Below are 57,671 nucleotides of genomic sequence, written 5' to 3'. Positions count from 1 at the left end.
TCTCGCGATGGACCGAGGCGCAGCCGTTGCCGCCGGAACCCGCCCGCGCGTGGATGACGACGCGATCGACAAACCGAGGCATCGGGGGTCCTCTCACCCGCCAAGCGTGCGCTACTGGCAGTTAGATCTTCGCGGCTAGCGCACGCTTGCGACGCTCAGTCGGTGGTTTGACCGGCCGCGACGATGTTGACGGTCTTGCGGCCGCGCTTGAGGCCGAACTCGACGGCTCCGGTTTCCTTGGCGAACAGCGTGTCATCGCCGCCGCGCCCGACGTTGACGCCGGGGTGGAACTTGGTGCCGCGCTGGCGAACGATGATCTCGCCGGCCTTGACGACCTGGCCGCCGAATCGCTTGACTCCCAGCCGCTGAGCTGCCGAATCGCGCCCGTTACGCGAGCTGGAAGCGCCCTTCTTGTGTGCCATTGTGTCGCCTCCGCTACTTGATTCCGGTGACCTTCAGGACCGTCAGCCGCTGACGGTGTCCCTGACGCTTGTGGTAGCCGGTCTTGTTCTTGAACTTGTGGATACGGATCTTGGGTCCCTTGGTGTGCTCGAGGACCTCGCCGGTCACGGCCACCTTGGCCAGGGCGCTGGCATCGCTGGTCACCGTGGCGCCATCGACAACCAGCGCGACCGGCAGCGACACCTTGGCGCCCGGTTCCGAGTCGAGCTTCTCGACCTTGACCACGTCCCCGACGGCGACCTTGTACTGCTTGCCGCCCGTCTTGACGATTGCGTAGGTCGCCATCGTTGCTCCTGCTCTTTCTCACGTGTTCCGCGCGCGTGCTAGCTGCGGTGCGCGTGGTGGGTCTTGGGTGCGGGGTGATCCTCCCGCCTGTCGCCAGAAGCCTCGGCCTGACGACAACCGTCTAAGGGTACGTGACCAGCGGCTACAGGGTCAAACTGACACCCCGACCACGAACCGCAGATCAGTCCGCGCTGATCGGCGGCCCTGCCGGCCGGCCCGCCGCGCGTCGCCGGCGATGCCGCCCTAGCCCGCCGTTGCCGTTGTCCGAGGTCTCGTCGTCGTCGGCGTCCGAATCCTCGTCGTCCTCGTCGTCGTCGAGATCCTCGTCCTCGAGGTCGAGGTCCTCGTCGTCCTCGTCGAGGTCCTCATCGTCGAGGTCCTCGTCGTCCTCGTCGTCGTCGTCCTCGTCGTCGTCGTCCTCGTCGTCGTCGAGTTCGTCCACGTCCTCGGAGTCGTCATCCGAGTCTTCGGCGTCGTCCTCGTCGACGTCGTCGGTGTCCTCCAACTCGGCGGCACCCTGAGCGATGATCTGCTCGTCGTCGGTGTCCACGTCGGATTCGTCGGATTCGTCATCGGCGGACTCAGCCACAGTGGTCGAGCCGGCCGCCATCGCCTTGAACATCGGGTGTTCGCCCGGAGCGTGCGTGGGCACCTTGGCCACCGCCGGCTCCTCGGATCGGCTCTTCTTGGATCGCTTGCTGCGCCGACCGCCGGATTCCGACTTGCCGCGCGCGGCGGCCGGGGCGGATTCGACGGGGTCGGCGTGCAGCAGAATCCCGCGCCCGCCGCAGTGGCTACACGACGTCGAGAACGCCTCGATCAGCCCGGTGCCCAGCCGCTTGCGGGTCAGCTGCACCAGGCCCAGCGATGTCACTTCGGACACCTGATGGCGGGTGCGGTCGCGGGCCAGCGCCTCGGTTAGCCGGCGCAGCACCAGATCGCGGTTGGATTCGAGCACCATGTCGATGAAGTCGATGACGATGATGCCGCCGATGTCGCGCAGCCGCATCTGCCGGACGATCTCCTCGGCCGCCTCCAGGTTGTTCTTGGTGACCGTCTGCTCGAGGTTGCCGCCTGACCCGGTGAACTTGCCGGTGTTGACATCGACGACGGTCATCGCCTCGGTCCGGTCGATCACCAGCGTGCCTCCCGATGGCAGCCACACCTTGCGCTCCATCGCCTTGGCCAGTTGCTCGTCGATGCGATGCACCGCAAACACGTCCGGTCCGGGCTGATCGTCCGGCCCGTTCGGGGGCTCGTATTTGGTCAGCTTCGAAACCAGTTCGGGTGCAACGGAATTCACGTAGTCGTTGATGGTGTTCCAGGCTTCGTCACCCGAGACGATGAGCCCGGCGAAGTCCTCGTTGAACAGGTCGCGGATGACCTTGACCAGCACGTCGGGCTCTTCGTACAGCGCGACCGCGGCGCCGGCGGCCTTCTTCTTGGTCTCGGCGGCCTTGGCGTCGATCTGTTCCCAGCGCTCCTGCAAGCGGGTGACGTCGCCGCGAATGTCGTCTTCCTTGACGCCTTCCGATGCGGTGCGAATGATCACCCCGGCGTTCGACGGCACCACGTCGCGCAGGATCTCCTTGAGTCGCTGACGCTCGGTGTCGGGCAGCTTTCGGCTGATGCCCGTCGACGAGGCGCCCGGCACATAGACCAGGTAGCGGCCGGCCAGCGACACCTGCGTGGTCAGCCGCGCTCCCTTGTGACCAACGGGGTCCTTGCTGACCTGGACCACGACGTAATCGCCTGGCTTGAGCGCCTTTTCGATCTTGCGTTCCGACCCACCCAGTCCGGCGGCGTCCCAGTTGACCTCGCCGGCGTAGAGCACGCCGTTGCGGCCGCGCCCGATGTCGACGAAGGCGGCCTCCATCGAGGGCAGCACGTTCTGCACGATGCCGAGGTAGATGTTGCCCACCAGGGACGCCGAGCCGGCCGACGTGACGAAGTGTTCGACGACGATGCCGTCCTCGAGGACCGCGATCTGGGTGTAGCGCGCGCCGGGGTGCGGCGGTTCGGTGCGGACGCGGTCGCGGACGACCATCATCCGGTCGACGGCCTCGCGGCGGGCCAGGAATTCGGCCTCGGTCAGCACGGGCGGGCGGCGCCGTCCGGCGTCGCGGCCGTCGCGGCGCCGCTGCCGCTTGGCCTCTAGCCGCGTCGAGCCGTCGATGCCCTTGATCTCGGAGTTGCTCGAGCCCTTGTCATTCGACCCGGACTTACCGCGCGGCGCCCGCTCGTGCACGACCGTGTTCGGCGGGTCGTCGGGCGACGCGCTCTCGTCGCCGTCATCACCCGATCCCGACTTGCGGCGCCGACGCCGGCGCCGGCGGCGGTTTCCGCCGTCCGACGAACCGTCGTCGCCGTCGTCGGAGTCGTCCGAGTCGTCGTCATCGGAGTCATCGGCATCCGACGTGCCGCGACGGTCCGAGTCGTCGTCGTCACCCTGGCCGTCGGATCCGCCCTGTTCACCCCGGCCCCGGCCACGACCCCGCCTGCCGCGGCGCCGGCGCCGGTTGGCCGGTCGATCGGCCTGCTGGTCCTCGTCCTCGTCGTCCTCGTCGTCATCGTCGTCATCGTCGGAGTCATCGGACTCCGTAGCCGAGGCGTCGACGTCGGCACCGCTCTCCGCGGCCGCCGCCACCGGCTGTGGCGCGACGAACAGCGGCATGTAGTGCGGCCGCTCGTCCGACGTCCCGCCGGCATCGTCGCTGACACCCGCGGCGGCGTTCGCGGCGTTCACCAGGTCTTCGGGCGGCCGGGCCGAGAGCAGGTCGCGCACCCGGATGGCTTCCTCGGGATCCACGCCGGATTGGGCGCTGCGGACCCGTCCATCGAGCGCGGCCAGCGCGTCCACCACGCGCTTGCTGGTGGTTCCCAGCGCCCGCGCCAGCGAGTGGACTCTCAGCCGATCCGGCAGGTCATCCTGCTGGGCAGGTTCTTGCGATGATTCTGAAGTTGGGCCACCGTCTGTCACGTATTCTCCTTGAGCCCCCGGGCGCGTCCTTATCGACGCGGCCACGCGAGGGCTTCGCTATGTGCCCGGGTGCTTCTCCCGGGCTTGTGATGGTCTCGCCCCGAGCGGCTCGTTTCGAACCCACCCGGCGCCTGTCTGAATGTCGGCCTGACATGCCGCGCAACATCGCGAGCTGGCGATGGTCGCGCTTGTCTAAGTCTTCATTCGGGTGTCTGAAGCCGGTCCGGCGACGTTCACCCGCAGTCAGTATCCCACATCACTCTGCCTGTCCACGCGACCCTGAGTGAGAACCCGGGATCGGGGTAGCCGCAGGGGCTTACGCGCCGGGGAACCAGAGCGCGATTTCGCGCTTGGCGGAGTCGGTCGAGTCCGACCCGTGGACCAGGTTGAGCTGGGTTTCCAGCCCGAAATCGCCGCGAATGGTGCCGGGTGTGGCCTTGTCGACCGGGTCGGTGCCGCCGGCGAGCTGCCGGAACGCGGCGATGGCCCGTGGCCCCTCCACGATTGCTGCGACCACCGGCCCGCTGGTGATGAAGTCAAGCAACGGCTCGAAGAACGGTTTGCCGTCGTGCTCAGCGTAGTGCTGGGCGGCCAGGTCCCGGCTGACGCCACGGAGCTCGAGTGCCGTAATGGTGAGGCCCTTTTGCTCGATGCGGCTGATGATCTCGCCCACCAGGCGGCGCGCCACACCGTCGGGCTTGATCAGTACCAGGGTCCGTTCCGTCACGGCGCACAGCGTACAGAATCGCGGGCAGTTCAGCCCTGCGGTGACTGCCCGTCACCCTCGCGGCGCCGGACCTCGGCCCGGAAATAGGCGATCAGGGCCCATAAACCGGTGAACAGCACACCGATGAAGCCCACCCCCGGATAGAGGGCAAAACCGGCCAGCAGGATCACCTGGACGCCCAGGTTGACCCAGATCGCCCAGGGCCGGCCCTGCAGCCCGGCCAGCAAAACCAGCAGCACCGCCAGCCCGATCAGGTAGCCCAGCGACACCGGATTCAGGCCGCCGCCGACGGCGCCCACGACCGGGATGGCCAGCAGCACCACGATCGCCTCCAGGAGCAGCGTCGCGGCCATCACGCCACGAAAGCTCCGCCAGGGATCGGGGCCCGGGGCGTTGTTCGGGGTGTCGGGTGGTTCGGTCATTGCGGATCACGACCGAACAACGTGCGCGCCGCGCCGGCGGTGACGACCGAGCCGGTGATCACGATCCCGGTGCCGGAGAACGACTCGGCCTCACCCTCGACGGTCTCCTCGTCCACCAGCGCGGTCGCGACCTCGATGGCGTCGCGCAGATTCTCGGCCGTCACCACGCGCTCGGGCCCGAAGCGCTGCTGCGCGGCCAGCGACAGCGACTCGACGTCGAGCGCCCGCGGCGAGCCGTTGTGTGTGACCACGACCGAACTGAACACCGGCTCCAGCGCGGCGAGAATGCCGTCCACGTCCTTGTCCGCTAGCACGCTGATCACGCCGACCAGGAATCGGAAATCGAATTCACCGGCCAGCGTCTCGGCCAGGGCGGCCGCACCCGCTGGATTGTGGGCGGCATCGATGAAAACCGTTGGCGCACTGCGCATCCTTTCCAGCCGACCGGGGCTGGTGACGTCGGCGAAACCGGCCCGGACGGCATCGACGTCGAGCTGACGCTGCGGGCCGGCGCCGAAAAACGCCTCCACCGCCGCCAGCGCCACCACCGCGTTGTGCGCCTGATGTTCGCCGTGCAGCGGCAAGAAGATGTCGGAGTACACGCCGCCGAGGCCTTGCAACTGCAGCACCTGCCCGCCGACGGCGACCTGCCGGCCGAGCACCGCGAACTCGGAATCCTCGCGGGCGACCGCGGCGTCGGCCCGAACCGATTGGGCCAGCACCACTTCCATGGCCTCGGGTACCTGCTTGGCGATGACGGCGACCGTATCGGGTGCTCCCTCGGCGGCCTTGGTGATGATGCCCGCCTTCTCGCCGGCAATGGCGGCGACGTCGTCGCCGAGGTATTCGACGTGATCGATGCCGATCGGGGTGATGACCGCGACCGGCGCGTTGATGACGTTGGTGGCATCCCAGCGCCCGCCCATGCCGACTTCCACCACCGCGACTTCGACGGGCGCATCGGCGAACGCCGCGAAGGCCATGGCGGTGAGCACCTCGAACTTGCTCATCGCCGGGCCGCCGGCGGCCTGCGATTGCGCGTCGATCATCTGCACAAAGGGCTCGATCTCGCGGTAGGTCGCGACGTATTGCCCTGGGCTGATCGGCTTTCCGTCAATCGCGATGCGTTCGGTGGCCGACTGCAGGTGCGGGCTGGTGGTTCGGCCGGTGCGCCGCTGCAACGCGGTCAGCAGCGCGTCGATCATCCGCACCACCGAGGTCTTGCCGTTGGTCCCCGCGACGTGGATCGACGGGTAGCCGAGCTGCGGCGAACCCAGCAGGTCCATCAACGCGCTGATGCGCGTCAGACTCGGCTCGATCTTGGTTTCCGGCCAGCGCTGGTCGAGCAGGTGCTCGACTTGCCACAGGGACGCGATCTCGTCCGGTGTGGGAACCGTGCTGGTATCCGTCTCCCACTCGGGCGGCTCGAAAGTCATTGCAGCCCAGCCAGCCTGGCGGTGATCCGGTCGCTCTCCTCCTGGGCGACCCGCTGCCGGTCCCGGATCTTGGCGACGACGGGTTCGGGCGCCTTGCCTAGGAAGTCGGCGTTGGACAGCTTGGCGGCGGTGGAGGCCAGCTCCTTTTGCGCTGCAGCCAAGTCCTTTTCGAGCCGGCGGCGCTCGGCGGCGACGTCGATGGTGCTCGAGGTGTCCAGTTCGACGACGACGGTGCGGTCCATATTCGCACCCAGCCGAACTTCGACCGACGCCGACGCGCGGAAGTCCGGGCCCGGCTCGGTGAGCCACGCCAGCGACGTCACCGCGGCCACCTGGGTGGTCAGATCGGAGTCTTCGACGCCGGCCAACCGGGCCGGCACCTTCTGCCGATCTGCCAGGCCCTGATCGCTACGGAACCTGCGCACCTCGGTCACGAGCCGTTGCATATCGGTAATGCGTTGCGTGGCAACCTGATCGAGAACCATGCCGGACGGCTTCGGCCATTCGGCGATCACCAGCGATTCTTCGTCTGTCAACGCCTGCCACAACGCCTCGGTGATGAAGGGAATCACCGGGTGCAGCAGCCGAAGCAGTGTGTCCAGCGCGGCGGCCAGCACGGCCGTGGTGTGCGTCAGCCCGTCGGCCAGCTGCGTCTTGGCCAGCTCGACGTACCAGTCGCAGAATTCGTCCCAGGCGAAGTGGTAGAGCGACTCGCACGCCCTGCTGAACTCGTAGCCGTCAAACGCCGAATCCACCTCGGCGCGAACCTGTTCCAGCCGTCCCAGGATCCACCTGTCGGCGTCGGTCAGCTCGGCCTCCGGCGGTAGCGGCGCCAGCCGCGCGCCGTTGATCAACGCGAACCGGGTCGCGTTGAACAGCTTGGTGCCGAAGTTGCGCGACGCCCGGACGTGGTCCTCGCCGACTGCCAGGTCGCCGCCGGGGCTGGCGCCGCGGGCCAGGGTGAACCGCAGCGCATCGGCCCCGAACGTCTCCACCCAGTCCAGCGGGTCGATGACGTTGCCCTTGGACTTGCTCATCTTGCGGCCGGATTCGTCACGGATCAGCCCGTGCAGGAAGACATCGGTGAATGGCACCTGCGGTCCGCGGCGCCCGTCGAGCGTGATGGTGTCATCGCCGCCGACGAAGGTGCCGAACATCATCATCCGGGCGACCCAGAAGAACAAGATGTCGTATCCGGTCACCAAAACGCTTATCGGATAGAACTTTTCCAGCTCCAGCGTCTGCGACGGCCAGCCCAACGTGGAGAACGGCCACAGCCCGGACGAAAACCAGGTGTCCAGGACGTCGGTGTCCTGCTCCCAGCCATCCGGCGGCGTCTCGTCGGGGCCGACACAGACCTGTTCACCGTTGGGCCCGTACCAGATCGGGATCCGGTGGCCCCACCACAGCTGGCGCGAGATGCACCAGTCGTGCATGTCGTCCACCCAGGCGAACCACCTGGGCTCCAGGCTGGCGGGGTGAATCACGGTGTCGCCGTTGCGCACCGCGTCGCCCGCGGCCTTTGCCAGCGACTCCACCCTCACCCACCACTGCAGCGACAGCCTGGGTTCAATCGGCTCGCCACTGCGCTCCGAATGCCCGACGCTGTGCAAGTACGGACGCTTCTCCGCGACGACCCGGCCCTCGGCGGCCAGCGCTTCGCGCACGGCGATCCGTGCCTCGAATCGGTCCATGCCGTCGAATTGTGTTCCGGTGTCAACGATCCGGGCCCGGGTGTCCATGATCGAGATCATCGGCAGGTTGTGGCGCAGCCCGATCTCGAAGTCGTTCGGGTCATGCGCGGGAGTGACTTTGACGGCACCGGTGCCGAATTCGGGGTCCACATGTTCGTCGGCGACGACGATGAGCTGCCGGTCCACAAACGGGTGCGGCAGGGTGGTGCCGACCAGCTGACGGTAGCGCTCGTCGTCGGGGTGCACGGCGATGGCGGTATCGCCCAGCATCGTCTCGACCCGGGTGGTGGCGACCACGATGTGGGGCTGCGAGTCGTCCATGGAGCCATAGCGGAACGAGACCAGCTCGCCCTCGACCTCGTCGTGGATCACCTCGATGTCGGAGAGCGCCGTCTGAAGCTCCGGCGACCAGTTGACGAGCCGCTCGGCCTGATAGATCAGTCCGGCGTCGTAGAGCCGTTTGAACATGGTCCGCACGGCGCGGGACAGACCCTCGTCCATGGTGAACCGGTCGCGGCTCCAGTCGACGCCGTCCCCGAGCCGTCGCATCTGCCCACCGATGGCGCCGCCGGACTCACGCTTCCAATCCCAGATCTTGTCGATGAACAGGTCCCGGCCGAAGTCCTCTTTGGTCTTGCCGTCGACCGCGAGCTGCTTTTCCACCACGCTCTGGGTCGCGATACCCGCATGGTCGGTACCCGGCTGCCACAGCACCTCATAACCCTGCATGCGCTTGCGGCGGGTCAGGGCGTCCATCATGGTGTGCTCGAGGGCGTGACCCATGTGCAGGCTGCCGGTGACGTTCGGTGGCGGCAGCACGATCGAGTACCCGGGTTTGGCGCTGGTTGGGTCCGCGGTGAAGTACCCGGCATCCACCCATTTCTGGTAGATGGCGCTCTCCGCCGCGGCCGGATCCCACGACTTGGGCAGGTCGGAGGCAGGGCTGCGGCTGGCGGTCACCGGTCAATTCTAGGGAGCGCAATTTACTCGCGTGTAAGCGCCCAAACCCGCAGGTGAAGCCCTACCCGGGGAGTCGCTCGGTCCGCAACGACACCCCGGCGCCGCCGAATCGGGCCAGCAGGGCCTCGCCCATCGCGGACGCGGGGGTGAGCACGCCGCGCAGTTCGGAAAGCTTGTCGCGGTCCAGTGCGAGGGCGAGGCCGCACTCCCCCAACAGCACCGATGTCGCCTTGTAGCCGGGGTCCCCCTGCTGTTCCATCCGGGCGACGTAACGCGCGCCGCTGGTCGTGGTGGTGTAGGTCTCGATGCGGTAGTAGCCGCGTTCGCGCGCGGCCGGGCTGGGACCCGAGCCGGGCTTGGGGACAACCCGGTCCACCAGGCGGCGCGGCAGCTTCCGGAAGTACCGGCTGCCCAGGGCGGTTGTCGCGGTGCTCACCCCGGCCATTACGGCCGATGCCACCGGCGCGGCCGGCGACGACCCCAGGCTCATGTATTCGCTGTAGCGAAATTGCCGGCCGTAGGCCCAGTCCTGTAATGCGTTGCTGCGCCGCACTATTCGGGTATCGATCGATCCCATGAGGTATCCGGCGGTCCACAGCCCGGCCAGCTCCGGCGCGATCTGGCTGCCACGCCCCCACGGCTGATCCGTCTGGCGGCCCAGTTCGGGCTCGGCGCCACGGTCGGTGCTCAGCGTGTAGGGGTCGGCGAGCTGACGACGTATTTCGGCGTCGCCGGAGGAGGCGTCCAGCACATCGAGCACCGAGGCAATGGTGCCGCCGGATAGCCCGCCGGACATCGAGCGCAGCACGAAGTCGGTGTCGGTCAGCTCGCCGGTGCCGTCGGCTTGCGCCGCGCGGTAGAGCGCGTACACCGTCATGTCGGACGGCACGGAATCGAACCCGCAGCAGTGCACGATCCGCGCGCCGGTGTCGGCGGCCTGCTTGTGATAGAGGTCGATGGCCTCGCGGATGAACATCGCCTCGCCAGTGAGGTCCGCGTAATCGGTGCCCGCGGCCGCGCAGGCGGCCACCAGCGGCAGCCCGTAGCGGTTGTAAGGCCCGACCGTCGTCACGACGACCTGGGTGCGGGCGGCCATCTCGTCGAGGGTCGACGGCTGCGCCGCATCGGCGGCGATCACCGGCCAGGACTGTGCGCTCTCACCGAGGGTCTTGCGAACGGCGAGCAGGCGGTCGGTCGACCGGCCGGCCAGTGCGACGCGCGCATACCCGCCGGCGCGGGCCAAATATTCGGCGGTCAGCTTGCCTACGAAGCCGGTGGCCCCGTACAGCACGATGTCGAATTCACGCGGCGATGGGCTCACGGCCCCGACGCTACCCGCGTCCGTGGGGCGGACCGAGATACGGGAACTCCGACAGGGTGTCGGTATGCGGCGAGAGGCCCGACGGCGGGCACTCGCCCTTGGTGAGGAACGCCAGCCGGTAGTCGATGACATCGTCGGTGAACACCCGGCCGTTCGGATATGCGGCCGGCTTGGCGGGGTCGAAGGTCAGCATGTCCGGCAACAGGCCCTCCTTCTCGATCGCGGCGACGGCCTCTTCCCGGTTGTAGTCGCCGGTGTGACCCATGAGGTGGACGAACTGGTCGAGCCATCGCTCCCAGTCGTTCGGGGGCTCGCTCGCGTTGTACTCCAGTTTGGTGTCGTCGGTGTTGAAAAAACTGCCCACCGATGGGTGCCCGGCGCGATCCACATGATTCAGTGAACCGCTTTCCCGCAGGCTGCACCGTCCCCAGATACGGATCTGACCCGTCGTGCTCAGCACGTTGGTCGGCAGCTCGATCGCCATCGAGCAGACATTGGCCTCGGTATTGGAGTCCTGACCGGTCCACGGAGATTTGCCGCCGAGTTCAGCGAGATGGGGGGCGGTGAAGTTCCGCTTGCCGGTGATGTCGAACAGGTTCTTGATGCCGTCGTAGTCGAAGAAGAAGGCATCGCTGCGGGCGCCGGCGGCGAACGTGATGTCGCCCGCGGTGACGATGTTCGGTTGCGCTCCGAACGCCACCGGTACGTCGGTGAAGATCTGCTCGCCCACCGGCTCGGGTGAACGGGACTGTTCACCGCGGGCCAGGAACACGTTGACCGTTTGCTTTCCCTCCACCGGCACCGAGAACACGAAGCTGAATGCGATGTCGTTGATCAGGTCGCCATCGGTGTCGATTGCCAGTCGGTAGATGGCATCAGGATGCAGCGCGTCGGCAGCCACATTGGCGTTGAGGATCAGGACGGTGCGTGAGCCGTCGGTCGGCGATTGGAACGCGTACAGGTCGCACAGGTCGAGGCGCTGATCGCCCAGCGGTGGTCCCAGACTCAGGCCGGTGAAGTGGTTCGACATGTAAGGCACCTTGCCAGCCTTGTGCCGTCCGTCTTGTCCTATTCGTCAACCCGACCGGTCGTCACAGACGAAGAATGCCGGGCCCGAAGGCCCGGCATTCCCGGTAGAGCGTGACGGCGAGGCCGCCGGTAGGTGGCTAGCCGCGACGGCCGCACACCGGCCAGGCACCGATGCCCTGGGAGTGCAGCACGTTCTCGGCCACGCGGATCTGCTCCTCGCGGCTGGCGCCGTTCGGCGAGCCCGATCCGCCATTGGAGCGCCAGGTGCTCGGGGTGAACTGCAGACCGCCGGAGAAGCCGTTACCGGTGCTGATCCCCCAGTTACCGCCCGACTCGCACTGCGCGATGGCGTCCCAGTTCACGCTGTACGCCCTGATCGGCGGCGGAGCGTCCGGGGCCGGCGGCGGAGGCGGCGGCGGAAGGTTCGGGTCGAAACCGGCCGGCGCCACGTTGAGGGCCGGCGGAGCCGCGTCCGGCGCAGGCGCAGCGGGAGCAACGTTCGGATCAATGCCCATCGGGTCCGCGCTAGCGGTTGCGGACGGCACGCTCAGGAGCGTGCCGGTGATCGCGGTCAGGACGAGCGTCTTGCGGACGTTATTCAAAGCGTTCCTTTCGCATTCGCGCGCGCCAAAGACAACCCACCGGGGGTGTGGGTTGAGAGTTGTGGTGATCTGGAAAGTGCTTGGACCGTGCCGTCTCGTTCGGGCACGACAGCGGTGGGCACGATCTGCCCAGGCGGCCAACAGCCGCTGGCCGCTCGCGGCCATCGCCGCCCGCAGCCCCGCTCACACGCGGATTCGTGGATTAAATTTTTATAAGCCTTTCGGGCTAAAAGGCACCGTACGAGAACCGATTGCGTTCGTCATATCCGACACGCCGATATCTCGGTTCTATAACAAGCCGATCACAACGCAAACGTCAATTTATTCTTGCAGGTCAGCTGAGCAATTTTTGCGCCTGACCAGCCGTTACCTGATCTACCATTTTGTGATCCAAATCACAGGCTATTTGTGAGCTCAGCCACGCATTTGCCGCGCGATGGAACGGTTATTCGGCGAGCGTGTGGCCGACCCGCGGGGGCCGCAAATAGCGCGTTTTCGTGAGCTGGCACACAATGCGGCGATTAATGTGGCGCCGGCCATCCCGACGTGGATCGTCGCAGTTCAAACCCCATTTCCGGCAACACCTTTCGCGGCGGCGGCGGATCGTCGGCGCGCTAAGTCGGTCGAAAAAACCGTGTTAGCATTGGGACAGTTGGGGCTAACCCGCCTCGCCGAGTTACGCGTTGCCGCAAAAACTTTGGCGCTAGCGTTCGCTCGAACGCCGCCCCGGCGCCCTTGCCGGGGTTGCGGCGCCGCGCTCGTCGCACCCAACGCGTCGGCCCGGTCGAATTTAAGCAAAGCAATTTGCTGAAAGCAGTTTTGCCGCCCACTCGGGGCGAGATCGGCGGCTTGTCACCGCCCCCTCGGCCGACGTGAGCGGCCCCCATCGCGAAATCCCTTCTCCCCCAACGTCGTACATGCCTGGATCGCGGCGGAATGCCGGAAATTCTCGTCGAGCGGCTCGCAAGCCTTTCATAGACACGGCTCAACAAATAACGGGACGAATGAATGACCAGTTAACCGCGCGCGGATTAAGGCACGAATTTACTGCAGTAAAATTGCCGATGGAAATAATTCAAAGCCCGAGAAAAGCGCGAAGTGTGGTTCAGGCTCCCGGGTGCACAAGCGCGCGGAAGTCCGCGTCCGTGTTCACGTTGGTCACCGGCCGGGAATCCGGCAGCACAATCTGCTGAGCGTCGGAGGCATCGATCAGGGCGCTCATCTTGCGCTCGCCCGCCGCGACCAGCGCATCGATCCGGTCGGCCAGATCGGTGCGGTACAACGACGCCAGGTAGTGGCTGCGCCCGTCCCACGGCATCACCACTTCGGCATCGGTCTCGGTGGCGAGGTGCACGAGGTCGTCGATCAAATCGGCTGTCAGCAGCGGCATGTCGACGGCGCACACGAAGGCATACCGGGCGCCGGCTTCTGCGGCGGCGCGCAGCCCCCGTCCGGTGGCCGGCAGCGGGCCCATGCCCTGGATCTCGTCGCGCAGCACGCGCGCCTGCACGGGAGGCACCGGTTGTCCCGTGGCGGCGACGACGAAAACCGGCTCGCAGCGCTGGGCGACGACGCCGACGACATACTCGGCCAGCGTGCCAACTCCCCCGGGGCCGGGCAGGGTGGCCTTGTCGCGACCCATGCGCCGCGACTCACCCCCGACTAGTACGACTCCGGCCAGTGACAGTGTGTCGGGCACTCGGGCAGCTCCTAGTCGACGGTCCAGGTGTCGCGGCCGCGCAGCAGCGTCTGCAGCGCGGCGGCGTCGAACGGTGTTGACTTCCGGGCGGCCTCGACCTGAGAGCGCGCGGCGTCGTCGTAGGTCGGTCGGCTGACGTTCCGGAAGATACCCAGGACCGTGTGGTCCAGGTTCTGATCGGACAACCGCGACAGCGCGAAGGCGTAGGCCGAGTTGTCGGCGTGGGCGTCGTGGACGACGATCTCTTCGACCGCCACGTCGGCGGCCTTGGCCACCTCCAGGCCGAAGCCGGACTTCACGACGCAGTATTCGCCGTTGGCGCCGAACACAATTGGTTCGCCGTGGCGGATGTTGATCACCCGGTCCTCGGCGCCCTCCTTGCGCAGCGCGTCGAAGGAACCGTCGTTGAAGATCGGGCAGTCCTGCATGATCTCGACCACCGCGGCGCCACGATGCTGGGCGGCGCCCTGCAACACCTCGGTCAGCCCGGCGCGGTCGGAGTCCAGCGCGCGGCCGACGAAGGTCGCCTCGGCGCCCAGCGCCAGCGAGGTCGGGTTGAACGGGTAGTCCAGCGAACCCATCGGCGTCGACTTGGTGACCTTGCCGACCTCGGACGTCGGCGAGTACTGGCCCTTGGTCAGCCCGTAGATCCGGTTGTTGAACAGCAGGATCGTGATGTTGACGTTGCGGCGCAGCGCGTGGATCAGATGGTTACCACCGATCGACAGGGCGTCGCCGTCACCGGTCACCACCCACACCGACAGGTCCTCGCGGGACAGCGCCAGGCCCGTCGCGATCGCCGGCGCGCGACCGTGGATCGAGTGGAAACCGTAGGTCTCCAGGTAGTACGGGAACCGACTCGAGCAGCCGATGCCGCTGATGAAGACGATGTTCTCGCGGCGCAGCCCCAGGTCGGGCAGGAAGTTGCGGATGGTGTTGAGGATGACGTAGTCACCGCAGCCCGGGCACCAGCGGACCTCTTGGTCACTGGTGAAGTCTTTGCCCTTTTGCGGCTGATCCGTGGTCGGGACTCCGAAGTTCTTCGTCAATTTCGGAGTCAAGCCGAGGTCAGTCCCCGCCAGATCGCTGCCGATCACCCCAGTCATGCGCTAGCTCCCGCTCCAACTGTCGCTGCCGCCATTCTGGCGACCATCGCCTTGTCTTGTTCGATTTCCGCCAAAGTCCCGGCCAGTGCGGCACGGATGACCCGGCCCACCTCGTCGGCCAGGAAGGCCAGGCCCTGAACCTTGGTCACCGACTGCACGTCCACCAGGTACTTGCCCCGCAGCAGCAGCGCCAGCTGGCCCAGGTTCATCTCCGGGCACACCACCTTCGGGTAGCGGCGCAGCACGTCGCCCAGGTTGGCGGGGAATGGGCTCAGGTGACGCAGGTGAGCGTGGGCCACCTTGATGTCCTTGCGACGCGCGCGCCGGCAGGCTTCACCGATCGGGCCATACGAGCTGCCCCACCCGATCAGCAGCAACTCGGCGTCGCCGGTCGGGTCGTCGACCTCCAGGTCGGGAACCGTGATGCCGTCGATCTTGGCCTGCCGCAACCGGACCATCAGGTCGTGGTTGACCGGCTCGTAGGAGATGGCGCCCGAGCCGTTCGCGGCCTCCAGCCCGCCGATGCGGTGTTCCAGGCCGGGCGTACCCGGGATGGCGAACTGGCGAGCCAGCGTCTCCGGGTCGCGAGCGTACGGCTGGAACGGCTCGTCGGCCTTGGCGAATGTGTGCTTGATCGGCTGCAGCGAGCTGACGTCCGGAATGCGCCATGGCTCAGAGCCATTCGCGATCGCGCCGTCGGACAACAGGATCACCGGCGTGTGGTAGGACACCGCGATGCGGACCGCCTCCAGGGCGGTCTCGAAGCAGTCGGACGGCGACCGCGGCGCCAGCACCGCCACCGGCGATTCGCCGTTGCGGCCGAACAGCGCCTGCAGCAGGTCGGCCTGCTCGGTCTTGGTGGGCAGACCGGTCGAGGGCCCGCCACGCTGCACGTCGACGATCAGCAGCGGCAGCTCGGTCATCACGCCGAGCCCGATCGCCTCGGACTTCAGCGAGATGCCCGGCCCCGAGGTGGTGGTGACGCCCAGCGCACCACCGTAGGAGGCACCCAGCGCGGCGCAGATGCCGCCGATCTCGTCCTCCGCTTGGAAGGTGATGACGTTGAAGTTCTTGTGCTTGGACAGCTCGTGCAAGATGTCCGACGCCGGCGTGATCGGGTAGCTGCCGAGCATGACCTGAAGGTCGGCAAGCTGCCCGGCCGCGACGATGCCGTAGGCCAGGGCGGTGTTGCCAGAGATCTGACGGTATTCGCCCACCGGCAGGGTCGCCCGGGAGACCTCGTAGGTGGTGCCGAACGCTTCGGTCGTTTCGCCGTAGTTCCAGCCCGCCTTGAGTGCGAGGACGTTGGCCTCGGCGATATCGGGCTTGCGGGCGAACTTCTCCCGGATGAACTTCTCGCTGGCTTCGATCGGGCGCCCGTACATCCAGGACAACAGGCCCAACGCGAACATGTTCTTGGCGCGCTGACCGTCTTTCTTGGACGCACCGATTGTTTCGACGGCACCGAGCGTCAGCGTGGTCATGGCGACCGAATGCACGACGTAGTCGGCCAGCTCGTCGGTCTCGAGGGGGTTCGTTACGTAACCGACCTTCGTCAGGTTGCGCTTGGTGAATTCGTCGGAATTCGCGATCACCATTCCACCGCGGGGCAAGTCGCCGATGTTCGCCTTCAGCGCGGCGGGGTTCATGGCGACCAGAACGTCGGGGCGATCACCCGCGGTCAGGATGTCGTAATCGGCGATCTGAATCTGGAAGGACGAGACGCCGGGCAGGGTGCCTGCTGGCGCCCGGATCTCGGCGGGGTAGTTCGGCTGGGTCGCGAGGTCGTTGCCGAAAAGCGCTGCCTCCGAAGTGAACCGGTCACCGGTGAGCTGCATACCGTCGCCGGAGTCTCCGGCGAATCGGATGACGACTTGTTCCAGGCGCTGACGATCCGACGACGACCCGTTGCTAGGAGAATCTGACCCGGCTCCGCTGCCGTTCGGATCCACGTCTTCGCCTCCATTTGTTAACCGGGCAGGCACTCCGCCAAAGGTTCAGGTTACGCGCCACCAAAGGGATTCCAGCGCACATACGAGTGTATGAGACTGGTAGTACCAATTATGGCACTGGTTTGCTTGCCTAACGGACGCTTTCGGCGGCCCGCACTTACCAATATCTTAGACAAAATGCGTAGTCAGCGCCGTGCTACTGACGAGTAGCTGACAAAACTGTGGTTTTGATCACGTGACCGCTGGTCGCATCCGTGACGCCTAAATCCGCTAGCGTCCGATGCCCCGTTTTTCGGGCGCGGTTTCGGGCATCGCGAGCAAATACAGCATGAAGCCCGCACCGGCCAGCCCGCCGAGCGCGAGGAACGCCGTGTCGTAGCCCGCTGCGACCACGATCGCGCCCGCGACGTAGTTCGACACGGCGGCCCCGACACCCGTCGCAGCAGTGATCGCACCCAGGCTGACGTTGAATCGGCCGGTCCCGTGCGTCACGTCCTGCACGACGAGCGGGAACAGCGCCCCGAAGATGCCCGCCCCCACCCCGTCGAGGAACTGCACGCCGACGAGCCAGTAGGAATTGCCGGACAGCGTGTAGAGGAAGCCGCGGGCGGCCAGGACCGCGAACCCGAACAAGAAGAGGGGTTTTCGTCCCCACGAATCGGCCTTTGCCCCGGCGAGGTAGGCCACCGGCACCATCACCACCTGGGCGGCGACGATGCAGACGGCCATCAGCGCTGTCCCGACGTCCTTGTTGTGCATCGCCAGCAGCTGGCCGACCAGCGGCAGCATCGCGGCGTTGGCGAAGTGAAACGCGACGACGGCGGCCGCAAAGATCATCAGCCTGCGGTTGTGCCACAGCACGCTGAGCCGCGACGGCCGGCCGTGCGCCTCACCCGGCGCGTGGTCCATCCCCCGCGCCACGTCGTGGTCGATCGCGTCGCCCGGGATGCGCAGCGTCGCCGCCACGCTGGCCGCCGCCATGAGGGCCAGCACCCAGAACACCACCACCGGGCCGAAGAAATAGGCCAGGCCGCCGGTGATCGCTGCCGCCGAAGCGTTTCCGGCGTGGTTGAACGATTCGTTGCGACCGATCCGGCGCGCGAAGCGGCGTGGTCCGACCACGCCCAGGGTGATCGCGGCCAGTGCCGGCGCGAAGACCGAGCCCGCGATTCCGGTCAGGGCCTGCAGCGCCGAGATGGAGGTGAAACCGGGGAACATCGGCATCGCCAGCGACCCGGCGGTGATGGTCAACGCGCCCGCGATGATCAGCGCTCGTTTGGCCGTCGTTCGGTCCACCAGCGCGCCCACCGGTGCCTGGGCGACGATTCCGCCGATACCGCCGACGGCCATCACGAACCCGATCGACCGTTGGTCCCAGTGGTGCGTCAGCAGCAGGTAGATCGAGAGGTACGGGCCGAGCCCGTCGCGGACATCGGCGAGCAGAAAGTTCAGTAGATCCAGGCCGCGCGCCAGACGCGCGGGAACGGCGCCTGTGCTTTCAGGTTGCGTGTTCGACCGCCCGGGCCGCTAGGGCTAGGCGCTCTTGTCGCGGCGCTCGGACCGCGACGGCTTGCGCGGCACGATCGTCGGCAACACGTTGTCCTGCACGGTCTCCTTGGTCACGACCACCTTGGCAACGTCGTCGCGGCTCGGGATGTCGTACATCACCGGCAGCAGGACCTCTTCCATGATGGCGCGCAGACCGCGGGCGCCGGTGCCCCGGTGGATCGCCTGATCGGCGATCGCTTCCAGGGCGTCGTCGCTGAACTCCAACTCCACGCCATCCATTTCGAACAGCCGCGTGTACTGCTTCACCAGAGCGTTCTTCGGCTCGGACAAAATCTTGACCAACGACTCCATGTCGAGGTTGGTGACCGAGGCGACCACCGGAAGACGGCCGATGAACTCGGGGATCAGGCCGAACTTGATCAGGTCCTCGGGCATCACGTCGGCGAAGTGGTCGGTGGTGTCGATCTCGGCCTTGGAACGGACCTCCGCGCCGAAGCCCAGGCCGCGCTTGCCGACGCGCTCGTAGATGATCTTCTCCAAACCGGCGAACGCACCCGCGACGATGAACAGCACGTTGGTGGTGTCGATCTGGATGAATTCCTGGTGCGGGTGCTTGCGGCCGCCCTGCGGAGGAACCGAGGCCTGGGTGCCCTCGAGGATCTTCAGCAGCGCCTGCTGCACGCCCTCACCGGAGACGTCGCGGGTGATCGACGGGTTCTCGCTCTTGCGGGCGATCTTGTCGACCTCGTCGATGTAGATGATGCCGGTCTCGGCGCGCTTGACGTCGTAGTCGGCGGCCTGGATCAGCTTGAGCAAGATGTTCTCGACGTCCTCACCGACGTAACCGGCCTCGGTCAGTGCGGTGGCGTCGGCGATGGCGAACGGCACGTTGAGCATCTTGGCCAGCGTCTGGGCCAGGTAGGTCTTGCCGCAGCCGGTGGGGCCGAGCATCAGGATGTTGGACTTGGTCAACTCAACCGGCTCGTACCGGGAGTCGCGGCCCTTTTCGCCGGCCTGAATTCGCTTGTAGTGGTTGTAGACAGCCACGGCCAACGTCCGCTTCGCGACGTCCTGCCCGATCACATATCCCTCGAGGAACTCCCGGATCTCAGCGGGCTTGGGCAGTTCGTCGAGCTTTACGTCGTCGGCGTCGGCGAGCTCCTCTTCGATGATCTCGTTGCAGAGGTCGATGCACTCATCGCAGATGTACACGCCGGGGCCAGCAATGAGCTTCTTGACCTGCTTCTGGCTCTTCCCGCAGAACGAGCACTTCAGCAGGTCCCCGCCGTCTCCGATGCGTGCCATGGTGCTTCAGCGCCTACTTCCCTGTTCGCCGTTGGTCTTGCTGTCCCCGCATGTATGCCCCGACGCTACCCGCTTGCTCGGGCCCGACGCGACCGTTAGAGGCGAATCGCGTCAGTGGTATTCATGCCATCCGTGTGAAAGAAAGATATAGCTCTGGGGGGCGCTTCTCTTGCCGAGACGCGCTTTACGTGTCTTTGGCGTGTCGCGGTTGTGACCGCACCGAGGCTGAGATGGGCGGACCGCTTAACCGACCACCCTACAACGGCCTGCGCGGGGTTGCCTGCGCCAATTTCCCGGTCGGCGCAGCTACCCGCGCCGAACGTGCATCCAGCGAGAAAAATGGAGTGAAAACTCGCGCTGAGTGCACGCTCGCCGCGGGAGGCGCCCCAACTCGGCGAAAGCCGCTAGGCGGTCTGCGCGGAGAGCTTCCGGTATTCGAGGACGGTGTCGATGATCCCGTAGTTCTTGGCATCTTCGGCGGTCAGGATCTTGTCCCGGTCGGTGTCCTTGCGGACCGTCGCGGCGTCCTTGCCGGTGTGGCGGGCCAGCGTGGTCTCCATCAGCGTGCGCATCCGCTCGATCTCGGCGGCCTGGATTTCCAGATCGGAGAACTGGCCCTGGATCACGCCGGACAGCGACGGCTGGTGGATCAGCACCCGAGCGTTGGGCAGCGCCATCCGCTTACCCGGCGTGCCGGCGGCCAGCAGCACCGCCGCGGCCGAGGCGGCCTGTCCCAGGCACACCGTCTGGATGTCGGCACGTACGTACTGCATGGTGTCGTAAATGGCCATCAGCGAGGTGAATCCGCCGCCGGGCGAGTTGATGTACATGGTGATGTCGCGGTCCGGGTCCAGCGACTCGAGCACCAGGAGCTGGGCCATGATGTCGTTCGCGGACGCGTCATCGACCTGGACGCCGAGGAAGATGATGCGTTCCTCGAACAGCTTGTTGTAGGGGTTGGACTCCTTGACGCCGAAGCTCGAGTGTTCGATGAACGACGGCAGGATGTAGCGCGCCTGAGGCTGGGTCTCGGGGTGCTGGGGACTCATCGGGCTTCTCCATTGGTGATGTGGGCCGCGCGGGTGATGATGTGGTCGACGAAGCCGTATTCCAGCGCTTCCGGGGCGGTGAACCAGCGGTCGCGGTCCGAATCGGCCTCGATGCGTTCGATCGGCTGGCCGGTGAACTCGGCGTTGAGCCGGAACATTTCCTTCTTGATGACGGCGAATTGCTCGGCCTGGATGGCGATGTCGGCCGCGCTGCCCGTCACCCCGCCCAACGGCTGGTGCATCAGGATGCGGGCGTGCGGCAGCGCGTAGCGCTTGCCCTTGGTCCCCGCCGCCAACAGGAACTCGCCCATCGAGGCGGCCATGCCCATCGCGTAGGTGGCGATGTCGCACGGTGCCAGCACCATGGTGTCGTAGATCGCCATCCCGGCGCTGATCGATCCGCCCGGGGAGTTGATGTAGAGGTTGATGTCCTTGTCGCTGTCCTCGGCGGCGAGCAGCAGAATCTGCGCACACAACCGGTTGGCGACCTCGTCATTCACCTCCGAACCCAGGAAGATGATGCGCTCGGAGAGCAAGCGCTCATAGACCGAGTCCGTGAGGTTCAGACCCACCGAGTTCGAACGCATGTCAGTCACGACTGGGTTACCTGCTTTCTCAAATCTGTTTCAACCGACACTAACCAACCGAGCCCGACGTTTCGCGTCCACGCACCGCCGAAACGGGCACGTTCGCTCACAGCGTCACGATCCACGTCACTTCTCGGCGTCGGCCTCGTCGGATTCGCCGTCCGGCGCGGAGCCTTCGTCGGCCGCGTCCGCCTCGTCGGCCTTGCCCCGCGGCGGGAAGAATTCGGTGGTGTCGACGGTGTTGCCGTCCGTGTCCTTGACGGTCGCCTCGGCGACCACCGCGCCGATGGCCAGCCCGCGCCGCACGTCGGCGAACATGGCCGGCAGCTGGTTGTTCTCCTGCAGGTAGCCGAACAGCTGCTGCGGTTCGATGCCGTACTGCTGCGAGGTCGCGACCAGCCGTTCGGTCAGGTCGTCCTGGCCGACCTGGACATCGAGGTCGTCGGCCAGCGTGTCCAGCAGCAGTTGGCGGCGGATGTCGCTTTCCGCGGCGCTTCGGGTCTCGGTCTGGAACTCCTCGCGCGTCTTGCCCTGCCCGGCGAGCAGCTCGTCGAGCTTGGCATCGTCGTGGTCGAGGCCGTGCAGCGCGTTGTGCATGGCGCTGTCGAACTGAGCCTGGACGACCGCCTCGGGGATCGGCACCTCGACCTTTTCCAGCAACGCTTCCAGCGTGGCTTCGCGAATCTGCTCGGCCTGCTGGGCCCGCTTGAACTGGCCCACCCGCTCGCGAAGGTTGCTCCGCAATTCGTCGATGGTGTCGAATTCGCTTGCCAGCTGAGCGAACTCATCGTCGGGCTCGGGAAGCTCGCGGTGTTTGATCGACCGGACGGTGACGGTGGCCTGCGCGTCGTTGCCCGCGTGTTCGCCGGCCGCCATCTTCGCGGTGAACTCCTTGGACTCGTCCACGGACAGGCCGATGAGCGCGTCGTCCAGGCCATCGATCAGCCGGCCCGAGCCCACCTCGTGCGACAGCCCCTCGGCCGAGGCGTTGGGCAGCGGCTCGCCGTCGACGGCGGCCGACAGGTCGATCGAGACGAAGTCGCCGTCGGCGACCGGGCGGTCGACGTCGGTCAGGCTGCCGAACCGCGAGCGCAGCGCCTGCAGCTCGGACTCGACGTCGTCGTCGCTGACCTCAACCGGCTCGACGGAGACCTGCAGCGTGCTCAGGTCTGGCAGCTCGATCTTGGGACGGACGTCGACCTCGGCGGTGAACGCCAATTCCTCGCCGTACTCCTTCTTGGTCACCTCGATCTCCGGGCGGCCGATCGGCTGTACCTCGGACTCGGCGACGGCCTGCCCGTAGCGGGTCGGCAGCGCCTCGTTGACGACCTGGTCGAGCAGCGCCTCGCGGCCGAAGCGGGCCTCCAGCAACTTCACCGGAGCCTTGCCGGGCCGGAAGCCGGGCAGCCGGACCTGCCGGGCCAGCTCCTTGTAAGCGCGCTGGAAGTCGGGCTCCAGTTCGGTGAACGGCACCTCCACGTTGATGCGCACCCGGGTGGGGCTCAGCTGCTCGACGCTGCTCTTCACGGTCGTACTCCTTGGTGGTCGTTCTTTACGATCTGTGGCCTCGGTGCCGGCCGGGTTGCGGCGCTGGTCGGGGTGACAGGATTTGAACCTGCGGCCTTCCGCTCCCAAAGCGGATGCGCTACCAAGCTGCGCTACACCCCGCACTGACCTCGCGATCCTACGGCTCGACAGCACCGGCTAAACAACGACCTCACAGACCTCACGAAGCGGCAACAGTTCCGCTTCGATTAGATTTGATCTTCGTCGCCAGATAAAGTCTCGCTCGACTAATACATGCGGGCGTAGCTCAATGGTAGAGCCCTAGTCTTCCAAACTAGCTACGCGGGTTCGATTCCCGTCGCCCGCTCGGGCTCGGTAGCGCTCGACCCAGAGAGGCGACATGGGGGGAATCGACAGTCGCGGTACCTGCAGGTCTGACTTCATCGGCGTGCGCGAAGCATTCGAGCGCAATTTCACGCAGCAACTGGAGTGCGGCGCGGCGGTCGCCGTGTGGGTCGACGGCGACCTCGTCGTCAACTTGTGGGGCGGCTGGGCTGACGCGGCTCACAAGCGGCCCTGGCGGGAAAACACCCTCACCACGGTGCTGTCCGGCTCCAAGGGCTTGACGTCCACCTGCGTTCATCAACTGGCCGACCGCGGCGAGGTGGACCTACAGGCGCCGGTGGCCCGTTACTGGCCCGAGTTCGGACAGGCCGGCAAGCAAGACATCACGCTGGCGATGGTGCTGAGCCACCGGTCCGGTGTCATCGGGCCACGGGAGCCGATGAGCTGGCAGCAGGTCACCGACTGGGACTTCGCCTGCGAGAAGATCGCGGCGGCCGAACCCTGGTGGGAGCCGGGCACGGCGCAGGGCTACCACATGACCACCTACGGCTTCATCCTCGGCGAGGTGTTCCGCCGGGTCACGGGTCGCTCTCTCGGGCACTACCTGCGGACCGAGATCGCCGAGCCGTTGGGCGCCGACATCCACGTCGGCCTGTCCCCCGCCGATCAGCGCCGCTGCGCCGAACGGGTGAACAAGCCGCACATGCGGGACCTGCTGACCGACTTGAACGCGCCCACTCAGCCCACCTCGCTGGCCGACCACCCCAAGGCCGGCATGGCGGTCGCGATGGGGTTCCTGCCCGACGACGAGATCAGCTCCTACGACCTGAACCTGTGGCGCCAGCTCGAGTACCCCGGCACCAATGCGCAGGTGTCCGCGCTGGGGCTGGCCACCTTCTACAACGCGCTGGCGCAGGAGAAGCTGCTCAGCCGCGGCCACATGGACCTGGTGCGGGAGTGCCAGGGCGGGACGGAAACCGATCTGGTGCTCGGGCCGCGGGTTGCCGACCACGGCTGGGGCCTGGGCTACATGCTCAACCAGCGGTGCATGAACGGACCCAACCCGCGGATCTTCGGTCACGGCGGGCTGGGCGGGTCGTTCGGCTTCGTCGACCTCGAGCACGGGATCGGTTATGCCTACGTGGCCAACCGCTTCGATGCCACCAAGTCCAACGCCGACCCCCGCAGCCTCGCGCTCAGCAACGAGGTGTACTCCGCGTTGGGTGTCCCCGTCGGCTGACGTCGTCCTGCCGGCGAGGCCGCTTCCCCAGCCGCATAATTGATCAGTGCGCCGGCACCACGATGGGTGGCGGCGGTGGCGGCTGCTCCCAGGGTCGCGGCCCCTCCGGGTCGCCCATCCGCAGGTCGTGGCAGCTGGCCCAGTCCCAGTTGTTGCCCCAGGCGGGATCCCAATAGTCGCCCGGGCACCACTGCGGGAAGGGTCCGGGTTGTGCGTGGGCGTCGGAGGCGACACCCACACCGGCCAGACCCAAGAATGCGGCTGCGGCGAAAAACGTTGCAGCAACGCCAGGAATCGTCTTCACAGGCCACTTCCTAAACCGTCCGATCCCGAAACTATAAGCGCGCCGAGTGTCGAAACGCGCCCCGCTTTCGCGAAGCGCGTTTCGATCGGTCGGCTTATCGGATCAGGGGTGCCAGCCGGGAGGCGGCGGCGGTCCACCAGGTCCCCAGCCGGGAGGCGGCGGTCCGCCGGGTCCCCAGCCGGGACCGCCGGCCGGCCCGGGCGGATTCCAGCCGGGTCCACGGTCCCAGCCCCCGGGCGGTCCGCCACGCCAGTCGTGGCAGCCGTTCCAGTCCCAGTTGTTACCCCAGCCCGGATCCCAGTACTCCCCCGGGCACCACTGCGGGAAGGGTCCCGGCTGCGCCTGGACGTCCGACGCGACGCCCACACCCGCCAGGCCCAGCAACGAGGCCCCGGCGAAAATCGTTGCAGCAAAACGCGGAATAGTTTTCACGAGGCCTGATTTACCCTTGGTGAAAACTTCCCAAACTGTAGACGCCAGCGTTTCTTCCTGTCAGTTTCCTGTTAATTCGCGCGGCCCGTTCAGCTCTGGCAGGTCGGGCACCAGAACACATTTCGACCCTCCAGCACCGCCGTGCTGATCGGTCCGCCCTTCACCCGGCACGGCTCGCCGGCGCGGCGATACACGTAAGTACGAGGCCGCTCGGGCGCGTATGACGGCGCGCCGTGGTCGTGTTCGGGCCGGACCACGAAGATCTTGCCGCGGCGCAACCCGACCTTCATCAGCGCCACCAGGTCGGTCCACGCCTCGTCGAACTCCGACTCACTGACGTCTCGCCCGGGCCGGAACGGGTCGATGCCGTGGCGGAACAGCAACTCGCTGCGGTAGACGTTGCCCACGCCGGCGATGACGGTCTGGTCCATCAGCAGCGCACCAATCGGCCTGCGGGACTTGCTGATTCGCGCCCATGCCCACGACGGGTCGGCGTCGCTGCGCAACGGGTCGGGACCCAGCTTGGCCACGACGTCGCTCACCCGGGCCTCGTCGATCACCTCACACACCGTCGGGCCGCGCAGGTCGGTCCCGTAGTCGGCGCCGACCATCCGCATGCGGACCTGCCCGACGGCCTCGGGCAGCACCACCGCACCTGCCCCGGAGGGGACCTGCCATTCGGTGAAGGTGCCGTAGAGGCCGAGGTGCACGTGCACGATCGAACCGCCGGCGTAGTGGTGGAACAGGTGCTTGCCCCAGACGCTGGTGCGCTTCATGACCTGGCCGTCCACCGCGGCCGCCTCGCTCGCGAACCGGCCCTGCGGGCTGGACACCGCCACCGGGGCACCGACGAATCGGCGTTGATGCAGCCGGGCCAGCCGGTGCAGCGTATGGCCTTCGGGCAACGGAGTCCTAGGCCTGCGCGCCGGGCACCGGCGGCGCCTGGTGGGTGCGCTCGTACTCGTCGAGAATGTCGATACGCCGTTGGTGGCGTTCGGCTTTCGACCACGGCGTGCTCAGGAACGCATCCACGAACGACAGCGCGTCGGCAACGGTGTGCATGCGGCCGCCGATGCCGATCAGCTGTGCGTTGTTGTGTTCGCGGGCCAGCGACGCGGTCTCGACGCTCCAGGCCAGCGCGCAGCGAGCGCCGGGGACCTTGTTCGCGGCGATCTGCTCGCCATTGCCCGATCCGCCGATCACGATGCCCAGGCTCTCGGAGTCGGCCACGGTGCGCGTTGCGGCGTCGATGCAGAACGCCGGGTAGTCGTCCTCCGCGTCATAGGTGAAGGCGCCGCAATCGATCGGTTCGTGCCCGGTCTTCTTGAGGTGCTCGATGATCGCTTGTTTGAGCTCGAATCCAGCGTGGTCAGAACCGAGGTAGACGCGCATGCCCGACATACTTCCCTGCCCGATCCGCCGCGCGCAACGCGGGACTATCTAGTCGAATTCGGGCTTCTCGTGGCGCGACCGCTTGAGCTCGAAGAAGTGCGGATAGGCGGCGAAGGTCACCGAGGCGTCCCACAGCTTGCCGGCCTCCTCGCCGCGCGGGATACGCGACAGCACCGGCCCGAAGAACGCCACACCGTTGACGTGGATGGTCGGCGTGCCGACGTCGTCGCCGACCGCGTCCATGCCGGCATGGTGGCTCTTGCGCAGCGCCTCGTCGTAGGCGTCGCTATCGGCGGCAGCGGCCAGCTCGGCCGGCAGGCCGGCTTCGTCCAGCGCCAGCTTGATGACGTCTTTGAGCTCCTTGTTGCCCTTGTTGTGAATCTGCGTACCCATCGCGGTGTACAGCGGAGCCAGCACCTCGGAGCCGTGAGCCTGCTCGGCGGCGATCGCCACCCGCACCGGGCCGAAGGCCGACTTCATCTTCTCGCGATACTCGGCCGGTAGACCCTCACGGTTCTCGTTGAGCACCGCCAGGCTCATGACGTGGAAGTTCACGTCGATGTCGCGAACCTTTTCGACTTCGAGGATCCAGCGCGACGTGATCCATGCCCAGGGGCACAGCGGGTCGAACCAGAAATCGGCTTGGTCTTTCGCGGACATTGCGGGGTCCTCTCCTGGGCGGTCAACGGCACCGTCAAGCACAACCGTAATCACCGGCGGGCTGTTCCCGTTCTGCAGGCCCAGCCGGCAACGCTTTAAGTTGGACGCGTGGCCCTTCCTAACCTCACCCGAGACCAGGCCGTCGAACGCGCTGCCCTGATCACCGTCGACAGCTACCAGATCAGCCTCGACCTCACCGACGGCGCTTCTGGCGAACCCGGCGAACGAACCTTCCGCTCCACCACCACCGTGGTGTTCGACGCGCTCGCCGGCGCCGAGACGGCCATCGACCTCGCCGCCGAAACCGTGCACAGCGCCACGCTCAACGGCCGCGACCTCGACGTCTCCGGGTACGACGAATCGATCGGCATCGCGCTGCCCGGACTGGCCGACCGCAACGTGCTGGTCGTCGACGCCGAGTGCAGCTACTCCAACACCGGCGAGGGGCTGCACCGCTTCGTCGACCCAGTGGACAACGAGGTCTACCTGTACTCGCAATTCGAAACCGCCGACGCCAAGCGCATGTTCGCCTGCTTCGACCAGCCGGACCTGAAGGCCACCTTCGACGTGCGGGTGACCGCGCCTGCGCACTGGAAGGTGATCTCCAACGGCGCGACGGTGGCCGTCGAGAACGGGGTGCACACCTTCGCCATCACCCCGCGGATGAGCACCTACCTGGTCGCCCTGATCGCCGGCCCGTATGCCCACTGGAACGACAGCTACAGCGACGAGCACGGCGAGATTCCGCTGGGCATCTACTGCCGGGCCTCGCTGGGCCAGCACATGGACGCCGAGCGGTTGTTCACCCAGACCAAGCAGGGCTTCGGCTTCTACCACCGCAACTTTGGCCTGCCCTATGCCTTCGGCAAGTACGACCAGCTGTTCGTCCCCGAATTCAACGCCGGCGCAATGGAAAACGCGGGGGCGGTGACGTTCCTCGAGGACTACGTGTTCCGCAGCAAGGTCACCCGGGCGTCCTACGAGCGGCGCGCCGAGACGGTGCTGCACGAGATGGCGCACATGTGGTTCGGCGACCTGGTCACCATGACGTGGTGGGACGATCTGTGGCTCAACGAATCGTTCGCGACCTTCGCCTCGGTGTTATGTCAAAGCGAGGCAACCGAATTCACCGAGGCGTGGACGACGTTCGCCACGGTGGAGAAGTCGTGGGCCTACCGGCAGGACCAGTTGCCGTCGACGCATCCCATCGCCGCCGACATTCCCGACCTGGCGGCGGTCGAGGTGAACTTCGACGGCATCACCTACGCCAAGGGCGCCTCGGTGCTCAAGCAGTTGGTGGCCTACGTCGGGCTCGAGCAGTTCCTGGCCGGGCTGCGCGACTATTTCCGCACGCACGCCTACGCCAACGCCACCTTCGACGATCTGCTGGCCGCGCTGGAGACCGCGTCCGGGCGCGACCTGTCGAACTGGGGGCAGCAGTGGCTGAAGACCACCGGGCTCAACACGCTGCGGCCGGATTTCGACGTTGACGCCGACGGCAAGTTCACCCGCTTCGTCGTGCAACAGAGCGGCGCCGAGCCCGGCGCGGGTGAGACGCGGGTGCATCGCCTGGCGATCGGCATCTACGACGACGATCCGTCCGCCAGCGGCAAGCTGGTGCGGGTGCACCGCACCGAACTCGACGTCGAGGGTCCGGCCACCGAAGTCCCTGCGCTGGTTGGTGTTTCGCGCGGCAAGCTGATCCTGGTCAACGACGACGACCTCACCTACTGCTCGCTGCGGCTGGACGAGCAGTCGCTGCAGACCGCACTGACCCGCATCGCCGACATCACCGAGCCGCTGCCCCGGACGCTGGTGTGGTCGGCGGCGTGGGAGATGACCCGCGAGGCCGAACTGCGGGCGCGCGACTTCGTGACACTGGTCGCGGGCGGCGTGCACGCCGAGACCGAGGTCGCGGTGCTGCAGCGGCTGCTGCTGCAGGCCCAGACGGCGGTGGGGTCCTACGCCGAGCCGGCCTGGGCCCGCGAACACGGCTGGCCCCAATTCGCCGACCGGATGCTGGAATTGGCGCGCGACGCGCAGCCCGGATCCGATCACCAGCTGGCCTTCGTCAACGCGCTGTGCTCGTCGGTGCTCTCAACCCGCCACGTCGCGACGCTGGCCGACCTGCTCGACCGCGATCCCGCCGACGTGGGTCTGGCGGGCCTGGACGTCGACACCGATCTGCGCTGGCGCATCGTGACCGCACTGGCGACCGCGGGCGCCATCGACGGCGATGGGCCCGCGACACCGTTCATCGACGCCGAGGTGCAGCGTGACCCCACGTCGGCCGGCAAGCGCCACGGCGCGCAGGCCGCCGCCGCCCGGCCGCAGCTTGAGGTCAAAATCCAGGCGTGGACCACGGTGGTCGAGGATGACACGCTGCCCAACATCGTCGGGCGCTCGCTTATCGCGGGCATCGCCGCGCCCGGGCAGGGCGAGCTGCTGAAGCCGTTGGCGGAGCGCTATTTCGAGGCCATTGCCGGCGTATGGGAGCGGCGCTCCAGCGAGGTCGCCCAGACGGTGGTGGTCGGCCTCTACCCGTATTGGGACATCAGCGACGAGGGGGTGGACGCCGCCGACCGGTTCCTGGCCGGCTCCGACCTGCCGCCGGCGCTGCGACGGCTGGTGCTGGAAGGCCAAGCGGGCGTGAAGCGTTCATTGCGGGCGCGCCGGTTCGACGCGGGATCGCAGTAGCCGCTCGTTACTCGACGGCTACTGGACCGTCTCTGAGGTCACCGTCATCTCGAATTCGTCGGCGCTCCAGGCCGACATGAATTGCGGGATGGGCACCTGCAAGTCGCGGCCGTTTTCGGCGCCGCTGTCGTTGAGATGCGCGAGGCCGTTGGTGGCGTCTATTCCGGTCACCACGAGCTCGTGGTCGTCGGGCCCCGGCGGCGCGTTGTCCCAAATTGTTTTGCCGTGGACGCCGACCATCACGGCATGCCCCGAGCCCAGCACGCCCTCCAACTTGGTGAGCGCGGCGTCGTGTTGGGCGTCGTTGGAGATGTTGGAGTGGACCCCGTAGTGCAGCAGTAGCGGCGGCAGGTCCTGGGTGACGACGCCACCGCCACTTTCGTCTTCGTAGACGGTCCGTCCGTCACCCTTGACGCTGGGCGTGCTCTTGGCGAGGTCGATCACCTCTTGCTCGCTCGGCATGTGGCCGGTGATCTGGCCGACCACCCCGGCCACCGACACGAGCGCGCAGTTGTTGTTGTAGGACTGGTACTCCCAGTACTGAGCGGCCTTGCCCGGGTCGCCGTACATCCCCGCGTCGGCGATGGCGGGTGCCACCAACGCCGGAGCCGCGCCGATCAGCGCGACCAGGAGCGTGAAGCTCAGGACGACAATGGCACGGGCCGCAGCGGCGGCCCGCGATAGCTGCCCGTTCATCTAGGCGGGCGAGATGCCGTCGCTGAGGACGTTGATCGCCTTGACGAGACCCTCGACCAGCTGCCCCTGCTCGAAGGCTGCCGATGCGGCGGCAACCCCTTGCGGTGCGGCCACCTCGGCGCCACGGCCGCGCACCTGCGCGCCGTAGACCACCTCGATGACGCTCTGGTCAAGCGAAACGGCAAGCAGCACAGCATTATTCGGCGTGGGCACCTTGGCCAGGATCTCGCGCGCCCGGGCTGCGGTGTCGCTACCCAGGTCGCCGAGGTAGACGGCGAACCGGGTCATGGACTTGCGCGAGCCGTACTTCAGGGCGTCGTCGATCGCGACGAGATCGTTGTTGGAGAACGGGTAGTGCACCGAGATTTCACCGGGTTCGGTGACGCCGGACACCCGTCCGCTCGTCGTGATCACCGATCCCCGGGACAGGCCCGCGGGGTCGATCGTCGCTACCTCACCATGTGCCACTGGCGCCACCTCCGACTGAGAACTCCGAATTGCCATGTCCGTGCCCATGTCCCCCGCCGACGGCCTCGTCCGTGGCGGCCCACAGGATCGGTGCGTGGGTCCACGGCTCGGACATCTTGTAGCTCGCCGGGTGCGGCCCCTTGCGCGCGTAGATCATCGCCGCCAGCACGATGACCAGCAGCGCCGGGATGCCGACCGTCAACAGGTGAATCTGCATGTCGTTCACGAGGCAAACCGTATCCCACCGGCCCGGCCAGTTGCGCGTCCGGACACGAGATTGTCGTCAGGCCGCGCCTTCACCGAGGTACCGCGCCCAGACCGGATCCATCTCCTTGACGGTGGACAGCAGCCGCCAGTGCTGTCCGGTCGGCGGGACGGGGGCGCGGCGCAGCGCCCAACCGAGTTCGCTGAGCAGTTTGTCGCCTTTGCGGTGGTTGCACGTCGAACAGCACGCCACGCAGTTTTCCCAGGAGTGCTCTCCCCCGCGGCTGCGCGGCACGACGTGGTCGACGGTGTCGGCCTTGGCCCCGCAGTAGGCGCAGGAGAACCGGTCGCGGTGCATCAGGGCGGCGCGGGTCATCGGCACCCGGGCGCGGTACGGAACCCGGACGTAGGTCCGCAGCTGGATGACCGACGGCACGGCGATCGATGTCGTCGCCGAGTGGATGATCGGGCCGCCCGGATCGGCGTGCACCACGTCGGCCTTACCGCAGATCACCATCACGATCGCTCGCCGCATCGGCAGCGCGGTCAGCGGCTCGTAGGTGGAGTTCAGCAGCAGCACCCGGCGGCGGCTCCAGATCGAGGCGCTCTCGTGGCGGGTGGGTGGATGGGTCTCGGCGCCCGCGGTGGGGCGGTGGGAAACGCTATGGAGGGACGACACGGTTGGGGGCCCGGTTAACCCTGCCGCGGCCACGGAACTGCGGTGGCTGCGGCGTCTCTTGCCCTGCGCCATAGATCCTCCGCGGATAGTCCACCAGATTTCGCCGCTCAGCGCACCCCTATGGCAGGTGCGCGCCGTGTCCGGGGGGTGAACAGCAGGCGGAGTCGGGGCCTGGTGGGCGTTGCTGGGCGGCGGATGCACCACAATGGACAGCGATGGATTCCGAGCAACAATCGTTTTACGACGCTGTCGGCGGTGCCGAAACTTTCCACGCGATCGTGTCCCGGTTTTATGCGCAAGTCCCCGAGGACGAGATCCTGCGTGAGCTGTATCCCCTCGACGACCTTCCGGGCGCCGAGGAGCGGCTGCGGATGTTCCTCGAGCAGTACTGGGGCGGCCCGAGAACCTACTCTGACCAGCGCGGGCACCCCCGCCTGCGGATGCGCCACGTGCCGTTCCGGATCACCCCGATCGAGCGCGACGCCTGGCTGCGGTGCATGCATACCGCCGTCGCGTCCATCGACTCGCAGACGCTCGACGACGAGCACCGCCGCGAGCTGCTCAGCTACCTGGAAATGGCCGCACACTCGCTCGTCAATTCGCCCTTCTGATCTCCCAGCAAACTGAACGGAGCAGTATGAGCCCCGCAGCGTGGTGGTCGAACGCAGTTTTTTATCAGGTGTATCCACGGTCGTTCGCCGACAGCAACGGCGACGGGGTCGGGGACATCGACGGGATCGTTGCCCACCTGGACCATCTGGTGCGGCTGGGAATCGATGCGATTTGGCTCAGCCCGGTCACCGTGTCGCCGATGGCCGACCACGGCTACGACGTCGCCGACCCCCGCGACATCGACCCGCTGTTCGGTGGGATGCCGGCCATCGAGCGGCTGATCGCGGCGGCCCACGAACGCAACATCAGGATCACCATGGACGTGGTGCCCAACCACACCAGCTCCCAGCACCCGTGGTTCCAGGCCGCGCTGGCCGCCGGCCCGGGCACCGAGGCGCGGGAGCGCTACTGGTTTCGCGACGGCAAGGGCGCAGGAGGGGAGCTGCCGCCGAACAACTGGACATCGGTGTTCGGTGGGTCGGCCTGGGAGCGGGTGGTCGAGCCCGACGGCAACCCCGGCCAGTACTACCTGCACCTCTTCGACACCCATCAGCCGGATCTGAATTGGGACAATCCCGAGGTCTTCGAGGACTTCGCGACATCGCTGCGGTTCTGGCTGGACCGCGGGGTGGACGGGTTCCGCATCGACGTGGCGCACGGGATGGCCAAGCCGGCCGACCTGCCCGATGCGAAGGAAGGCGTCAAGGTGTTGTCGCACAGCGACGACGACCCGCGCTTCAACAACCCGGCCGTGCACGACATCCACCGCGGGATCCGCAAGGTCGTCGACGAGTACCCGGACGCGGTGACCATCGGTGAGGTGTGGGTGCTGGACAACCTGCTGTGGGCCGAGTACCTGCGGCCCGACGAGCTGCATCTCGGCTTCAATTTCCGGCTGACCAAGGTCGGCTTCGACGCGGTCGAACTTCACGACGCGATCGAGAATTCGCTGGCGGCCACCGCGATCTATGACGCCGTCCCGACCTGGACGCTGTCCAACCACGACATCGACCGTGAGGTCACCCGCTTCGGCGGCGGCGAGATCGGGCTGCGCCGGGCGAAGGCCATGGTGATGGCGATGCTCGCCCTGCCGGGCACGGTGTTCATCTACAACGGCGAAGAACTTGGCCTGCCCGACGTCCTGGACCTGCCCGACGAGGTGCTGCAGGACCCGACCTGGGAACGGTCCGGTCACACCGAGCGGGGCCGCGACAAGGTGCGGGTGCCGCTGCCGTGGTCGGGTGAGGAACCCCCGTTCGGCTTCTCCAGCTCACCCGACACCTGGTTGCCGATGCCGGCCGATTGGGCGGCGCTGACGGTGGAAAAGCAGGAAGCGGATCCCCACTCGACGCTGCCATTCTTTCGCGAGGCGCTCCAATTACGCAGGGAACGAGACGAATTCGACGGCACCGGGCTGGAGTGGCTGACCGCCTCGCCCGACGTGGTGGTCCTCCGCGCGCGGGGCGGCCTGCTGTGCGTGCTCAACGCCGGCACGGAAGCCATCGCGCTGCCAGCCGGAGAGCTGATGCTGGCCAGCGCCCCGTTGGTCAACGGTGAATTGCCGCCGGACAGCGCGGCCTGGCTGGCGTAGGCGCCGACGGGCGATCCAGCGGTTTGCGTGGGATTGCTCTATATCTAGTACATGCCGACGTACGCGTGGACAGTGATCGGGGCCGGACCCGCCGGAATTGCCGCGGTGGGGCGGCTTCTCGATCACGGGATCGCACCGGATGAGATCGCCTGGATCGATCCCGCGTTCGCCGGGGGTGATCTCAGCCAGAAATGGCGGTCGGTGTCGAGCAACACCATCGTCGGCACCTTCCTCAGCTTCCTCAATGGCTCTGCCGCTTTTGGCTTTTCGGAGGCACCGCGGACGCCATTGCAGGAGATCGACCCCGAGGACACGTGTGCCCTGGGCCTGGTCGCCGATCCGCTGGTGTGGGTGACCCAACGCCTGCGCGAGCGGGTGCACGTCCTGCAGACCACGGCGACATCGCTCTCGCTGCACAATCGCGAATGGAAAATCGAGACCCAACAGCGGGAACTCACCTCGCGCAACGTGGTCCTCGCCGTGGGGGCCGTCCCCAAGAAGCTCGACTACCCGCACCTGGACGAGATCCCGGTGGAGGTCGCCCTCGACCCCGAGAAGCTGGCCGATCAATCGCTGGACGGTGCCACGGTCGCGGTCTTCGGCTCCTCACACTCGTCGATGATCGTGCTGCCGAATCTGCTGCGCCACCCCGTCAAACGGGTGATCAATTTCTACCAAAGCCCGCTCAAATACGCTGTGTACCTGGATGACTGGATTCTGTTCGACGACACCGGCCTCAAAGGCCGGGCGGCCGACTGGGCCCGCGAGAACATCGACGGCGTGTATCCGGAGCGGCTGGAGAGATGCTGGGTGTCCGGCCCGGAATTCAGGGAGAAACTCGACGCCTGCGATCGCGTCGTCTACACGGTCGGGTTCCAGCGGCGGCACTTACCCGAGACCCCGCAGTGGGGGCGGCTGGAGTACAACCAGCAGAACGGCATCATCGCGCCCGGTCTGTTCGGCCTGGGCATCGCCTTTCCCGAATATGCCGAAGACCCTTACGGATTCGGCCAATATCGGGTCGGGCTCAAGAAGTTCATGGACTACCTGGATTCGATACTGCCGCTGTGGCTGCGCTACGGCCCGTGAGCACCCACACGCGGCCGAGATAAACTCGCGCAGAAGTTAACGGCGCTCAGCGCAATACCAACGCCGGATCGCCGCGGCGCCGGTACACCGAGCCGAACCGGGCGTCCAGACGCAGCCACGTCGGCATGATCCGGACCCGGATGATCTCTTCGTCGCCGATGGCTTCGGGCGACTGCGGCAGAAAACCCATCGCGGTCAACGCGAACACGCAACGCATGGGCAGGCCCACGCTGGCATCGCCCGAGCTGACCCGCACCACCTCCTGGTCGAGCAGCGAAGCCGGCGGGCCGTGAGAACTGCTGTGCTCCTTGGCAAGTTGGGCGCCGCGTTGCGCCAGGTTCAGCATCACCTGTGCCGGAACGTCGTCGAGGTGGGCAAAGCCGGAATCCGGGGGCAGGGCGCCCCGCCACGCCGAGTCCATCGCGAAGCCCGGATCGATGTAACCCGTCTCGTCCATCGCCGAAAGACCCTGCGCCAGCCCGTCGGCACCGACCGTCATGTCGTCGGGCCGTACCCTACCCACCACCGCCCTGCTGGCCAGCACGTCGAAACCCGTTGCTATCCAGGCGGTTAACAGCTCGGGAGAGCGGGTGCGCAGGCGGATCACCATGCCCTCGTCGAGCCGCTTGGCGCGGTCGACGAACGCGGCCAGGTCCGCACGATGGGCGTCTATCGACGCCGGGCCCAGCCACAATCCGCGGTCCGGCGCTATTCCCGAAGCCACCGTTGCAAGTACTCTCGATGATGTGGTGACAGCCGCACCAGCCGCTGCTCGTGGATGTGAACCGCGGCCAGCTGTGACTCGGCGATGACGGCCGGCTTGGACTGCGGATCGGCGCCGACCGAACGCACCTCGTAGCCGAGCGTGAAGTCGACCGTCCGCAGCTGTTTGGTCCAAAGGGTCACCTGCAGAGGTGAATCGACCAACTTCAGCTGTGCCTTATAGGTGACCCGGACGTCGGCGATCAGCAGCCCGATCTCCAGGATGTCGAGCTCGAAGGCGGGCTTGAGGAAGGGGACCCGCGCCTCTTCCAGCATGGTGACCATGGTGGCGTGGTTGACGTGCTGGTACATGTCGATGTCCGACCAGCGCACCGGCACCTGGGCCATGAAACCTGCCGTCACGCCGAAGACCCTCGCCCGCTGGTGCGCGTCATGCGCCGGATCTGCCGCGCGGCCACCGACAGCGTCGCGAGGTCCCTGGCGCCACTCGCATAGATCTCGTCAAGCGTGCGGCGCGCGCGCTCCACACGGGAGGCGCTGATGTGTTCCCATTCGGCGATCTTCTCTTCTCCACTTTCGTCGGGCTCCCCGACCGCCAGTACGTCGAAACACAGCGAGCGCAGCGAGGCGTAGATGTCGTCGCGAATAGCCAAGCGCGCCAACGAATGCCAGCGGTCGTAACGGGGCAGTTCGGATATCGAGGTCAACAGGCCGTCGGTGCCCAGCCGATCCATCAGCGCGAAGTAGGTGTCCGCCACGTCGGCGGTGTCGACCTCGGTGATGTCGGCGATGTCGATGATGTCGAGCAGGCTGAAGCGGTACAGCCCGGCCGCGACCATGTAGGCCAGGTCCTTTGGCGTGCCCGCCGAAGCGAACTCCGCGGCTTCCTGCTCGACGATGGCCCGGTCGTCCCCGCGCAGCCACTCCGACATTCGCGGTGTCAGCGCTTTGACCTTGGCGGCGAACCGGTTGATTTCGGCCCCCACCGCCAGCGGCTGCGGCCGGTAGTTCAGCAACCAGCGTCCGGCGCGGTCGATCAGTCGGCGGGTATCCAACGTCATCCGGTCGGACAGCTCCACCGGGATGTCGGCCGCCCGGATGCGGCGCCACACCTCGCCCACGCCGAAGATGACGTCGGTGGCGACGTAGGTGCGGATCGCGTCGAGCGGCCCGACGCCGACGTCCTCGGTGATGCGGAAGGCATAGCTGATGCCGCCGGTGTCCACCAGATCGTTGATCAGCATGGTCGCGACGATCTCGCGGCGTAGCTGATGTGTGCGGATCTCCGGGGTGAACCGCTCGCGCAGCGGCGTCGGGAAATAAGCCGGCAGCCTCGACGCGAACACGTCCTGCTCCGGCAGTTCGGTGGTCAGCATCTCCTCTTTGAGCGCCAGCTTCACGTGCGCCATCAACGTCGAAAGCTCGGGCGAGGTGAGTCCGATCCCGATCTCGGTCCGCCGCTGAATCTCCTTCTCGGACGGCAGCGCCTCCAATTCGCGGTTGACGCCGCGCCCCTCGAGATACTTGATCTGCAGCGCGTGCACCGGCAGCAGGCTCGGCGCGTTGGCGCGGCTGGTGCCGATCAGATCGTTCTGGTCCTCGTTGTCGGTGAGGACCAAGCGCGCGACCTCGTCGGTCATCGACTCGAGCAGCGGGGAACGCTCCTCCGGCTTGACCTTGCCGGCGGTCACCAGCGAATCGATCAGGATCTTGATGTTGACCTCGTGGTCCGAACAGTCCACGCCGGCGGAGTTGTCCATCGCGTCGGTGTTGATCCGCCCACCCGCGAGGTCGAACTCGACGCGCCCCAACGCCGTGACCCCCAGGTTGCCGCCTTCGCCGACGACCTTGGCGCGCAACTGGATTGCGTTGACCCGGACCGGGTCGTTGGCGCGGTCGCCGACGGCGGCGTCTGACTCCGTCTCCGCTTTGATGTAGGTGCCGATGCCGCCGTTGAACAACAGGTCCACCGGCGCGAGCAGGATCGCCTTGATCAGGTTGGGCGGCGACATCTCGCTGACGTCTTCGTCGATGCCCAGCGCCTCGCGCACCTGCGGGCTGATCGGGATGGCCTTCTGGTCGCGGCTGTACACGCCGCCGCCCTCGCTGATCAGCGACTTGTCGTAGTCGTCCCAGCTGGAGCGCGGCAGGTCGAACATCCGCTGGCGCTCCGGCCAGGACGACGCGGCGTCGGGGCTGGGGTCCAGGAAGACGTGCCGGTGGTCGAACGCGGCGATCAACCGGATGTGCTTGCTCAGCAGCATGCCGTTGCCGAATACGTCGCCGCTCATGTCACCGACACCGACGACGGTGAAGTCCTCGGTTTGGGTGTCGACACCCATCTCCCGGAAGTGACGCTTGACCGCCTCCCATGCACCCTTGGCGGTGATGCCCATCGCCTTGTGGTCGTAACCGACCGACCCGCCGGAGGCGAACGCGTCGCCCAACCAGAAGCCGTAGGACTTGGCGACGTCGTTGGCGATGTCGGAGAAGGTGGCGGTGCCCTTGTCGGCGGCCACCACCAGATACGCGTCGTCACCGTCGCGGCGGATCACTTCCGGTGGCGGGCTGACCTTTCCGGTCGAGTGGTCAACGTTGTCGGTGACGTCCAGCAGGCCGGAGATGAACAGCTGATAGCAGGCGACGCCCTCGGCCCGGTTGGCGTCGCGGTCGACGGCGGCGTCGCCGGTGGGCAGCGGCGGGCGCTTGAGAACGAAGCCGCCCTTAGCACCGACGGGCACGATGACGGCGTTCTTCACCGCCTGCGCCTTGACCAGACCCAGGATCTCGGTGCGGAAGTCGTCGCGCCGGTCCGACCACCGCAGGCCACCGCGCGCCACCGGGCCGAACCGCAGGTGCACGCCTTCGACGCGGGGGGAATACACGAAGATTTCGTATTTGGGGCGCGGTAGCGGGAGCTCGTCGACCAGCTGGGCGTCCAGCTTGATCGCCAGGACATTGCGCACCCGGGCCGAACCCTCGCGTGTCACAAAGTAATTGGTCCGCAGCGTGGCCTGCACCAGCGAGGCGAAGGCGCGCAGGATGCGGTCGGTGTCCAGGCCCACCAGCGCGTCGATGTCGGCGGCGACAGCGGCCGCGGCGGCCTGCGCCTCGCGGCTCGTCGGCGACCCCGAGGCCCGCGGATCGAACAGGGCCTCGAACAGCCGCACCAGCGACCGTGCCGTCGACGGGTGTTCGTTGAGCACCGACTCGATGTAGGACTGGCTGTACGGAAAGCTGGCCTGCCGCAAGTACTTTGCGTAGGCGCGCAGCAGCACGACCTGATGCCAGTTGAGCCCCGCACGCATCACCAGCTCGTTGAACCGGTCGATCTCGACGCGGCCATGCCAGATCGCGGTGACCGCGTCGGCGAATCGCTCGGCCATCTCGTCGCGTTCGGCCTGCGTCGACGCCAGCTGGATGGTGGGGTGCGGCTGGATCCTGAACTGATAGATCCACACCGGCAACTCGTCGGGCCGCACGACCGTGAACGGCCGCTCTTCGAGCACCACGACACCCATGCTCTGCAGCATCGGCAGCAGCTGGCTCAGCGAGGCGGTGCGTCCACCCAAAAACCAAGTCAGCTGGGCGGATTCCTCCTCGCTACCGTCGGAGAACACCAGCTTGACCGAATCGTCGGACAGCTCCTTGATGATGGCGATGTGCTCGAGGGCGTCGGTGGGGGCGATGGCCGACTTATACGCCTCGGAAAATGCGCTCGCGTAGTGCTCGGCGTCGGCCTGCGACACCGAGCCGGTGACGGCGGCGCCGATGAGCCGGTCGGACCAGGTGCGCGCGGCCTCGCTGAGCAGGCCCTGGATCCGGATGCGGTTGGGCTCGGAGATGTCGACCTGCGGCGCGTCTTCGGGTAGCCGGACCATGAAATGCATGAGCGCCCAAGGCGATTCACTGACGCGGGCGGTGAATTCCAGTCGCGTGCCACCGAATTCGCGGACCAGAATGTCCTCGATCGCCAGCCGCACCGCGGTGGTGTAGCGGTCGCGGGGCACATAGACCAGACACGAGACGAAGTACTGGAGCCGATCGCTGCGCAGGAACAGCAGCGCCTGCCGCCTCGATCCCAGGTCCACGACCGCTTTGGCCATCGTGAACAGCCGATCGGCGCTGAGCGTGAAAAGCTCTGGGCGCGGGACGGTCTGGATGACGTCGAGCAGCAGCTGGCCCGGGTGGGCAGGGTCGTTCTCGGCCATCGCGAGCGCGTCGCGGACCCGCCGCGAAATCGTCGGGATCTCCAGCACGTCTTCATTCATCGCCGCGACGGTGAACAGGCCGACGAAGCGGTGCTCGATGATTTCGCTGTCGGTGTCGTCGACGTTTTCCCGGACCGCGATGGCATACGGGTAGGCGCCGTAGCGCAGGTAGCTGCCGACGGCGGCCTGCGCCAGCACCAGCAACTTGGCACTGTCGGTCAGCCGGGGCCGCGAGCCGGGTCGGTTGCGCAGCACGCCGAGCCCGGGCGAGCCGTCGCTGACGACGTGCCCGTCGTCGACCCTGCAGCGCTGGTAGCCCAGTAACAGGAAGTTGCCCTTGTCCAGCCAGCGCAGCAGGGCCGCGACATCCTCGCGGTCGGGTGCGGCAAAGTGGTTGTCCGCGTTGGCTTCGACAGCCGCGGCCAGATTGCTCAGGGCCGCGATGATTGCCGCCGCGTCGGTGGCGACCTGCTGGACGTCGGTCAGCACCTTGGGCAGCAGCTCGGCGACCTCGGCGAGGACGTGGCTGTCGACGGACGGCAGCAGCTGGACGTGGATCCATGCCTCGCCCTCGTACTGCGAGGTGCCCGGTGCCTTCGGCTGGATGCTGAGCAGCTCGCCCGCCGCGTTGCGGCGGACGTCGAACACCGGGTTCATGATGCCCGCGTAGCCGACCCCGAGCCGGTGCAGCAACACCATGACCGAGTCCATCAGCATGCCGCCGTGATCGGTGACGACCTGCAGCGCCGGCCCGAATCCCGCGGCATCGTCGGCCGGGTGGACGCACACGCAGCTGGCGCCCTCCGGACGGCACTCGCCGAGGCGGTAGTGCGCCTTCAGCACGGCCGGCGTGACCATCAACGCGGGGATGGCCAGGTTGATGGTGCCGGTCTCCGCGCCGCCCGGTTCGTCACCCCGCGGGCCGCGATAGGTCTCGACGTAGGCCCTCGAGATCCACTCGGGGACGTCGGAGGCCTTCGTGAATGAGGTCCAAGGCTCGAGGTGCTCGTTCGCTCTGGAATCGATCGTCATGCCGATGGCTCCCCATTCACGACGTTATGCACCTGCGCTGGCTGAGCTGACCTTAGTCCCGAGTTAGCTTGCGGTGGGTGACCCGGTGCGGTCTGGCGGCGTCAGCGCCGAGCCTTTCGACCTTGTTCTCCTCATAGGCGCCGAAGTTGCCCTCGAACCAGAACCACTTGGCCTCGTTGTCGTCGTCGCCCTCCCACGCCAGGATGTGCGTACATGTCCGGTCGAGGAACCACCGGTCGTGGCTGATCACCACGGCGCAGCCGGGGAACTGCTCCAGCGCGTTCTCCAGCGAGCCCAGGGTTTCGACGTCCAGGTCGTTGGTCGGCTCGTCCAGCAAAATCAGGTTGCCGCCCTGCTTGAGCGTGAGCGCGAGGTTCAGCCTGTTGCGCTCACCACCGGAGAGCACACCGGCCGGCTTCTGCTGGTCGGGGCCCTTGAATCCGAAGGCCGATACGTATGCCCGGGACGGCACCTCGGTCTGGCCGACAACGATGTGATCGAGCCCATCCGAGACGACCTCCCACACGTTCTTCTTGGGGTCGATTCCGGCGCGGCTCTGGTCGACGTAGCTGAGCTTGACGGTCTCCCCGACCTTGACCACTCCGCTGTCCGGCTGTTCCAGCCCGACGATCGTCTTGAACAGCGTGGTTTTACCGACACCGTTGGGCCCGATGACGCCGACGATGCCGTTGCGCGGCAGCGTGAACGACAGGTCCTTGATCAGGGTGCGGCCGTCGTAGCCCTTGTCGAGGTGCTCGACCTCGACGACCACGCTGCCCAGCCGCGGCCCGACCGGGATCTGAATCTCCTCGAAGTCGAGCTTCCGCGTCTTCTCCGCCTCGGCGGCCATCTCCTCGTAGCGCTGCAGGCGAGCCTTGCTCTTGGCCTGGCGCGCCTTGGCCCCGGACCGGACCCAGGCCAGCTCCTCGGTCAGCCGCTTCTGCAGCTTCGCGTCCTTGCGGCCCTGCACCGCGAGTCGATCGGCTTTTTTCTCCAGGTAGGTCGAGTAGTTGCCCTCATAGGGATAGGCGCGGCCGCGGTCGAGTTCGAGGATCCATTCGGCGACGTTGTCCAGGAAGTAGCGGTCGTGGGTGACCGCCAGGATCGCGCCCGCGTAGGCGGCCAGGTGCTGCTCGAGCCACTGCACGCTCTCGGCGTCAAGGTGGTTGGTCGGCTCGTCCAGCAGCAGCAGGTCGGGTTTGCTCAGCAGCAGCTTGCACAGCGCGACACGGCGCCGCTCACCACCGGACAGGTTGGTCACCGGCTCGTCGGGCGGCGGACAGCGCAGCGCGTCCATCGCCTGCTCGAGCTGGGAGTCCAGGTCCCACGCGTCCGCGTGGTCCAGGTCCTCCTGCAGCCGGCCCATTTCCTCCATCAGCTCGTCGGAGTAGTCGGTGGCCATTAGCTCGGCGACCTCGTTGAAGCGGTCAAGCTTGACCTTGATCTCCCCCAGCCCCTCTTCGACGTTGCCGCGAACGGTCTTCTCCTCGTTCAGCGGCGGCTCCTGTTGCAGGATGCCGACGGTGGCGTCATTGGCCAGGAAGGCGTCGCCGTTGTTTGGCTTATCCATCCCGGCCATGATCCGCAAGACGCTCGACTTACCGGCGCCGTTGGGGCCGACGACACCGATCTTGGCGCCCGGGTAAAAGCTCAACGTGACGTCGTCCAGGATCACCTTGTCGCCGTGCGCCTTGCGGACCTTTTTCATCGTGTAGATGAACTCAGCCATGCCGCGGTTTTGCCTTTCTGGTCTTCGAGATTGATCTCGCCGACCATCCTAGGCATCGCCGCGCTACCTCAAGCCGACAGTGGCAGCGCAGCCGACTCGTCGCCCGCGGCAGGTTCCCCGTCGGCTTGCGCGGGATCCGGAATCTCGGCGGCGGCGGGGGCGGGGACCTCGTCCTGGTTCGGACCGGTGTAGCCGGGCTTCTCAACACGCACGATCGCGCGCGAGACATCGGGCCCCACCGACGTCGCCCGCATCTCAAGCGACGACCGGCGATTGCCGTCGCGGTCCTCGTACTCGCTGGTGTACACGTGGCCCACCACGATCACCGGCGCGCCCTTGCCGAGCGCGGCGCCCACGCCGGTGACCAACTTGCCCCAGCAGTTGACGTTGATGAACAGCGAGTTGCCCGGTTCCCAGCCGCCCTCGGCGGTCCGGCGGCGCGAATTGCTGGCCACCCGGAACTTGATGACCTCCTGGTTGCCGACGTGCCGGCGCTCGGGGTGGTTGACGATGTGGCCGACGACGGTAAGCGGTGTTTCGAACATTGCCTCGATTTCCTTTCCTGGCCATCCGGAGATGGCGCTCTCGTGTGGTGCCATTCAGCGGCACTGCACCGACACCTCAGATGCGAACGGGCGCGCCAGTCGCTTCCGCTGTGGAGACACCCACGACTGTGGATAGCTTTCGTTAATTGGGATAGGTGTCAGCCGGACTAAAAGGGTTGTCCTTGTTGGCGATTGATGGCGATTGATGGCATTCATACATGTGCGTATCTGACGGCCAAAATTTGTCGTACCTGGCTGCGACGATGGGGTTATGTCGTCGATCGCATCTGCGCCCGCAGTGACTCCCCCCGATCGTCTTGGGGTGTTGTTTGAAGAGTTGGCGGAATTGGCCGGTCAGCGCAACGCAATTGATGGCCGCGTCGTGGAGATTGTCTCCGAGATTGACCGCGAGGAGCTGTGCGGCGCTACGGGTGCGCGGTCGGTGGCAGCGTTGGTCGCCTGGAAGCTCGGGGTGTCATCAGGGAACGCCCATACGATCACGACGGTGGCGAGCCGGTTGGCCGAGTTTCCGCGCTGCGCCCAAGACATGCGGGAGGGGAGACTGTCGTTGGACCAGGTCGGGGTCATCGCGGCTCGCGCCCCCGGCGGCTCCGACGGTCATTATGCGGAGCTCGCACGCAGCGCGACGGTCAATCAGCTGCGCACCGCGGTCGCGCTCGAACCGCGACCCTAACCCGATCCGCGGACCCCACCCCCGCGCGCAATCACCAAAACCTCCGGCGACGAGTTCACCTGTTGGCGGATCACGCTTCCGCACCCCGAGGCGGCCACGTTCGAAGCGGCACTGCAGTGTCATCGCGATGCGCTGTTCGCCGAGTGGAAGCGCGATCACGGCGACGACCAACGGGGATGCGATCAACGGCCGCCATTGCCGACGAACGTCGAGGCGTTCATGCGACTGGTCGAGGCGGGCTGGGACGTTGAGGCAGCACGCCGACCACACGCCCAGCACACCACGCTGGTGGTGCATGTCGATGTCGAACAACGTGCTGCCGCACTGCATCTCGGTCCTCTGCTGTCCGACGCCGAGCGTCGGTACCTGACCTGTGATGCCACGGGTGAAGTGTGGTTTGAACGCGACGGTGAGGTGATTGGTGCCGGGCGGGCGACGCGGCTGATCAGCCGGCGGCTTCGCCGAGCGCTCGAGCACCGCGACCGGATGTGCGCAGTGCCCGGTTGTGGGGCCACCCAAGGTCTGCACGCCCATCACCTCCGACATTGGGAGGAAGGCGGGCCCACCGAGTTGTGCAATCTGGTGTTGGTCTGCCCGTATCACCATCGGCTGCACCACCAGGGCGGCATCACCATCACCGGCCCCGCATACGATCTCGTCGTCACCGACAGCGCAGGGCACCGGCTAGACGCAGGATCGCTGGCGCGCCCGCCCACCCTGGGCCCGCGCCCGACGTCCCACCGTGCCCCGGCCCCACCGGCGAACGCGCCAACTGGTGGTGGCATGACCCCTTCCAACCTCAACCACCACCCATTAACAACTAGCTCAAATCGAAGCTGGAACACGTTGACACGTAAGAGCTTTCGGCTGTTCATGTCACCGAGGCGACCCGCCAGGGCCCCGGGTCTGGCGCCGCGCCATCTCCGCGAGCATCGCGTTGTAGGCGGTCAGGTCGGCGTCATTGTCACGGTCGGCGGCCCGATCCAACCGCCGAGCGGTCCGGGCGTCGCTGCGGGCCCACTGCACCAGCAGCGCGAGCATGACAATTACCAGCGGGATTTCGCCTGCCGCCCAAGCGATCCCACCGCCCAGGCGTTGGTCGCCCAGCAGATCGGTGTGCCAACTCAGGCCCAGCGAGCGGTAGTAAGCCTCCCCCAGCACGGTGGGCGTGCCCATCAGTTCTACCCCGAAGAACGCATGCATGGGCAGGGAGGCGAACACCACGCCCACCTTGGCCAGGTGGGGGATCGGCCGGGGCGTGGGGTCGACGCCGATCACCACCCAGTAGAAGAGGTAGCCGCTGACCAGGAAGTGCACGTTCATCGCCAGATGCCCGGCGTGGCTGGCCACCGCGTCGTCGAAGATGGAGGTGAAGTACAGGCCGTAGAACCCGGCGACGAACAGCACGGTGGCCACGATCGGATTGGTGAGGATCTGCGACACCCTGCTGTGCAGGGCGGCCAACAGCCATTCCCGCGGCCCCGGTGGGTCGTCGCGGCCGGCGGCTGGCAGCGCCCGCAGCGCCAGGCTCACCGGCGCGCCCAGCACCAGCAGGATCGGCGTCAGCATCGACAGACCCATATGCGCGGCCATGTGCATGCTGAACATCGCCGGCATGTAGCGGCCGACGCCCGAGGACGTGACGAACAACAACGTCAGGCAGCCCAACAACCAGGCGACCATCCGCCCGGGCGGCCAGTGGTCGCCGCGGCGCCGCAGCCGCACCACCGCCGCCACGTACAGCGCAGCCAAAACGATTGCTGCCGTGCCGAATACGAGATCGAAGCGCCAGTCGAACAGAATCCGGGCCACTGTGGGCGGCCCGGCGAAGTCGTAACCGATCTCAGCCTCAGGGATCGACGGCAGCCCGCCCGGGGGCGGCGGTGGCGGGGTGCGGCCCAGGCCGACCGCGATACCGAACGTCACGCCGAACAGGGCCGCCTCGATCAACGCCAGCCGGAGCAGGACACTGCGCTTCTGGGGATCAGCTTGCAGCGCAACGACTCCGGACCGTCGCTGGCGCCAGCCCAGCACACCGAGCGCGCACAGCGCGACGAACTTGGCCACCACCAGCCGCCCGTACGCGGTGCCCAGCAGGTCGGACGGTGCCAGCCGCACCAGGGCGTTGATCACACCGCTGAGTCCCATTGCGACCCAGCACCACAGGGCGATCGCGGAGAACCGGCGGGCCGCCAGGTCGAGGTGGTCGCCGCCGCGCAGCGCGTGGGCGACCAGGGCCAGCAGGCCGCCGGCCCACACGCTGGCCGCGACGAGGTGAATCAACAGGCTGTTCGTGGCCAGGTCGTGCGAACCGCCCGCCGACGAGTGGCCGGTGAGGCCGAGCGGAATCAGGGTGATCATCGATCCGGCCAGCAGCACTGGCGTCCACGACCAGCGCAGCACCGCCACGCTCGCCAGCGTCACCAGCGCGGCCAGCACCGCGGTCCAGCGCCACGCGGAGGCCGTGTTGATCAGGTCGGCCAGCGTCCAGATCGTCAGCGGGTTGAGGTGCTCGCCCACCGGGTGGCCCGAGACGTCGGAAATCGTCAGCGGGATCAGCAGGGCGGCGCACACCGCCCACACCCCCGAGGCGACCGTGCCCAGCCGAAGCGCCCGGTATCCGCCGGCGTCGAGCACCCCGGTTTTTTGGGGCGGCACCAGGAATGCGGCGAACAAAAACGACCCCACGGCCAGCACCGCCGCGATCTCGCCCGCCGCCCTGACGAAGGGCAGGCCCAGCGTGGTGACGGGCCCGGGGTCGGGCAGGCCGGTGGCGGTCAGCGCATCGGCCAGCGACAGCGCTCCAATCCCGGCGGCCGTACAGCCGGCCAGCGCCGCGACGGCGATAAGCAGCGGCCACACCAGCGGGCGCGCTTTGCCTTCGGACTGGCCAACCGTCATGTATCCAGGGTATGAGCGCGCCCCGGGGCCGCTCGCACTACCCGGCTTGCGTGGCCGGAGGAATGCGCCGCGCCCTGGATTCGCGGGCGACGAACTGGCCGCGGGCGATGCGCTCGACGTAATCGAAATCACGCCGGATGGCCCGCAATTCCTGCCGGAAGGCGACCCGGCGTTCGGCGAGGTCGTCGGCGGGGCCGATCAGATCCTGGTCGACGACGACCTGGCGCGCGGTGGCGAACAGCAGCGTCGACACCGACTCGCTGCTGCGGACCCGCGTTTGGGCCACGTACTGCTGGCCGATCCCCAGGGCCAGCCCCGTCAGTTCCTTCTCGCCGATGTCCGCCGGCGCATCGCGCAGCACGTCGGCGACGAGCTCATACGCCTCGAAGAACACCCGCAGCATCGCGTCCGACATCAACGGGCGCTTGGCGAACAGCGTGGCGTCGATCTCTTCGCCCCCGGCGGCCACGTGTGCCTCCCAGTCGTCGTGCCATGCCAGCTCTTCGGTGATGTTGTCCCGGAACGCCGCCGAGTCGGCGAAATAGAAATCGAACTTCAGCAGATCGCGCAGCCGCATCGCCTGAGCCCAGAACGCTTCCACGCGATCGGCCGGCGCCGCCGGGGAATTGCGGACATGGGCCAGCGCGAGTTCGACGATCGAGGTCTCCAGGAACGCGTGGATCACCGAGTTCCGGTAAAACGCCGCGGCATGCTCCTCGGCCGGCGCGATGAGCCACACCGGTTCGCGCCCACTGTCGACTCGGGTGATCGGGTGCCCGTTCGACAATGCGTCGACCGCCGCCCGCACGCCGTCGCGGGTGCGCAGCCGCAGCGCGCTGGTCGACACCGGAGTCTGTTTGCGGTCGAGGTAATCCAGCGAGTCCTGCAGCGTGTGGTGCAGCTGGCCGAGGGTGAGCGCCGCACCGCGCGTGGTGAGCAGCAGCGCGCACACCAAGCCGGTCGCCGTTACCGGCGTCGCACGCAGGATCCGCCACGCCACCTCGAACGACATCTTCTGCAGCGCAAGTCGTTTCGCGTCCTTGTCGTGCATCAGTGGGCCGTGCGACGCCCCGAGATGCTGCCGCATCGACACCGCCTCCGGGAAGCGGACGTAGATCTTGCCGTAATTGCGCTCGCCCTGGGCCTTGATGAAGTTGTACAGCCAGCCCACACCTTCGGGCGTCTTCTCGCCGCCGCGGGCGTAGGCGGCGTACTCGGCCGTCTCGTGCAACTGATCGAAGCTGATCGAGACCGGTTGCAGCAGAATGTCCTCGCTGCGGCCGTCCAGGTAGGCGTCGGCCACATAGCTCATCAGGCCGAGCTTGGGCGGCAGCATCTTGCCGGTGCGCGATCGGGTGCCCTCGATCGACCAGCTCAGGTTGAACCGCTTTTCGACGATGTAGCCGACGTATTCGCGCAGCACGTACTTGTAGAGCGCGTTGCTGCCGATGTTGCGGCGAATGAAGATCACGCCGGACCGGCGCAGCAGCGGGCCCATCAACCCGAACGACAGGTTGATACCGGCGAACACGTGCACCGGTGGCAACCGGTTCTCCTGCATCGCCACCGGCACCACCGCGCCGTCGATGTAGGAGCGGTGCGAGAACAGCAGCACCGCGGGATGAACTTCCAGCCCGGCACGCACCGCCGCGACTTGATATTCGTCGTAGTCGATCTCGGGTTCGAACCCGCGGCTGATCATTCTGCCCAGGACGGAAACGAGGTCGACGGACGCTCTGCTCCACCCGGTGGACAGTTCGTCGAGCATCTCGCCGGCTTCGTCGAGGGTGGCGCCCGGGATCTTCTGCAAACCTTCGCGAAACCGGCTGGACGCCAGGATCTCTGGCTTCACCAACCGCGGGGACTTGTACTGCGGACCCAGGATGCGGTACTCGGCGCGTTCCAACGCCAGGACGGCGCGGCGGGCGACGAATTCGGCGAAGTCGCGGTCGTCTTCGCCGACGGTGGTGTCGCGCCACTGCTGGCGCAGTTCGGACACCGTGGCCGCCTCTCCCGCCACTACCCTGGCCCGGCGCGGGTCACTACGCTCAATCTGGCGCTGCTGGCGTTCGTTGGGGCGGTACGGATCTCGTCCGGGCAGTAGGCCCGCGAGCTTGGCGATTCTGCCCCGGTCCGGCGCCGGTAACCAGAACACCCGCACCGGCACGATCGAACGATCGTCGGCGGACTCGAGCTGCTCAACCAGCGGCAGCAGCGCGGTCGGCGGACCATCGGCCGAAGGCAGCTTCAACACGTCGAACTTCACGCCCGGGTTGCTGGCGCGCTGCCGGTCCAGCCACTCGGTCACCAGCTGTGTTTCGACATGTGAGTCCATGGACGCCAATACCAACGAGTCTCGCGCGGTCAGGACCGCGCCGGTATCTGCGGCCGATTGGGTCACGTGCGTCCTTCGGGCTGCGAGCCCGTTGCCTCGGAGCTGGCCGGCTGATGCGCCTCACCGTTTTCGAGAGAACTCTCGGACAGGCTCGGATTAGCTTGCGCCGGTGGGGTTTTTGCTGTGGAGCCCTTGCCCTTGGCGGCTTTGTTGGCCGCGGCTTTCTTCGCGGGAGCTTTCTTGGCCGCCGCTTTCTTAGCCGGAGCCCTCTTGGCCGCCGCAGCTTTCTTAGCCGGAGCCTTCTTAGCCGGAGCCTTCTTGGCCGCCTTCTTCCCGGCGTTGAGATCGACTTCGGGCAGGTCGTCCACGGGCCAGTTGGCCAGGGTGTCCAGATACAGCTGGCGCACTTCGGCAATGCGCTCGGTCAGCGTGTCGACGGTCCAGTCCTGCACCGAAATCGGCGGGAACACAGCGACATCCACCGTGCCGGGGTTGATCGTGGTGGAGTTTCGCGCGGCGACGAGCTCCGCGTTGCGAATCACGATCGGCACGATGGGGATGCCGGCCGCCATCGCGAGGCGGAACGGTCCCTTTTTGAAGGGCCCGACTTCGGTGGTGTCCAGCCGAGTGCCCTCCGGCGCCATCAGAATCGAAAGCCCCTGCTTGGCGCGCGCTTCGGCGGTCTGCATCGTCTCCAGGGCCGCGCCATGATCGTCTCGGTCGATGAATATCCCGTCCAGCAGCTTGCCGAGCGGGCCCATGATCGGGTCGCGCTCCAGTTCCTTTTTGGCGACGGCAACCCAGTTGTCGCGGATCAGCGCGCCGGAGATGATCGGGTCAACCTGGTTGCGGTGATTGAAGATGAAGACCGCCGGGCGCTGCGCGGTCAGGTTCTCCTTGCCGATGACATTCAGGTTCACGCCGGTGGCGGTCAACACGGCCTGGGAGAAGTTGGTGGTGAAGAAGTTGACGCCCCGCCGCCTGCTGCCGGTCAGCACGCCCCACGCCACCGCACCCGCGCCCACCGGGAACATCGACCCGAAGCCCGCGAGCGTCCGCAACTGCCGCCGAAGGCCCACCGGGCCCCGGCTGTTGAACGCGAGGATGGGCCAGCCGCGCCGCTTGGCCACGGCCGCCATCTTCCCCTCGGGGTTCGTCGGCCGTGGGTTGCCGACCAGATACATCAGGGCGACATCCTCGTCACCGTCGGCGTAGAAGTAACTGTCCTTGAGGTCGATGCCGTTCTCGGCCGCAAACCGTTGCACCGCAGCGGCTTTTCCGGGACCCCACAGGATCGGCTCGACGACGTTGCCGGTGAGCAACCCGTCTTCGTTGGTCTCGAATTTGTTGGTGAGCGTGTTCACGATTCCGAGGAACCGGGCCACCGGATTGACCTGGATGGTCAGCGCCGACGAGCTGAGGACGACGGTGTGACCACGAGCCACGTGGGCCCGCACCAGTTCTCGCATCTCCGGGTAGATCCGGGACTCGATGCGTTGGGCGAACAGCCGCTCGCCGATCTCGTCCAGATCCGTCAGCAGCCGTCCGCGCAACGCCTCGGACGCTTTGCCGATCAGGTCTTCGAACTCGAGGCGCCCGAGCCGGTGGTTCAGGCCGGCCTGAACCATGTTGAGCAGCTCCCCCACCCCCATGTCGCGCCGGCGCAGGCGCTCCTGGGTGAGGATGATCGCGGTGAAGCCCGCCACCAGGGTTCCGTCCAAGTCGAAAAACGCGCCGACTTTGGATCCCGATGGGCTGGACAGGATCTCGGCGACCGATCCCGGCAGCCGCATATCCTTGGGTGGAGTTGATGTCTCTTTGGCCGCGCTCATGAACCTGCCGTCCGTTTCGATGTTGTCGGTTCGGTGAATGAGGCGGGCACCGCGCGCGGTGGCGGATCGCCGGCCAGCGCCAGGATCTCGTCGAAGCCCTCCAGCAGACAGTGGGCGAACAAAGCCTCGTTGCGTACCGCCGCCCGGTCGTAGCGCACGGTGATGGTGCACCAACCACCCCGGGAGATCAGCACCACCATCATCGCCACGCCCGGCAGCGGGCCAATACCATACTGCCGCAACACCTTTGCGCCAGCAATGTAGGTATCTCCGGGGTAGACCGGGACGTTACTAGCCTGCACATCGGACCCGACGACCGAGCCGGTGATCCCCTCCAGCACCGTGGTGGGCAGCACGCTCAACACCGGCGCCAAAGACCCGATGATGTTCATCGCCGGCTCGTCGCGACGCTGGGTCATCTGGGCCCGGATCTTCTTCATCCGCGCCACCGGGTCGGCGGTGCCGATCGGCGCGGCGAGGTTGACGCCGGTGAACCGGTTGCCACCGGCCGTGTCGGCGTCGGCCCGCAGGCTCACCGGCACCGCCATCGGCAGCGTGCCGATCGGCACACCGAGCGCCTCGTGATAGCGCCGCAGCGCGCCGCACAGGCCAGCGAGATACGCGTCATTGATCGATCCCCCACCGGCTTTCGCCGCCTTGTGCAGATCGGCGAGCGGGATGTCGATCGCTTCGGAGCGGGTGGCCAGGCTGCGCCGGCGCAGCACCGGCGACGGTTCGGCGGCCCGGTTGAGCACCCGCATGCCCGAGACCGCGTACCCCACGATCCCCGATACCGTCGACATCGGTTCCAGCAGCGCACGCCCGGCTACCGACACCGCCCCCGTCAGCGCGTTCAACGCGCCGCCGACGACGGCGATGGGCAGGCGGTTAATGCCTTCTCGCATCAAGTCATTCGGCGACAAGTCCTGCGGCACGGGCAGCGGTGGCGTCGGGCGCGCCGGTGGATCGCGCTCGAGGTCGTAGATTTCGGCGAACATCTCGACGCCGCCGACACCATCGGTGACCGCGTGACTCACGTGCAGCAGCGTCGCGGCCTTGCCGTCGGGCAGACCCTCGACCAACGTGGCGGTCCACAGCGGCCGCGAGATGTCCAGCGGTGACTGCAGGATCAGCTCGGCGAGATCGAATACCGCGCGCAGCGTGCCCGGTTCCGGCACGCGCACCCGGCGGACGTGAAAGTCCAGGTTGAAATCGGGGTCGACCACCCAGCGGGGGGAGGCCGTCGGCAGTGTCGGCGCGACCACCTTCTGCCGCAACCGCAGCACCTTGCGGGAGGCGTTCTCGAACCGGGTGCGGAAGCGTTCCCAGTCCGGCGTGCTGTCCAGGAGCTCGAGCGCCATGATGCCCGACCGGGTCCGGGGGTTGGCTTCGCCGCGGTGCAGTAGATAGTCGACCGGCCCAAGCTCGTCGGGCAGTCCGGCGGCCACGGCCGGCTCAGCCATGATCATCAGTTCGATGCGCCAACCGTGTCACCGCAGATCAAGTCTCCTGCCTCGGCCCTGTCAAACCCAGATTGCCACTCCAACGCTAGTCGGGTTGGCGCGCCGGTGAAAGGCACGATTCAGTTGCTACTGAAACGTTGTGCCAGGCAGTTGATCTGCGCGGTTCAGCTGGCAGACGTCGCCGAGAGCGGCCACGAATCGATGGCCGCGCTATCGCGCTGCGCGTAGACGATGCCCAAGAAGTTGGCGACGGCGTCGGCGGCCAGCTTGGACCGCACGGTGGAGAGGATGTCGAAAGCGTGGTGGGCATTGGCGAGCTCGGCGTAGGCCACCGTGGGCGCACCGGCGTCGCGCATGGCCGCGCAGAAGGTCCGGGCCTGGTTGCACGGAACCAGTTCGTCCTTCTCACCGTGCAGCACGAAGAACGGCGGAGCTTGGTTGTGCGCGTAGGAGATCGGGGAAGCCGCCTCGAAGGCTTCGGGCGTCTCGGCGTACCGCGCGCGCATCACGAACTGCTCCAGGAACGGCAGCATCAGCTCGTGCATGGCCTCGGCGTTGGTGAAGTCGTAGACGCCGTAATAGGGGACGGCCGCCTGCACGCTCGTGTCGGCTTCCTCGAACCCGGGCTGGAACCTGGGGTCGTTGGGGGTCAGCGCGGCCAGCGAGGCCAGGTGTCCCCCGGCCGAGCCGCCGGTGATCGCGATGAAGTCCGGGTCGCCGCCGTAGTCGGCGATGTTCTCGCGGACCCAGGCGATGGCCCGCTTCACGTCGATGAGGTGCGCCGGGAAGGTGCTGCGCGGGCTCTTGCGGTAGTCGATCGATACGACGATCCAGCCGAGCTCGGCCATCCGGGTCATCAGCGTGTACGCCTGACCGCGTTTGCCGTTGACCGCCCATGCCCCGCCCGGGACCTGGATCAGCACCGGCGCGCGGCGCCCCGGGGCCATGTCGTGACGGCGCCAGATGTGCGCCCCGGGGCCATGTCGTGACGGCGCCAGATGTCCAGCAGGTTGTCCCGCCCGCCCGGCCCGTAGGAGATGTCGGAGGTTTGCGCCGCGTACCGGCGGTGCGGCCCGGGGCGCTGCAGCCAGCCGCCGCGGGGCGCGCACTCGGTCGCCTCGCAGGTCGGGTGGCAGACCAGGTCGGCGAAGTCGGGGCCGAAGGACTCGACGAGGGCGGCGGTGAGGGCCTGGTCGGCCTTTTGCGCGGCCCAGGAGTTGCCGACCCGGCCGATGGACGGCCGCGGCACCCGGGACAACGCGTGCCCGGTCACGACGTGCGGGGGAAATTCGGTGGCCAGCCAGCCGGCGAACCAGCCCGCCGCCGAGGGACCACCACGCAGCAGCAGCGCGCCGGCCTGGTAGGCACCTCTGGCCTCGGCCGTCAGTCGCCACGCTTGGGCACCTGCCCGCGCGTACCGCGACGTCATGCTCATGACCATGCTCATTGCAACGCCACCCCTCGACGCCTATGCACACGCCTCGTTGCGGTTAACGGCTGTTTACCAGCCGATGTTGTACGTGTGTCGAGGGCCCAACCATAGCCGATACTTGGCGTGCGGGAAGGTCTTTCGGGCGCGTCGCGGCGGCGAGTCGGAAAGGCGGTCGCTGTTCGATAGACTGACCTGCACATTGCCTCCGTAGCTCAGGTGGATAGAGCAAGGGCCTTCTAATCCCTAGGTCGCACGTTCGAGTCGTGCCGGGGGCACCGAGAACCAATACGCGGGCTGACCCGCCCCTCAGCCGCGCGCAGCGAACCAGAAGGCGGCGATCGACCCGCCCATCGCGCCGCCATTTCGCCCTCGACCTGCGTGAGCAAGGGTGCCCTTAGTTGCCCGGAGGCGGTATGTCAGCATTAGCGGGTGAACGCCCCCCAACTCGCTCGCTTGCTCGGTGCCGCCGTGGCGGCAACCTCGGCAGCACTGCTGAGCTCACCGATGCTCATCGCCCCCGCTTCTGCCGCCCCCTGCCCCGACGTCGAGGTCACGTTCGCCCGCGGGACCAACGAGGCGCCCGGCGTCGGCGTCGTCGGCCAGCAATTCATCGATGCACTGCGCCCGCAGCTCGGCGGCCGGTCCGTCGGGGTGTATGCCGTCAACTACCCGGCGGGTGAGGATTTCGCCCCGTCGGCATCCGCCGGCGCCCCCGATATTCACGCGCACGTTCGGTCGATGGTCGACGCCTGTCCCAACACCAAGCTCGTGCTCGGTGGATATTCCTTGGGCGCCGCGGCGGTAGACCTGGCGACCATCGCCCGTATGCCGATCGCGGGCCTGATCCCCGACATCCTCAACGAGGATGAGGCCAATCACGTTGCCGCACTTGCCCTCTTCGGTAATCCGTCGGACCGGTACCTGGGGGGGCCGGTCAGCACGATCAGCCCCTGGTATGGGGCCAAGGCCATCGACTTGTGCGCGCCAGGCGATCCGGTGTGCACGCCGGGCGGGGCCCTGGCAATGCCTTCACATGACGAGCTGTTTTCCCCGGCGCACCTGTCCTATCAGCAGTCCGAGATGCCCAGTCAGGCCGCGACTTTCGTCGCGAGCCACCTCTAACCCTCGACGTCCATTTCGTTGAGAACCCGCCGCAGTAGCTTGCCCGTGGCATTGCGGGGCAGCTCGTCGATGAACACCACATCCCGCGGGACCTTGTAGCGCGCCAGATTGTTCTTGACGTAGAGCTTGATCTCCTCGGTGTCCTGCGGCGCGCCGGGCTGAGAAACGATGAAGGCGCGCAACCGCTTTCCGAACTCGGAGTCGTCGACGCCGACGACGGCCGCATCGAACACGTCGTCGCGCTCGATGAGCAGGTTTTCGACCTCCTGCGGGAAGACGTTCTCGCCGCCGGAGACGATCATGTCGTCGTCGCGGCCGTCGACGAATAGCAATCCGTTCTCGTCGAAGTGGCCCATGTCGCCGCTGGACATGTAGCCGTCGATGATCTGCTTGTGCCGGCCGTCGGTGTAGCCCTCGAAGGGTGCCGCGTTGCGGACGAAGATCCGGCCCCGGTTGTGGGTGCCCTCGACGCGACGGCCGTTGTCGTCGAACAGCACCACCTCGCACGTCAAAGGTGCGCGACCGGCGGTTCCGGGGGCCATGCGCAGTTCGGCCGGTGTGCCGATGCTTGCGATCCCGCATTCGGTCGAGCCGTACATGTTGTAGAGCACCTCGCCGAACGTGTCCTGCACGCGGTTGGACAGCTCGGGCGTCAGCGCCGACCCGGCGATCAGGATCACCTTCAGCGTCGACGTGTCGTACTTGGCGATCACGTCGGGCGGCAGTTCGACCATGCGGTGCAACATCGTTGGGATCGCCACCAACATGTCCGCCTTGTGGTCCGCGATGAGTTTGAGGGTGGCTTCGGCGTTGAAGCGCCGGGTGGTGACGATCTTGTTGCCCAGCGCCGCGGCAACCAAGAAGGTCGCCAGGCCGGTGCTGTGAAAGATCGGCGAGACGATGACAACGGTCCCCTTTTGGGGGTACGGCACGCGGTCGACTAACTGGACCGTCGCAAATGGGGAGACCTTGCCACGTGGTGCCCCCTTGGGCAGCCCGGTCGTGCCACTGGTGAGCACGACGCTTCCGCCGGCCTTCGTCGGGGGCGGCAACGGGTCGCTGCTGTTCGTCGCGATGATGTCGTCGATCGTCGGCGCGTCCTGCGGCGCGTGGGTGCCGTCGTCCAACCACGTCAGCACGCGCGGCAGGTCGGCGGGCAGGGCATCGAGCAGGCCGAGGAACTCGCTGTCGTGCAACACGATCTTCACGTTTTCGCGCTCACACACCTCCGCGAACTGCGGTTTGGCGAAGCCGGTGTTCATCAGCACCAGGCGGGCGCCCAGCTTTCCGCACGCGGCCATCGAGACGACGAGCCCGCCGTGGTCGCGGGATAGGACGCCCACGACCGAACCCTGGTCGACGCCCAGCGTCTTGAGCCCGCGGGCCAGGGCGGTGGACATGTCGTCGATCTGCTTGTACGTGAGGGTCCGGCGCTCGTCCACGATGGCGGGCAGGGACCCGAATTTGCGGCCGCCCTGGATCGCCATGGTCGCCTGCGGCCCGTAAACGCGCGAATTCTTCACCGTTTGCAGCGTTCCGCCGACATCGCCGAGCTCGAGGATGCCGGTGTCGCGCAATCGCTTTACGGCTTTCGCCTTTTCCACGGCGCGGCTGAGCTTCTGCCGAATTCCATCGTGAGCCACGGCCATCGGGCCTCCTCAGAGCCAGTTTCGAGCCCACATTAACAACGTTTGTCATCTTGGCCACGTCGAGGTGATGCCCGGCCTACCGTAGTCACGTTGCAACGTCGGCCGTCGTTCAGAAGGGTGTCGGGCGGGTGGGTGGCAAAACCGGGCCGCGCGCGCTGGCCATCGCTTCCGCGCTCGTCAGCGTCCTAACGAACAGCGCTGTCGCACACGCCGACGCGCCACCTTTTCCCGACCTCAGCACCTACACGCCCGACACCGTTGGGGACTACTTCATCGCGGTCGCCAATAGCGGACGCGGGGAGCCGACCGCTGCGGTGTATTTCCTCACCCCCGACCCCGACCACGTCACTTGTGATTTTGCGTCCGGAGCCGCGCAGTGCGCCGGATTCGATTACCCCGGCGTTCCGCCAGCCGGGGCCGACAAGGTGAATTGGATCGCCACCGACAGGGGTGTAACGCAATCCAACGTCTCGATCGACTCCGGCCACAAGGTCAATGGGCGCCGGGTCAAAGTACTGCCTCCGAAGCATTCGATCGCGGTCGGCGACGTGATCTGCGGCGCCGACGGTGCGCGCACCCTCGGATGCAAAGACGCCCGAGGTCGCGGCTTTGTGCTGTCGCCGCTAGGGACCACCTGGCTGCCGCACGTGTGATGTCACGCGCCCGCCTGACCAGGCATCTTCCCCTTTGCGCGGCCGATGGGGCACAATCGCGCTGGTGACGAACCCGCAAGGACCACCAGGCGGCGACCCGTCGGAAGGGGCCCGTCCGCCCGCACCCGGCGGCCCGCCCAACCGGCCCGGTCCGCCGCGGCCCGCGCAGCCGTCCGAGTCGGAGACTCGCCAAATCCGGCACCCGGGCCCAACGCCGGGCCGGCCGCCGCAGCAACAGCAGGGCCCGCCCCCGAATCGGCCACCGCAACCGCCGGGCCGGCCGCCGCAGCAGCAGGGCCCGCCGCCGAAC

At 67.0% G+C, this 57,671-nt stretch carries 45 protein-coding genes, 3 tRNA genes and 3 pseudogenes (1 of these 51 only partly in view); 11 read left to right on the top strand and 40 right to left on the bottom strand.

The features are described from left to right. The 20 genes from obgE to MRAB57_RS18545 all read right to left on the bottom strand — a co-directional run. Window positions 1-82: the beginning of a GTPase ObgE gene (obgE, locus tag MRAB57_RS18640; protein ID WP_077088660.1), read on the bottom strand. Its footprint begins 1,361 nt before the window's first position; 82 of the gene's 1,443 nt are visible here — the first part of the coding sequence; it begins with the start codon at window positions 80-82; its stop codon lies beyond the left edge, outside the window. A 73-nt stretch (window positions 83-155) separates the two neighbouring features. After that, on the bottom strand, window positions 156-422 hold the full coding sequence (gene rpmA / locus MRAB57_RS18635) for a 50S ribosomal protein L27 (RefSeq protein ID WP_077088659.1): 267 nt from the start codon (window positions 420-422) through the stop codon (window positions 156-158). A 13-nt stretch (window positions 423-435) separates the two neighbouring features. Beyond that, entirely contained in the window at window positions 436-747 is a 312-nt protein-coding gene (rplU, locus tag MRAB57_RS18630; protein ID WP_077088658.1) for a 50S ribosomal protein L21, read from the bottom strand. Between the two features lie 181 nt (window positions 748-928). Next, window positions 929-3,727: a ribonuclease E gene (rne, locus tag MRAB57_RS18625; protein WP_077088657.1), complete on the bottom strand. Its 2,799-nt coding sequence runs from the start codon at window positions 3,725-3,727 to the stop codon at window positions 929-931. 316 nt (window positions 3,728-4,043) lie between these two features. Then, complete coding sequence (ndk, locus tag MRAB57_RS18620; RefSeq protein ID WP_077088656.1) at window positions 4,044-4,454, bottom strand: nucleoside-diphosphate kinase; 411 nt, start codon at window positions 4,452-4,454, stop codon at window positions 4,044-4,046. Window positions 4,455-4,483: 29 nt separating this feature from the next. Then, complete coding sequence (locus MRAB57_RS18615; RefSeq protein WP_077088655.1) at window positions 4,484-4,876, bottom strand: DUF4233 domain-containing protein; 393 nt, start codon at window positions 4,874-4,876, stop codon at window positions 4,484-4,486. Next, a complete protein-coding gene (gene folC, locus MRAB57_RS18610) occupies window positions 4,873-6,312 on the bottom strand; it encodes a bifunctional tetrahydrofolate synthase/dihydrofolate synthase (protein ID WP_077088654.1) in 1,440 nt (479 codons plus the stop codon). The genes MRAB57_RS18615 and folC overlap by 4 nt, the downstream gene beginning before the upstream one ends. Next, window positions 6,309-8,966 (bottom strand): valine--tRNA ligase, encoded by a 2,658-nt coding sequence (locus tag MRAB57_RS18605; protein WP_077088653.1) that lies wholly within the window; start codon window positions 8,964-8,966, stop codon window positions 6,309-6,311. The genes folC and MRAB57_RS18605 overlap by 4 nt, the downstream gene beginning before the upstream one ends. A 61-nt stretch (window positions 8,967-9,027) precedes the next feature. Beyond that, a complete protein-coding gene (locus tag MRAB57_RS18600) occupies window positions 9,028-10,287 on the bottom strand; it encodes a saccharopine dehydrogenase family protein (RefSeq protein ID WP_077088652.1) in 1,260 nt (419 codons plus the stop codon). A gap of 10 nt (window positions 10,288-10,297) precedes the next feature. Beyond that, window positions 10,298-11,317: a DUF4331 family protein gene (locus MRAB57_RS18595; RefSeq protein ID WP_077088651.1), complete on the bottom strand. Its 1,020-nt coding sequence runs from the start codon at window positions 11,315-11,317 to the stop codon at window positions 10,298-10,300. A 136-nt stretch (window positions 11,318-11,453) separates the two neighbouring features. Continuing rightward, window positions 11,454-11,918, bottom strand: coding sequence for a transglycosylase family protein (locus MRAB57_RS18590; RefSeq protein WP_077088650.1), 465 nt, complete (start codon window positions 11,916-11,918; stop codon window positions 11,454-11,456). A 1,105-nt stretch (window positions 11,919-13,023) separates the two neighbouring features. Continuing rightward, the gene (gene mobA / locus MRAB57_RS18585) at window positions 13,024-13,617 is read right to left on the bottom strand and encodes a molybdenum cofactor guanylyltransferase (RefSeq protein WP_077088649.1); all 594 of its coding nucleotides are present in this window, start codon (window positions 13,615-13,617) and stop codon (window positions 13,024-13,026) included. Window positions 13,618-13,628: 11 nt separating this feature from the next. Then, complete coding sequence (locus tag MRAB57_RS18580) at window positions 13,629-14,723, bottom strand: 2-oxoacid:ferredoxin oxidoreductase subunit beta (protein ID WP_077088648.1); 1,095 nt, start codon at window positions 14,721-14,723, stop codon at window positions 13,629-13,631. Then, complete coding sequence (locus tag MRAB57_RS18575; protein WP_077088647.1) at window positions 14,720-16,675, bottom strand: 2-oxoacid:acceptor oxidoreductase subunit alpha; 1,956 nt, start codon at window positions 16,673-16,675, stop codon at window positions 14,720-14,722. Before MRAB57_RS18575 ends, MRAB57_RS18580 begins: the two co-directional genes overlap by 4 nt. A 270-nt stretch (window positions 16,676-16,945) precedes the next feature. Continuing rightward, window positions 16,946-18,148: an MFS transporter gene (locus tag MRAB57_RS18570; protein WP_077088646.1), complete on the bottom strand. Its 1,203-nt coding sequence runs from the start codon at window positions 18,146-18,148 to the stop codon at window positions 16,946-16,948. 60 nt (window positions 18,149-18,208) lie between these two features. Continuing rightward, on the bottom strand, window positions 18,209-19,489 hold the full coding sequence (gene clpX / locus MRAB57_RS18565; RefSeq protein ID WP_077088645.1) for an ATP-dependent Clp protease ATP-binding subunit ClpX: 1,281 nt from the start codon (window positions 19,487-19,489) through the stop codon (window positions 18,209-18,211). A gap of 404 nt (window positions 19,490-19,893) precedes the next feature. Further along, window positions 19,894-20,538, bottom strand: coding sequence for an ATP-dependent CLP protease proteolytic subunit ClpP2 (gene clpP2 / locus MRAB57_RS18560; protein WP_077088644.1), 645 nt, complete (start codon window positions 20,536-20,538; stop codon window positions 19,894-19,896). Further along, a complete protein-coding gene (gene clpP1, locus MRAB57_RS18555) occupies window positions 20,535-21,125 on the bottom strand; it encodes an ATP-dependent CLP protease proteolytic subunit ClpP1 (protein WP_077088643.1) in 591 nt (196 codons plus the stop codon). Before clpP1 ends, clpP2 begins: the two co-directional genes overlap by 4 nt. 126 nt (window positions 21,126-21,251) lie before the next feature. Next, window positions 21,252-22,652 (bottom strand): trigger factor, encoded by a 1,401-nt coding sequence (gene tig / locus MRAB57_RS18550; protein WP_077088642.1) that lies wholly within the window; start codon window positions 22,650-22,652, stop codon window positions 21,252-21,254. A 64-nt stretch (window positions 22,653-22,716) separates the two neighbouring features. Then, window positions 22,717-22,793: transfer RNA gene (locus MRAB57_RS18545), tRNA-Pro, on the bottom strand. Window positions 22,794-22,927: 134 nt separating this feature from the next. Here MRAB57_RS18545 and MRAB57_RS18540 point away from each other — a divergent pair. Continuing rightward, window positions 22,928-22,998 (top strand) — tRNA-Gly (locus tag MRAB57_RS18540). A gap of 33 nt (window positions 22,999-23,031) precedes the next feature. Beyond that, window positions 23,032-24,216, top strand: coding sequence for a serine hydrolase domain-containing protein (locus MRAB57_RS18535; RefSeq protein WP_077088641.1), 1,185 nt, complete (start codon window positions 23,032-23,034; stop codon window positions 24,214-24,216). Between the two features lie 43 nt (window positions 24,217-24,259). On the opposite strand, the gene MRAB57_RS18530 is transcribed toward MRAB57_RS18535, so the two are convergent. The 5 genes from MRAB57_RS18530 to MRAB57_RS18510 form a co-directional block, all read right to left on the bottom strand. Further along, a complete protein-coding gene (locus MRAB57_RS18530; RefSeq protein ID WP_245835957.1) occupies window positions 24,260-24,520 on the bottom strand; it encodes an Mtp family mycobacterial-type pilin in 261 nt (86 codons plus the stop codon). Between the two features lie 102 nt (window positions 24,521-24,622). Next, the gene (locus tag MRAB57_RS18525; protein ID WP_077088640.1) at window positions 24,623-24,952 is read right to left on the bottom strand and encodes an Mtp family mycobacterial-type pilin; all 330 of its coding nucleotides are present in this window, start codon (window positions 24,950-24,952) and stop codon (window positions 24,623-24,625) included. A gap of 89 nt (window positions 24,953-25,041) precedes the next feature. Next, window positions 25,042-25,857, bottom strand: coding sequence for an Fpg/Nei family DNA glycosylase (locus MRAB57_RS18520; RefSeq protein ID WP_077088639.1), 816 nt, complete (start codon window positions 25,855-25,857; stop codon window positions 25,042-25,044). A 7-nt stretch (window positions 25,858-25,864) separates the two neighbouring features. Beyond that, entirely contained in the window at window positions 25,865-26,344 is a 480-nt protein-coding gene (locus MRAB57_RS18515) for a ribose-5-phosphate isomerase (RefSeq protein ID WP_077088638.1), read from the bottom strand. A gap of 48 nt (window positions 26,345-26,392) precedes the next feature. Then, window positions 26,393-27,004, bottom strand: coding sequence for a DsbA family protein (locus MRAB57_RS18510; RefSeq protein WP_077088637.1), 612 nt, complete (start codon window positions 27,002-27,004; stop codon window positions 26,393-26,395). Between the two features lie 108 nt (window positions 27,005-27,112). Here MRAB57_RS18510 and pepN point away from each other — a divergent pair, with 108 nt between their 5' ends. Next, a complete protein-coding gene (pepN, locus tag MRAB57_RS18505) occupies window positions 27,113-29,701 on the top strand; it encodes an aminopeptidase N (protein WP_077088636.1) in 2,589 nt (862 codons plus the stop codon). 18 nt (window positions 29,702-29,719) lie between these two features. Here the strand turns inward: pepN and MRAB57_RS18500 are convergent, their stop codons facing one another. The 4 genes from MRAB57_RS18500 to MRAB57_RS18485 form a co-directional block, all read right to left on the bottom strand. Further along, entirely contained in the window at window positions 29,720-30,397 is a 678-nt protein-coding gene (locus MRAB57_RS18500) for a cysteine peptidase family C39 domain-containing protein (RefSeq protein ID WP_077088635.1), read from the bottom strand. Then, window positions 30,398-30,865 carry a DUF5130 domain-containing protein gene (locus MRAB57_RS18495; protein WP_077088634.1) on the bottom strand — a complete coding sequence of 156 codons (468 nt, stop codon included), beginning with the start codon at window positions 30,863-30,865 and terminating at the stop codon, window positions 30,398-30,400. Then, window positions 30,852-31,082: an aa3-type cytochrome oxidase subunit CtaJ gene (gene ctaJ / locus MRAB57_RS18490; protein WP_077090682.1), complete on the bottom strand. Its 231-nt coding sequence runs from the start codon at window positions 31,080-31,082 to the stop codon at window positions 30,852-30,854. The genes MRAB57_RS18495 and ctaJ overlap by 14 nt, the downstream gene beginning before the upstream one ends. A 66-nt stretch (window positions 31,083-31,148) precedes the next feature. Further along, window positions 31,149-31,820 (bottom strand): HNH endonuclease, encoded by a 672-nt coding sequence (locus MRAB57_RS18485; RefSeq protein ID WP_077088633.1) that lies wholly within the window; start codon window positions 31,818-31,820, stop codon window positions 31,149-31,151. Window positions 31,821-31,963: 143 nt separating this feature from the next. Between MRAB57_RS18485 and MRAB57_RS18480 the strand changes: the two genes are divergently transcribed. The 3 genes from MRAB57_RS18480 to MRAB57_RS18470 all read left to right on the top strand — a co-directional run bounded on the left by MRAB57_RS18480 (window position 31,964) and on the right by MRAB57_RS18470 (window position 35,040). Further along, window positions 31,964-32,359, top strand: coding sequence for a globin (locus MRAB57_RS18480; RefSeq protein ID WP_077088632.1), 396 nt, complete (start codon window positions 31,964-31,966; stop codon window positions 32,357-32,359). A 26-nt stretch (window positions 32,360-32,385) separates the two neighbouring features. Next, a complete protein-coding gene (locus MRAB57_RS18475; protein WP_077088631.1) occupies window positions 32,386-33,951 on the top strand; it encodes a glycoside hydrolase family 13 protein in 1,566 nt (521 codons plus the stop codon). 72 nt (window positions 33,952-34,023) lie between these two features. After that, entirely contained in the window at window positions 34,024-35,040 is a 1,017-nt protein-coding gene (locus tag MRAB57_RS18470; RefSeq protein WP_077090681.1) for an FAD/NAD(P)-binding protein, read from the top strand. A gap of 46 nt (window positions 35,041-35,086) precedes the next feature. Here the strand turns inward: MRAB57_RS18470 and MRAB57_RS18465 are convergent, their stop codons facing one another. From MRAB57_RS18465 to MRAB57_RS18445, 5 genes are all read right to left on the bottom strand, one after another. Then, window positions 35,087-35,764, bottom strand: coding sequence for a DUF8185 domain-containing protein (locus tag MRAB57_RS18465; protein WP_245835956.1), 678 nt, complete (start codon window positions 35,762-35,764; stop codon window positions 35,087-35,089). Beyond that, the gene (locus MRAB57_RS18460; RefSeq protein ID WP_425436819.1) at window positions 35,749-36,150 is read right to left on the bottom strand and encodes an acyl-CoA thioesterase; all 402 of its coding nucleotides are present in this window, start codon (window positions 36,148-36,150) and stop codon (window positions 35,749-35,751) included. Before MRAB57_RS18460 ends, MRAB57_RS18465 begins: the two co-directional genes overlap by 16 nt. A gap of 11 nt (window positions 36,151-36,161) precedes the next feature. Further along, complete coding sequence (locus tag MRAB57_RS18455) at window positions 36,162-41,006, bottom strand: NAD-glutamate dehydrogenase (RefSeq protein ID WP_077088629.1); 4,845 nt, start codon at window positions 41,004-41,006, stop codon at window positions 36,162-36,164. Between the two features lie 52 nt (window positions 41,007-41,058). Next, window positions 41,059-42,735, bottom strand: a complete 1,677-nt coding sequence (gene ettA, locus MRAB57_RS18450; protein ID WP_077088628.1) for an energy-dependent translational throttle protein EttA — start codon at window positions 42,733-42,735, stop codon at window positions 41,059-41,061. A gap of 68 nt (window positions 42,736-42,803) precedes the next feature. After that, window positions 42,804-43,280, bottom strand: coding sequence for a single-stranded DNA-binding protein (locus MRAB57_RS18445; protein WP_077088627.1), 477 nt, complete (start codon window positions 43,278-43,280; stop codon window positions 42,804-42,806). A gap of 271 nt (window positions 43,281-43,551) precedes the next feature. Between MRAB57_RS18445 and MRAB57_RS18440 the strand changes: the two are divergent. Then, window positions 43,552-44,798 (top strand): annotated as a pseudogene (locus MRAB57_RS18440) (HNH endonuclease signature motif containing protein). Window positions 44,799-44,850: 52 nt separating this feature from the next. Here MRAB57_RS18440 and MRAB57_RS18435 read toward each other — a convergent pair. From MRAB57_RS18435 to lipQ, 5 genes and pseudogenes are all read right to left on the bottom strand, one after another. Beyond that, window positions 44,851-46,875, bottom strand: coding sequence for a bifunctional copper resistance protein CopD/cytochrome c oxidase assembly protein (locus tag MRAB57_RS18435; RefSeq protein WP_077088626.1), 2,025 nt, complete (start codon window positions 46,873-46,875; stop codon window positions 44,851-44,853). Between the two features lie 37 nt (window positions 46,876-46,912). Next, a complete protein-coding gene (locus MRAB57_RS18430) occupies window positions 46,913-49,276 on the bottom strand; it encodes a glycerol-3-phosphate 1-O-acyltransferase (RefSeq protein ID WP_077088625.1) in 2,364 nt (787 codons plus the stop codon). Next, window positions 49,273-51,042 (bottom strand): HAD-IB family hydrolase/lysophospholipid acyltransferase family protein, encoded by a 1,770-nt coding sequence (locus MRAB57_RS18425; RefSeq protein ID WP_077088624.1) that lies wholly within the window; start codon window positions 51,040-51,042, stop codon window positions 49,273-49,275. Before MRAB57_RS18425 ends, MRAB57_RS18430 begins: the two co-directional genes overlap by 4 nt. Next, on the bottom strand, window positions 51,039-52,505 hold the full coding sequence (locus MRAB57_RS18420) for a WS/DGAT/MGAT family O-acyltransferase (RefSeq protein ID WP_077090679.1): 1,467 nt from the start codon (window positions 52,503-52,505) through the stop codon (window positions 51,039-51,041). Before MRAB57_RS18420 ends, MRAB57_RS18425 begins: the two co-directional genes overlap by 4 nt. A gap of 164 nt (window positions 52,506-52,669) precedes the next feature. Then, window positions 52,670-53,952: pseudogene (lipQ, locus tag MRAB57_RS18415) on the bottom strand (esterase LipQ). A 186-nt stretch (window positions 53,953-54,138) separates the two neighbouring features. Here lipQ and MRAB57_RS18410 point away from each other — a divergent pair. Both MRAB57_RS18410 and MRAB57_RS18405 read left to right on the top strand, forming a co-directional pair. Then, window positions 54,139-54,212 (top strand) — tRNA-Arg (locus tag MRAB57_RS18410). Window positions 54,213-54,366: 154 nt separating this feature from the next. Continuing rightward, window positions 54,367-55,059, top strand: a complete 693-nt coding sequence (locus MRAB57_RS18405; protein WP_245835955.1) for a cutinase family protein — start codon at window positions 54,367-54,369, stop codon at window positions 55,057-55,059. On the opposite strand, the gene MRAB57_RS18400 is transcribed toward MRAB57_RS18405, so the two are convergent. Then, window positions 55,056-56,708, bottom strand: a complete 1,653-nt coding sequence (locus MRAB57_RS18400) for an acyl-CoA synthetase (RefSeq protein ID WP_077088623.1) — start codon at window positions 56,706-56,708, stop codon at window positions 55,056-55,058. The two genes, MRAB57_RS18405 and MRAB57_RS18400, sit on opposite strands and share 4 nt — an antisense overlap. A gap of 128 nt (window positions 56,709-56,836) precedes the next feature. On the opposite strand from MRAB57_RS18400, the gene MRAB57_RS18395 reads away from it, so the two are divergent. Both MRAB57_RS18395 and MRAB57_RS28955 read left to right on the top strand, forming a co-directional pair. After that, window positions 56,837-57,361: a hypothetical protein gene (locus MRAB57_RS18395; RefSeq protein ID WP_077088622.1), complete on the top strand. Its 525-nt coding sequence runs from the start codon at window positions 56,837-56,839 to the stop codon at window positions 57,359-57,361. A 64-nt stretch (window positions 57,362-57,425) separates the two neighbouring features. Further along, a pseudogene (locus MRAB57_RS28955) lies at window positions 57,426-57,671 on the top strand (hypothetical protein); the annotation flags it as partial.

Origin of the sequence: Mycobacterium rhizamassiliense (assembly GCF_900157375.1) — a bacterium.
GTDB classification, from domain to species: Bacteria; Actinomycetota; Actinomycetes; order Mycobacteriales; family Mycobacteriaceae; genus Mycobacterium; species Mycobacterium rhizamassiliense.
This window is presented reverse-complemented; position numbering and strand designations above follow the sequence as displayed.

Bases quoted from the DNA above. Each gene is read 5' to 3' on its own strand.
- rpmA (WP_077088659.1), bottom strand. From the start codon at position 422: ATGGCACACAAGAAGGGCGCTTCCAGCTCGCGTAACGGGCGCGATTCG.
- rplU (WP_077088658.1), bottom strand. From the start codon at position 747: ATGGCGACCTACGCAATCGTCAAGACGGGCGGCAAGCAGTACAAGGTC.
- MRAB57_RS18615 (WP_077088655.1), bottom strand. From the start codon at position 4,876: ATGACCGAACCACCCGACACCCCGAACAACGCCCCGGGCCCCGATCCC.
- folC (WP_077088654.1), bottom strand. From the start codon at position 6,312: ATGACTTTCGAGCCGCCCGAGTGGGAGACGGATACCAGCACGGTTCCC.
- MRAB57_RS18595 (WP_077088651.1), bottom strand. From the start codon at position 11,317: ATGTCGAACCACTTCACCGGCCTGAGTCTGGGACCACCGCTGGGCGAT.
- MRAB57_RS18580 (WP_077088648.1), bottom strand. From the start codon at position 14,723: ATGACTGGGGTGATCGGCAGCGATCTGGCGGGGACTGACCTCGGCTTG.
- clpX (WP_077088645.1), bottom strand. From the start codon at position 19,489: ATGGCACGCATCGGAGACGGCGGGGACCTGCTGAAGTGCTCGTTCTGC.
- clpP2 (WP_077088644.1), bottom strand. From the start codon at position 20,538: ATGAGTCCCCAGCACCCCGAGACCCAGCCTCAGGCGCGCTACATCCTG.
- clpP1 (WP_077088643.1), bottom strand. From the start codon at position 21,125: ATGCGTTCGAACTCGGTGGGTCTGAACCTCACGGACTCGGTCTATGAG.
- MRAB57_RS18535 (WP_077088641.1), top strand. From the start codon at position 23,032: ATGGGGGGAATCGACAGTCGCGGTACCTGCAGGTCTGACTTCATCGGC.
- MRAB57_RS18515 (WP_077088638.1), bottom strand. From the start codon at position 26,344: ATGCGCGTCTACCTCGGTTCTGACCACGCTGGATTCGAGCTCAAACAA.
- MRAB57_RS18510 (WP_077088637.1), bottom strand. From the start codon at position 27,004: ATGTCCGCGAAAGACCAAGCCGATTTCTGGTTCGACCCGCTGTGCCCC.
- MRAB57_RS18500 (WP_077088635.1), bottom strand. From the start codon at position 30,397: ATGAACGGGCAGCTATCGCGGGCCGCCGCTGCGGCCCGTGCCATTGTC.
- ctaJ (WP_077090682.1), bottom strand. From the start codon at position 31,082: ATGCAGATTCACCTGTTGACGGTCGGCATCCCGGCGCTGCTGGTCATC.
- MRAB57_RS18485 (WP_077088633.1), bottom strand. From the start codon at position 31,820: ATGGCGCAGGGCAAGAGACGCCGCAGCCACCGCAGTTCCGTGGCCGCG.
- MRAB57_RS18480 (WP_077088632.1), top strand. From the start codon at position 31,964: ATGGATTCCGAGCAACAATCGTTTTACGACGCTGTCGGCGGTGCCGAA.
- MRAB57_RS18475 (WP_077088631.1), top strand. From the start codon at position 32,386: ATGAGCCCCGCAGCGTGGTGGTCGAACGCAGTTTTTTATCAGGTGTAT.
- MRAB57_RS18460 (WP_425436819.1), bottom strand. From the start codon at position 36,150: ATGGCCCAGGTGCCGGTGCGCTGGTCGGACATCGACATGTACCAGCAC.
- MRAB57_RS18455 (WP_077088629.1), bottom strand. From the start codon at position 41,006: ATGACGATCGATTCCAGAGCGAACGAGCACCTCGAGCCTTGGACCTCA.
- ettA (WP_077088628.1), bottom strand. From the start codon at position 42,735: ATGGCTGAGTTCATCTACACGATGAAAAAGGTCCGCAAGGCGCACGGC.
- MRAB57_RS18445 (WP_077088627.1), bottom strand. From the start codon at position 43,280: ATGTTCGAAACACCGCTTACCGTCGTCGGCCACATCGTCAACCACCCC.
- MRAB57_RS18435 (WP_077088626.1), bottom strand. From the start codon at position 46,875: ATGACGGTTGGCCAGTCCGAAGGCAAAGCGCGCCCGCTGGTGTGGCCG.
- MRAB57_RS18425 (WP_077088624.1), bottom strand. From the start codon at position 51,042: ATGAGCGCGGCCAAAGAGACATCAACTCCACCCAAGGATATGCGGCTG.
- MRAB57_RS18420 (WP_077090679.1), bottom strand. From the start codon at position 52,505: ATGGCTGAGCCGGCCGTGGCCGCCGGACTGCCCGACGAGCTTGGGCCG.
- MRAB57_RS18400 (WP_077088623.1), bottom strand. From the start codon at position 56,708: ATGGCCGTGGCTCACGATGGAATTCGGCAGAAGCTCAGCCGCGCCGTG.